General features: G+C 65.6%; 50 protein-coding genes and 2 pseudogenes (1 of these 52 cut by a window edge). 31 read left to right on the top strand and 21 right to left on the bottom strand.

The window, feature by feature from the left end:
• Positions 1–264: the 3' end of an RNA polymerase sigma factor gene (locus tag IF803_RS10270; RefSeq protein ID WP_461192061.1), read on the top strand. The gene continues 972 nt to the left of window position 1, outside the view; the window shows 264 of its 1236 coding nt (coding positions 973–1236); its start codon lies off the left edge, out of view; the stop codon is at positions 262–264.
• Between the two features lie 80 nt (positions 265–344).
• Here the strand turns inward: IF803_RS10270 and IF803_RS10265 are convergent, their stop codons facing one another.
• Both IF803_RS10265 and IF803_RS10260 read right to left on the bottom strand, forming a co-directional pair.
• Positions 345–575 (bottom strand): hypothetical protein, encoded by a 231-nt coding sequence (locus IF803_RS10265; RefSeq protein WP_461192060.1) that lies wholly within the window; start codon positions 573–575, stop codon positions 345–347.
• A gap of 120 nt (positions 576–695) precedes the next feature.
• Complete coding sequence (locus IF803_RS10260; protein ID WP_304496442.1) at positions 696–1562, bottom strand: N-acetylmuramoyl-L-alanine amidase; 867 nt, start codon at positions 1560–1562, stop codon at positions 696–698.
• A gap of 580 nt (positions 1563–2142) precedes the next feature.
• On the opposite strand from IF803_RS10260, the gene rsmH reads away from it, so the two are divergent.
• The 10 genes from rsmH (at position 2143) to murC (ending at position 15226) form a co-directional block, all read left to right on the top strand.
• Complete coding sequence (gene rsmH / locus IF803_RS10255) at positions 2143–3138, top strand: 16S rRNA (cytosine(1402)-N(4))-methyltransferase RsmH (RefSeq protein ID WP_461192059.1); 996 nt, start codon at positions 2143–2145, stop codon at positions 3136–3138.
• A 2-nt stretch (positions 3139–3140) separates the two neighbouring features.
• On the top strand, positions 3141–3590 hold the full coding sequence (ftsL, locus tag IF803_RS10250; RefSeq protein ID WP_035632058.1) for a cell division protein FtsL: 450 nt from the start codon (positions 3141–3143) through the stop codon (positions 3588–3590).
• Between the two features lie 11 nt (positions 3591–3601).
• Entirely contained in the window at positions 3602–5359 is a 1758-nt protein-coding gene (locus tag IF803_RS10245; RefSeq protein ID WP_050385389.1) for a peptidoglycan D,D-transpeptidase FtsI family protein, read from the top strand.
• A gap of 123 nt (positions 5360–5482) precedes the next feature.
• Positions 5483–6940, top strand: a complete 1458-nt coding sequence (locus tag IF803_RS10240) for a UDP-N-acetylmuramoyl-L-alanyl-D-glutamate--2,6-diaminopimelate ligase (protein WP_461192058.1) — start codon at positions 5483–5485, stop codon at positions 6938–6940.
• Positions 6937–8370: a UDP-N-acetylmuramoylalanyl-D-glutamyl-2,6-diaminopimelate--D-alanyl-D-alanine ligase gene (locus IF803_RS10235; protein WP_461192057.1), complete on the top strand. Its 1434-nt coding sequence runs from the start codon at positions 6937–6939 to the stop codon at positions 8368–8370. Before IF803_RS10240 ends, IF803_RS10235 begins: the two co-directional genes overlap by 4 nt.
• Before the next feature lie 10 nt (positions 8371–8380).
• Positions 8381–9487, top strand: a complete 1107-nt coding sequence (gene mraY, locus IF803_RS10230; RefSeq protein ID WP_016846578.1) for a phospho-N-acetylmuramoyl-pentapeptide-transferase — start codon at positions 8381–8383, stop codon at positions 9485–9487.
• A 109-nt stretch (positions 9488–9596) separates the two neighbouring features.
• On the top strand, positions 9597–10997 hold the full coding sequence (murD, locus tag IF803_RS10225; protein ID WP_461192056.1) for a UDP-N-acetylmuramoyl-L-alanine--D-glutamate ligase: 1401 nt from the start codon (positions 9597–9599) through the stop codon (positions 10995–10997).
• A gap of 340 nt (positions 10998–11337) precedes the next feature.
• Positions 11338–12489 carry a putative lipid II flippase FtsW gene (gene ftsW / locus IF803_RS10220; protein WP_028342184.1) on the top strand — a complete coding sequence of 384 codons (1152 nt, stop codon included), beginning with the start codon at positions 11338–11340 and terminating at the stop codon, positions 12487–12489.
• 112 nt (positions 12490–12601) lie between these two features.
• Positions 12602–13702: an undecaprenyldiphospho-muramoylpentapeptide beta-N-acetylglucosaminyltransferase gene (gene murG, locus IF803_RS10215; protein ID WP_461192055.1), complete on the top strand. Its 1101-nt coding sequence runs from the start codon at positions 12602–12604 to the stop codon at positions 13700–13702.
• Between the two features lie 120 nt (positions 13703–13822).
• Positions 13823–15226 (top strand): UDP-N-acetylmuramate--L-alanine ligase, encoded by a 1404-nt coding sequence (gene murC / locus IF803_RS10210; RefSeq protein ID WP_461192054.1) that lies wholly within the window; start codon positions 13823–13825, stop codon positions 15224–15226.
• Between the two features lie 56 nt (positions 15227–15282).
• On the opposite strand, the gene IF803_RS10205 is transcribed toward murC, so the two are convergent.
• Positions 15283–15588: a GIY-YIG nuclease family protein gene (locus IF803_RS10205; RefSeq protein WP_461192053.1), complete on the bottom strand. Its 306-nt coding sequence runs from the start codon at positions 15586–15588 to the stop codon at positions 15283–15285.
• Between the two features lie 20 nt (positions 15589–15608).
• Here IF803_RS10205 and murB point away from each other — a divergent pair, with 20 nt between their 5' ends.
• The 10 genes and pseudogenes from murB to ligA all read left to right on the top strand — a co-directional run bounded on the left by murB (position 15609) and on the right by ligA (position 28483).
• On the top strand, positions 15609–16529 hold the full coding sequence (murB, locus tag IF803_RS10200) for a UDP-N-acetylmuramate dehydrogenase (protein WP_461192052.1): 921 nt from the start codon (positions 15609–15611) through the stop codon (positions 16527–16529).
• A gap of 108 nt (positions 16530–16637) precedes the next feature.
• The gene (locus IF803_RS10195) at positions 16638–17624 is read left to right on the top strand and encodes a D-alanine--D-alanine ligase family protein (protein WP_461192051.1); all 987 of its coding nucleotides are present in this window, start codon (positions 16638–16640) and stop codon (positions 17622–17624) included.
• A 98-nt stretch (positions 17625–17722) separates the two neighbouring features.
• Positions 17723–18017 (top strand): annotated as a pseudogene (locus IF803_RS10190) (D-alanine--D-alanine ligase); the annotation flags it as partial.
• A complete protein-coding gene (locus IF803_RS10185) occupies positions 17957–18967 on the top strand; it encodes a cell division protein FtsQ/DivIB (protein WP_157346167.1) in 1011 nt (336 codons plus the stop codon). The pseudogene IF803_RS10190 and the gene IF803_RS10185, both read left to right, overlap by 61 nt.
• On the top strand, positions 18964–20280 hold the full coding sequence (gene ftsA / locus IF803_RS10180; RefSeq protein ID WP_028332543.1) for a cell division protein FtsA: 1317 nt from the start codon (positions 18964–18966) through the stop codon (positions 20278–20280). Before IF803_RS10185 ends, ftsA begins: the two co-directional genes overlap by 4 nt.
• 89 nt (positions 20281–20369) lie before the next feature.
• Positions 20370–22163 (top strand): cell division protein FtsZ, encoded by a 1794-nt coding sequence (gene ftsZ, locus IF803_RS10175; RefSeq protein ID WP_461192050.1) that lies wholly within the window; start codon positions 20370–20372, stop codon positions 22161–22163.
• Positions 22164–22513: 350 nt separating this feature from the next.
• Entirely contained in the window at positions 22514–23476 is a 963-nt protein-coding gene (lpxC, locus tag IF803_RS10170) for a UDP-3-O-acyl-N-acetylglucosamine deacetylase (RefSeq protein ID WP_028342176.1), read from the top strand.
• A gap of 259 nt (positions 23477–23735) precedes the next feature.
• On the top strand, positions 23736–24644 hold the full coding sequence (locus tag IF803_RS10165) for an outer membrane protein assembly factor BamD (protein WP_026193135.1): 909 nt from the start codon (positions 23736–23738) through the stop codon (positions 24642–24644).
• A gap of 13 nt (positions 24645–24657) precedes the next feature.
• Positions 24658–26328, top strand: a complete 1671-nt coding sequence (gene recN, locus IF803_RS10160; protein ID WP_461192049.1) for a DNA repair protein RecN — start codon at positions 24658–24660, stop codon at positions 26326–26328.
• A gap of 7 nt (positions 26329–26335) precedes the next feature.
• Complete coding sequence (gene ligA / locus IF803_RS10155; protein ID WP_461192048.1) at positions 26336–28483, top strand: NAD-dependent DNA ligase LigA; 2148 nt, start codon at positions 26336–26338, stop codon at positions 28481–28483.
• Positions 28484–28598: 115 nt separating this feature from the next.
• On the opposite strand, the gene IF803_RS10150 is transcribed toward ligA, so the two are convergent.
• Positions 28599–29876: a multidrug effflux MFS transporter gene (locus IF803_RS10150; protein ID WP_461192047.1), complete on the bottom strand. Its 1278-nt coding sequence runs from the start codon at positions 29874–29876 to the stop codon at positions 28599–28601.
• A 293-nt stretch (positions 29877–30169) separates the two neighbouring features.
• Entirely contained in the window at positions 30170–31999 is a 1830-nt protein-coding gene (locus IF803_RS10145) for an aminopeptidase P family protein (protein WP_461192158.1), read from the bottom strand.
• Positions 32000–32191: 192 nt separating this feature from the next.
• Between IF803_RS10145 and IF803_RS10140 the strand changes: the two genes are divergently transcribed.
• On the top strand, positions 32192–32377 hold the full coding sequence (locus IF803_RS10140; RefSeq protein ID WP_028342170.1) for a hypothetical protein: 186 nt from the start codon (positions 32192–32194) through the stop codon (positions 32375–32377).
• A gap of 20 nt (positions 32378–32397) precedes the next feature.
• Here the strand turns inward: IF803_RS10140 and IF803_RS10135 are convergent, their stop codons facing one another.
• Positions 32398–32904 (bottom strand): hypothetical protein, encoded by a 507-nt coding sequence (locus IF803_RS10135; RefSeq protein ID WP_461192046.1) that lies wholly within the window; start codon positions 32902–32904, stop codon positions 32398–32400.
• Positions 32901–33785, bottom strand: coding sequence for a 50S ribosomal protein L11 methyltransferase (locus tag IF803_RS10130; RefSeq protein ID WP_461192045.1), 885 nt, complete (start codon positions 33783–33785; stop codon positions 32901–32903). The genes IF803_RS10135 and IF803_RS10130 overlap by 4 nt, the downstream gene beginning before the upstream one ends.
• 170 nt (positions 33786–33955) lie before the next feature.
• On the opposite strand from IF803_RS10130, the gene IF803_RS10125 reads away from it, so the two are divergent.
• Positions 33956–34120 (top strand): Flp family type IVb pilin, encoded by a 165-nt coding sequence (locus tag IF803_RS10125; RefSeq protein ID WP_028342167.1) that lies wholly within the window; start codon positions 33956–33958, stop codon positions 34118–34120.
• Positions 34121–34383: 263 nt separating this feature from the next.
• Here IF803_RS10125 and IF803_RS10120 read toward each other — a convergent pair whose 3' ends face one another.
• Positions 34384–35985 carry a phytoene desaturase family protein gene (locus IF803_RS10120; RefSeq protein WP_461192044.1) on the bottom strand — a complete coding sequence of 534 codons (1602 nt, stop codon included), beginning with the start codon at positions 35983–35985 and terminating at the stop codon, positions 34384–34386.
• Between the two features lie 179 nt (positions 35986–36164).
• Here IF803_RS10120 and IF803_RS10115 point away from each other — a divergent pair, with 179 nt between their 5' ends.
• The gene (locus tag IF803_RS10115; RefSeq protein ID WP_461192043.1) at positions 36165–38429 is read left to right on the top strand and encodes a spermidine synthase; all 2265 of its coding nucleotides are present in this window, start codon (positions 36165–36167) and stop codon (positions 38427–38429) included.
• A gap of 46 nt (positions 38430–38475) precedes the next feature.
• Here IF803_RS10115 and IF803_RS10110 read toward each other — a convergent pair whose 3' ends face one another.
• Entirely contained in the window at positions 38476–39063 is a 588-nt protein-coding gene (locus IF803_RS10110) for a TetR/AcrR family transcriptional regulator (RefSeq protein ID WP_461192042.1), read from the bottom strand.
• A gap of 134 nt (positions 39064–39197) precedes the next feature.
• Here IF803_RS10110 and IF803_RS10105 point away from each other — a divergent pair, with 134 nt between their 5' ends.
• Positions 39198–39755: a DUF308 domain-containing protein gene (locus IF803_RS10105; RefSeq protein WP_461192041.1), complete on the top strand. Its 558-nt coding sequence runs from the start codon at positions 39198–39200 to the stop codon at positions 39753–39755.
• Positions 39756–39864: 109 nt separating this feature from the next.
• Here the strand turns inward: IF803_RS10105 and IF803_RS10100 are convergent, their stop codons facing one another.
• Together IF803_RS10100 and IF803_RS10095 are read right to left on the bottom strand one after the other, a co-directional pair.
• Positions 39865–40713 (bottom strand): alpha/beta fold hydrolase, encoded by an 849-nt coding sequence (locus tag IF803_RS10100; protein WP_461192040.1) that lies wholly within the window; start codon positions 40711–40713, stop codon positions 39865–39867.
• A 318-nt stretch (positions 40714–41031) separates the two neighbouring features.
• Positions 41032–41826: a L,D-transpeptidase gene (locus IF803_RS10095; protein WP_028342162.1), complete on the bottom strand. Its 795-nt coding sequence runs from the start codon at positions 41824–41826 to the stop codon at positions 41032–41034.
• A gap of 298 nt (positions 41827–42124) precedes the next feature.
• On the opposite strand from IF803_RS10095, the gene IF803_RS10090 reads away from it, so the two are divergent.
• On the top strand, positions 42125–42454 hold the full coding sequence (locus IF803_RS10090) for a hypothetical protein (RefSeq protein WP_028342161.1): 330 nt from the start codon (positions 42125–42127) through the stop codon (positions 42452–42454).
• A 233-nt stretch (positions 42455–42687) separates the two neighbouring features.
• Here IF803_RS10090 and IF803_RS10085 read toward each other — a convergent pair whose 3' ends face one another.
• The 7 genes from IF803_RS10085 to IF803_RS10055 all read right to left on the bottom strand — a co-directional run bounded on the left by IF803_RS10085 (position 42688) and on the right by IF803_RS10055 (position 48840).
• Positions 42688–43449 (bottom strand): ABC transporter permease, encoded by a 762-nt coding sequence (locus tag IF803_RS10085; RefSeq protein ID WP_028342160.1) that lies wholly within the window; start codon positions 43447–43449, stop codon positions 42688–42690.
• Positions 43446–44369 (bottom strand): ABC transporter ATP-binding protein, encoded by a 924-nt coding sequence (locus IF803_RS10080; RefSeq protein ID WP_028342159.1) that lies wholly within the window; start codon positions 44367–44369, stop codon positions 43446–43448. The genes IF803_RS10085 and IF803_RS10080 overlap by 4 nt, the downstream gene beginning before the upstream one ends.
• Positions 44370–44488: 119 nt before the next feature.
• On the bottom strand, positions 44489–44779 hold the full coding sequence (locus IF803_RS10075; protein ID WP_026193132.1) for a type II toxin-antitoxin system HicB family antitoxin: 291 nt from the start codon (positions 44777–44779) through the stop codon (positions 44489–44491).
• Positions 44780–44812: 33 nt separating this feature from the next.
• The gene (locus IF803_RS10070) at positions 44813–44980 is read right to left on the bottom strand and encodes a type II toxin-antitoxin system HicA family toxin (RefSeq protein WP_461192039.1); all 168 of its coding nucleotides are present in this window, start codon (positions 44978–44980) and stop codon (positions 44813–44815) included.
• 71 nt (positions 44981–45051) lie between these two features.
• A complete protein-coding gene (locus IF803_RS10065; protein ID WP_461192038.1) occupies positions 45052–45744 on the bottom strand; it encodes an OmpA family protein in 693 nt (230 codons plus the stop codon).
• The gene (locus tag IF803_RS10060) at positions 45741–46154 is read right to left on the bottom strand and encodes a hypothetical protein (RefSeq protein WP_028342155.1); all 414 of its coding nucleotides are present in this window, start codon (positions 46152–46154) and stop codon (positions 45741–45743) included. The genes IF803_RS10065 and IF803_RS10060 overlap by 4 nt, the downstream gene beginning before the upstream one ends.
• Before the next feature lie 76 nt (positions 46155–46230).
• Positions 46231–48840, bottom strand: a complete 2610-nt coding sequence (locus IF803_RS10055) for an ATP-dependent helicase (protein ID WP_461192037.1) — start codon at positions 48838–48840, stop codon at positions 46231–46233.
• Positions 48841–49132: 292 nt separating this feature from the next.
• On the opposite strand from IF803_RS10055, the gene IF803_RS10050 reads away from it, so the two are divergent.
• Positions 49133–49306 (top strand): DUF1328 domain-containing protein, encoded by a 174-nt coding sequence (locus IF803_RS10050; protein WP_016846258.1) that lies wholly within the window; start codon positions 49133–49135, stop codon positions 49304–49306.
• A 42-nt stretch (positions 49307–49348) separates the two neighbouring features.
• On the opposite strand, the gene IF803_RS10045 is transcribed toward IF803_RS10050, so the two are convergent.
• Complete coding sequence (locus tag IF803_RS10045; protein WP_461192036.1) at positions 49349–49864, bottom strand: thioesterase family protein; 516 nt, start codon at positions 49862–49864, stop codon at positions 49349–49351.
• A gap of 133 nt (positions 49865–49997) precedes the next feature.
• Between IF803_RS10045 and IF803_RS10040 the strand changes: the two genes are divergently transcribed.
• The 3 genes from IF803_RS10040 (at position 49998) to IF803_RS10030 (ending at position 53556) form a co-directional block, all read left to right on the top strand.
• Positions 49998–51422, top strand: a complete 1425-nt coding sequence (locus tag IF803_RS10040; RefSeq protein ID WP_461192035.1) for an FAD-binding oxidoreductase — start codon at positions 49998–50000, stop codon at positions 51420–51422.
• Between the two features lie 125 nt (positions 51423–51547).
• A complete protein-coding gene (locus IF803_RS10035) occupies positions 51548–52924 on the top strand; it encodes a Spy/CpxP family protein refolding chaperone (RefSeq protein WP_461192034.1) in 1377 nt (458 codons plus the stop codon).
• Positions 52925–53163: 239 nt separating this feature from the next.
• Positions 53164–53556 (top strand): hypothetical protein, encoded by a 393-nt coding sequence (locus tag IF803_RS10030; RefSeq protein WP_461192033.1) that lies wholly within the window; start codon positions 53164–53166, stop codon positions 53554–53556.
• A 328-nt stretch (positions 53557–53884) separates the two neighbouring features.
• Here the strand turns inward: IF803_RS10030 and IF803_RS10025 are convergent, their stop codons facing one another.
• Both IF803_RS10025 and IF803_RS10020 read right to left on the bottom strand, forming a co-directional pair.
• Complete coding sequence (locus IF803_RS10025; protein ID WP_461192032.1) at positions 53885–55573, bottom strand: SulP family inorganic anion transporter; 1689 nt, start codon at positions 55571–55573, stop codon at positions 53885–53887.
• A gap of 91 nt (positions 55574–55664) precedes the next feature.
• Positions 55665–56396: a cytochrome c biogenesis CcdA family protein gene (locus IF803_RS10020; RefSeq protein ID WP_461192031.1), complete on the bottom strand. Its 732-nt coding sequence runs from the start codon at positions 56394–56396 to the stop codon at positions 55665–55667.
• 546 nt (positions 56397–56942) lie between these two features.
• Between IF803_RS10020 and IF803_RS10015 the strand changes: the two are divergent.
• Positions 56943–57169: pseudogene (locus IF803_RS10015) on the top strand (IS110 family transposase); the annotation flags it as partial.

Raw genomic sequence — 57169 nt, 5'->3', positions numbered from 1 at the left:
AGCCCGTCGCCGGTGATCGAGCTCAATCAAGCCGCCGCGGTGTCGATGGTCGACGGCCCGGCGCGCGCGCTTGACCTGATCGACGCGCTGGACGCGCGCGGCACTTTGAAGGGATATGACCAGCTGCCTGCGGTGCGCGCCGATCTGCTGCGCCGCCTCGGCCGCAAGGACGAAGCGCGGCAGGCCTATCTCGCCGCAACGGCAGCCACGCAACTCGAACCGCTGCGGCGGCTTTATGCGCGGCGCATCGCCGAGATGGGGTGACGCACCCCATCTCGTGCGTGGCCTGTGACGGCGCGCGATTCATCCACGATCGTCAGCGCGTCGTGCGGCGTTGAGCGTGCTCAGTACCCTGTCTTTGCTTTGGCGCCGGTGCTCGACTGCCCGGTCGTCGCCCCACTCGACATGCCGGTCGTGGTGCCGGGTGCCATCTTTGTCTTTTTCTGCGCATGATGGACTTTGTGGGTCTTGTGCTTGGTCGACATGGTCTTGTCCTGGGTCGACATAGCGCTTGCGGCTGTCGGAGCGACGATGAGGCCGATGGCGACAGCTCCGGCGATGAGTGCTTTGAACATGGACGAATCTCCACTCGGACCGCCCCAGCTAGAAAGACGGCATATGCCGGAAAGTTCCAATGTGCACGAACACTTGGCCGGAAAATGCACCGCTCCGCGCAATGACGGACGGAGGCGAGCCTAGCTCGACGCGACCACCGTCGCCGCATCGGGCGGCAGGCTCTCGAGCAGCGCGTGCAGCGTCGCCATGGTGGAGCGGTCGGCGATCCCGTCGATGCGCTCCGGGCGGAAGTGGCGCTGGAAGGCGGTGACGACCTCCATGGTCGGGCCGTCGAACTTGCCATTGGTCGGGATGTTGTAGCCGTAGCGCCGGAACGCGGCCTGCATGTTGGAGACGCTGTCGCTGATCGCACCGAGCTGCAGCGCGTCGCCGCGCACGACCGGCGCCGGCTGCACCCAGTGCCCGACGCCGGAATTGGCCAGCGAGTGCCACGGGAATTTCTCGCCGGGATCCTTCTTGCGCGCCGGCGCCACGTCGGAATGACCGAGCACGCGATGCGAGACGATCTTGCGGCGAAGCATGATGCCGCGGCACAGCGCGATGACGGCCGCGATCTGGCGCAGCGGAAAGTCCGGATAGCCCCAATCGTGACCGCGATTGACGATCTCGACGCCGATCGAGCAGGAGTTGATGTCGTCATCGCCGGCCCACGCCGACACGCCGGCGTGCCAGGCGCGCTTGCTCTCCGGCACGCACTGCACGATGCGGCCGTCCTCGAGCACGATGTAGTGCGCCGAGACCTCGGTGCCGGCCGTGCAGAGCTGGGTGATCGCACCCTCGACGTCGGGCATGCCGGTGTAGTGCAGCACGATCATGTCGGGTTGCCGGCCATTGGCGCGATCGCCGAAGTTCGCCGATGGGATCACGTCGGAGGCGATCGAGGAATCCGGCGTGAACGTCTTCGCGTCCGCCACCCCCTTTGGAACAGGGAGGGCGCGCTGACGCTTCGGATCAGCGTTGCCGGACGAAGACGAACTTGAAGCCATACGAATCACTCAAACCCGAACCAGGAGAAAGCATTTTGACATATGGATAAACAAATAGGCGTTTACTATTCCTTTACCGTGCGGGCCGCGCAATCGACGCCTGCCGGTTCCACGATCCGCACGATGCGCCGCGTCATTGTGCCGGGAGTGGGTCGCGAGGGCATCACTCGAATGCGGATCAAAGGCGCGCGGTTCCGCTAACCGATCATCAACGTTTTCTTAACGTTAAGTGCCGTTACTGAGAGGTGAAGTGCCGAACCGGTTTCGGGGGACGGCCAAAGGACGCTGAGCCCCGCTGTTTGCGCGAAATCCCATGGAAACCCTCCCAATTCCGGTCGGATATCAGGATTTGCGGCCGAGGACGGGAGTTGGCGCTGGCGTCACGCAGCGGCTTTTTCACGCGTTTTCGAGCGAAGTGGATACCGGTTCGCGTGAAGAAAACGCGTCAAGACAGGAATCCAGAGCCCCGTTCCGATCCAATCGGAGCAAAGAAGGCTCTGGGCGCGAGGATTCGAGGCGCAATGAGTCGGCGCGCACCCAGCTTGCATGCCAGTTACGCGGCTCCGCCCGGGAGCGGCGCATGAGCGAGCGTGCGCCGCGTCACATTTCGGTGCTGGGCCGCGAGGCGGTCGCGTATCTCGCTCCGCGCGCCGGCGGCATCTATGTCGACGCGACCTTCGGTGCCGGCGGCTACAGCCGGGCGATCCTCGATGTCGCCGAGACCCGCGTGATCGGGATCGACCGCGACCGCACCGCGATAACCGGCGGCTTCGATCTGGTCGACGGCGCGGGCGGTCGGCTGACGCTGGTCGAGGATCGCTTCTCCAACCTCGCCGAGGTCTGCGCGTCGCAGGGGATGGATACGGTCGACGGCGTCGTGATGGATGTCGGCGTCTCTTCCATGCAGCTCGACCAGGCCGAGCGCGGCTTCTCGTTCCGCCTCGGCGGTCCGCTCGACATGCGGATGGCCCAAAGCGGCCCGACCGCGGCCGATGTGGTCGCGGCGGCTTCCGAGAAACAGCTCGCCGACATCATCTATGTTTTCGGCGAGGAGCGCCATTCGCGCGGCGTCGCCCGTGCCATCGTCGCCGCGCGCAAGGACGCGCCGATCACGACGACCGACGCGCTTGCCGATATCGTCGCGAAAGTCGTGCGCGCCAAGCCGATCGAGATCCATCCGGCGACGCGGACCTTCCAGGCGCTGCGCATCTTCGTCAATGAAGAGCTCGATGAGCTCTATCTGGCGCTCGCAGCCGCCGAGCGCGTGCTGAAGCCGGGCGGCCGGCTCGTCGTGGTTTCCTTCCATTCGCTGGAAGACCGCATCGTCAAGAATTTCCTCACGGAACGCGGCAAGGTCTCCGCCGGCTCGCGGCATTTGCCCGAGGTGGCGCAAGCGGCGCCGAGCTTTCAGATCCTGACCAAGCGTCCGGTGACGCCTGATGAGGCCGAGCTTACCGCCAATCCGCGCGCGCGATCGGCCAAGCTGCGTGCCGCCGAACGCACCGCGGCGCCGGTGCACGCCGACGACGACCTGCCGTCATGGCCGCGCCTGTCCGACCTGAAGCGGGGAGGGTGACGATGCGCCTTCTCCATCTCCTCGTCATCGGCATGCTGATCTTCGCGGCGTCCTATGTCTACCGCATCAAGATGGAATCGACCGCGCGCGTCGAACGCGTGCTGCAGCTCAATGCCGAGATCCGCGAGCAGCGCAACGCGATCGCCGCGTTGCGCGCCGAATGGGCCAAGCTCGATGCGCCGCTCCGGCTGCAGGGCCTCGCCGAGCGCCATCTGCCGCTGAAGCCGGTCAACGCCAACCAGTACGATTCCCTGAAGAACCTGCCGGAGCGGCCGCCGAGCTTCACGCGGCCCGGTTCGCGCGATCCGATCGGCGCGATGATCGACACCATCGAGGCCGCCGCGGCGCCCGACAGCACGACCGGATCGATCGACAAGGCGGCGACCGACCAGCCGGCCGCCGACCAGCCTGCGCCCGATGACTCCGGGCAGGGCGGGGGAGATCAGCAATGACGGGACCAGCCATGACCGATCCGGCACCCGCCAACACGCCGGCGGTGAAACCCGCCGAGCCCTGGAACCAACGGCTGATCCGCACGCTGCTGTATGGCAGCAATGTCGACCGCGCCGCCAAGGCGCGCGCGCGCGTTGGCCTCGCCATCCTCGCTTTCGCCGCGGTTTATTGCGTGCTGGCGGGGAGGCTGGTGCTGTTTGCCGTCGGCGCCGACAGCCATGGCGCGCGCCGCACGGCCTCGCAGGACGCCATCGCGACGGCGCGGCCGGACATCACCGACCGCAATGGCGAAATCCTCGCCACCGACGTCAAGGCGCCGAGCCTGTTCGCCGAGCCGCGCCGCCTCATCGACAAGGACGAGGCGATCGAGCTCTTGACCGGAGCCTTGCCCGATCTCGACACCAGCGAAGTGCGCGACCGCCTGTCGTCGCGCAAGGGCTTCGTCTGGCTGAAGCGCGAGATCACGCCGAAGCAGCAGAGCGACATCCATCGCCTTGGCCTTCCCGGCGTCGGTTTCCTGCGCGAGAACAAGCGCGTCTATCCGACCGGCAACGAGGTCGCCCACCTGATCGGCCTGGTCAACATCGACAACCAGGGCATCGCCGGCATGGAGAAGTGGCTGGACAGCAACGGTCTGGCCGATCTGCATCGCGCGGGCTTCGCCACCGACCGGCTGCAGAAGCCGGTGGAGCTCTCGGTCGACCTGCGCGTCGAGCACGCGCTGCGCGACGAACTGCTCAAGGCAAAGGAGAAGTTCAAGGCCAAGGCCGCCTCCGGCCTCGTCTCCAACGTGCGCACCGGCGAGATCGTGGCGATGGTGTCGCTGCCGGATTTCGATCCGAACAATCCGAAGGAGGCGCACGATCCCGATCGCATCAACCGCCTGACCACCGGCGTCTACGAGATGGGCTCGACCTTCAAGGCGTTCACGCTGGCGATGGCGCTGGATAGCGGCCGGTTCGACCTCAACTCGATGTGGGATGCGCGCGGTCCGCTGCACTACGGCAAGTTCGCGATCCATGACGATCACAACATGGGCCGCATGATCAACATGAAGGAGGTGTTCTACTATTCCTCCAACATCGGCGCCGGGCGCATTGCGCTGGCGATGGGTGTCGATGCGCACAAGGCGTTCCTGCGCAAGATGGGGCAGCTCGAGCGGCTGCGCACCGAACTGCCGGAGAGCGCGTCGCCGATCGTGCCGAAGAAGTGGGGAGAGTTGAACACCGTCACCATCTCGTTCGGTCACGGCATCGCGGTGGCGCCGCTGCAGGCGGTGATGGGCATCGATGCGCTGGTCAATGGCGGCTACCTGATTCCGCCGACCTTCCTGAAGCGCACCGAGCAGGAGGCGATGGCGCTCGCCAAGCGCGTCATCAAGCCCGAGACCTCGGACAAGATGCGCTATCTGATGCGGCTCAATGCCGAGATCGGCACCGCGAAGAAGGCCGACGTCAAGGGCTATTATATCGGCGGCAAGACCGGCACCGCGGAGAAGGTGATCAACGGCCGCTACGCCAAGAAGCGCGTGCTCAACGCCTTCACCGCGATCCTGCCCGCCGACAATCCGAAATACCAGCTCCTGATCATGCTCGACGAGCCGCAGCCCCTGAAGGAGACCTACGGGTTCATCACCTCGGGCTGGAATGCGGTGCCGACCGGCGGCAATGTGATCGCCCGAATTGCGCCGCTTTTGGGCGTTGAACCGCGATTCGACCTGCCGCCGTCCGACCGCCTTATTCTTGCGGCATCCAGAACAACCCAGTAAGGCGTATATTCACGGCATGATCCGGACCGGAACGGCCGCGTTAGCGAAAAGTGCGATGCGGTTTTCCGGATAGATCATGCTCAAGCGACGGCGCCAGAACGGCGCCGGCCAGACTGGAAGATCATGAGACTTCGCGACCTCTTCGACGCCGATGCCACGATCGATCCAAGTGCCGACACCATCGTCGTCGGAGGGCTTGCGGTCGACAGCCGGGCGGTGAAGCCGGGCGACCTGTTCTTCGCGCTGGCCGGCAGCAGGACCGACGGCGCGCGCTTCGTCGACGCGGCGATTGCCGCCGGCGCGGTCGCGGTCGTCAGCGACCATCTGCCGCAAGGTCACGCTCGCGCCCCCTTCGTCATCACGCCGAATCCGCGCCGCGCGCTGGCGCTCGCCGCGGCCAAATTCTTTTCCCGCCAGCCGGCGACGATCGCGGCGGTGACCGGCACCAGCGGCAAGACCTCGGTCGCAGCGTTCACGCGCCAGATCTGGCAGCGGCTCGGTCATTCCTCCGCCAGCATCGGCACCATCGGCCTCGTCTCGGACAAGCGCACGGTCTACGGCTCGCTGACCACGCCGGATCCGATTGCGCTGCATCGCCAGCTCGACGAGATCGCGAGCGACGGCGTCACGCATCTGGCGTTCGAGGCGTCCTCGCACGGCCTCGACCAGTATCGTCTCGACGGTGTGCGCATCGCCGCCGGCGGCTTCACCAATTTGTCGCGCGACCACATGGATTATCATCCCGATGTCGCGCATTACCTCAACGCAAAACTCCGTTTGTTCCGCGATCTGGTCGCTCCAGGCGGCGCGGCGGTGATCTCGGCCGATCATGACTGTTCGGGCGAGGTGATCGATGCGGCGAGCTCGCGCGGCCTGCGTATCATCGCGGTCGGCCGCAACGCCGATGCAAGCGATGGCATCAGGCTCCTCGATGCCGCCATCGAAGGCTTTGCCCAGCGGCTCCTGGTCGAGCACCGCGGGCACACACACGCGATCCGGCTGCCGCTGGTCGGCGAATTCCAGATCGAGAATGCGCTGGTCGCGGCCGGGCTTGCGATCGGCACCGGCAGCGCCGCCGCCGACATATTCGGCTGCCTCGAACATCTCGAAGGCGCCAAGGGCCGGCTGGAATTCGTCGGCGAGCATAATGGCGCGCCGATCTTCGTCGACTACGCCCACAAGCCCGACGCGCTCGCCAAGGCGCTGCAGGCGCTGCGGCCCTATGCCAAGCGCAAGCTCGTCGTGATCTTCGGCGCCGGCGGCGACCGCGACGCCGGCAAGCGTCCGATCATGGGCGCGATCGCGGCCGAGAATGCCGATCAGGTCATCGTCACCGACGACAATCCGCGCAGCGAGAAGCCGGAGGCGATCCGCGCGGCGATCATGGCGACGGCGAAGGGCGCGCGCGAGATCGGCGACCGCGCCGCGGCGATCCGTGCCGGCATTGCCGGTCTCGCGCCTGGCGATGCGCTGGTGGTCGCCGGCAAGGGCCACGAGGTCGGGCAGATCGTCGGCAACACGACGCTGCCGTTCAGCGATCACGAAGCGGTCGCCAGTGCACTGGCTGCGGAGGGCGCATGAGCACGATGTTGTGGACCTCGGATGCGATGGCGACGGCGATGCGCGCCGCCACGCAAGGCGCGCTGCCGGACGGCGTCACCGGTCTCTCGATCGACAGCCGCAGCATCGCACCTGGCGAGGCGTATTTCGCGATCAAGGGCGACGTCCATGACGGCCATGCCTTTGTCGAGGCGGCGCTGAAGGCCGGCGCCGGGCTCGCGGTGGTCGAGACCGCGCAACGGGCAAAGTTTCCCGCCGACGCGCCGCTGCTGGTGGTCGACGACGTGCTCGCCGCTCTCGTCGAACTCGCCCATGCCTCGCGCGCGCGGCTCAACGCGCAGATCATCGCGGTGACCGGCTCTGTCGGCAAGACCTCGACGAAAGAGGCGCTGCGCCGCGTGCTGTCGGCGCAGGGGGAGACCCATGCCTCGGTGGCGTCGTTCAACAATCACTGGGGCGTGCCGCTGTCGCTGGCGCGCTGTCCGGCCAGCACGCGCTTTGCGGTGTTCGAGATCGGCATGAACCATGCCGGCGAGATCACGCCGCTGGTGAAGATGGTGCGCCCGCACGTCGCAATCATCACCACGATCGAGCCGGTGCATCTGGAATTCTTCGCCGGCATCGAGGCGATCGCCGACGCCAAGGCGGAGATCTTCGCAGGGCTCGAGCCCGATGGCGCGGTCGTGCTCAACCGCGACAACGGACAATTCGCGCGGCTGCAAAAGCAGGCAAAGCAGGCCGGCATCTCGCGCATCGTCTCGTTCGGCACCGACAAGCGCGCCGAGGCGCGGCTGCTCGACCTGTCGCTGCACGCGACCTGCTCGGCGGTGCATGCGGATATTCTGGATCACGACATCACCTACAAGATCGGCATGCCCGGCCGGCACATGGCGATGAACTCGCTGGCGGTGCTCGCCGGTGCTTCGCTGCTCGGCGCCGATATCGCGCGCGCCGCGTTGTCGCTGTCGCAGCTCGAGGCGCCGACCGGCCGCGGCTTCCGCCGCACCCTCGAGGTCGGCCATGGCGAGGCGATGCTGATCGACGAGAGCTACAACGCCAACCCGGCCTCGATGGGCGCCGCGCTCAACGTGCTCGGCCAGGCCCAGACCGGGCCGCATGGCCGGCGCATCGCCGTGCTCGGCGACATGCTCGAACTCGGGCCGACCGGGCCCGAACTGCACCGCGGCCTCAACGAGGCCGTGACCGCCAACCGCATCGACCTCGTATATTGTTGTGGTCCGCTGATGCGGAATCTGTGGGATGCCCTTTCCACCGGCAAGCGGGGAGGCTATGCCGAGAGCTCGGCGGCGCTCGAAGCGCAGGCGGTCGCCGCGGTCCGTGCCGGTGACGTGATCATGGTGAAGGGCTCGCTGGGATCGAAGATGAAGCTCATTGTCAGCGCGCTGGAAAAACGCTTCCCCGACAAGGCCGCGCACGAAGAAGCGGTATAGGACTCCTCGAATGTTCTACTGGTTGATCGAACTGTCCAACACCGTTCCGGGGTTTGGGGCGTTCCGCAGCGCTTTGAACGTGTTCCGCTACATCACCTTCCGCACCGGCGGCGCGATGGTGACCGGCGCATTGTTCGTGTTTCTGTTCGGGCCCTGGATCATCGATCATCTGCGGCTGCGGCAGGGCAAGGGCCAGCCGATCCGCACCGATGGCCCGCAGTCGCATCTGATCTCCAAGAAGGGCACGCCCACCATGGGCGGTCTGATGATCCTGTCCGGGCTCGTGGTGTCGACGCTGCTATGGGCCAATCCGCTCAATCCCTACGTCTGGATCGTGCTGGCGGTGACGCTCGGCTTCGGCTTCGTCGGCTTCTATGACGATTATTTGAAGGTCACAAAGCAGTCGCACAGCGGCTTCGCCGGCAAGCTGCGGCTCCTGATCGAGGCGGCGATCGGGCTCGCCGCCACCTACGCGCTGGTCCGGCTCGGGCGCGACGTGTCCTCGACGTCGCTGGTGATTCCCTTCTTCAAGGACCTCGTGATCAACTTCGGCTGGTTCTTCGTGATCTTCGGCGCCTTCGTGATGGTCGGCGCCGGCAATGCGGTGAACCTGACCGACGGCCTCGACGGTCTTGCCATCGTGCCGGTCATGATCGCCGCCGCCAGCTTCGGCATGATCTCGTACCTGACCGGCAACGCGGTGTTCTCGGATTATTTGCAGATCAATTACGTCGCCGGCACCGGCGAACTGGCGGTGCTGTGCGGCGCGGTGCTTGGCGCGGGCCTCGGCTTCCTCTGGTTCAACGCGCCGCCGGCCTCGATCTTCATGGGCGACACCGGCTCGCTGGCGCTCGGCGGCATGCTCGGCGCGACGGCGGTTGCGGTGAAGCACGAGATCGTGCTCGCCGTGATCGGCGGCCTGTTCGTGCTGGAGGCGGTCTCGGTCATCGTCCAGGTCACCTCGTTCAAGCTCACCGGCAAGCGCGTGTTCCGGATGGCGCCGCTGCACCATCATTTCGAGCAGAAGGGTTGGACCGAACCGCAGATCGTGATCCGGTTCTGGATCATCTCGGTGATGCTGGCGCTCGCCGGCCTGTCGACGCTGAAGCTGCGCTGATGATGAAGAAGCCCTCCCACTGTCATTCCGGGGCGTGCGAAGCACGAACCCGGAATCTCGAGATTCCGGGTTCTCGCTGCGCGAGCCCCGGAATGACGGAGGTTGCGTCATGATCCCGGTCACCTCCTTCTCCGGCAAGACGGTCGCGGTGTTCGGGCTCGGCGGCTCCGGGCTCGCGAGCTGCCACGCGCTGAAGGCCGGCGGCGCGGAGGTGATCGCCGCCGACGACAATGCCGACAACGTCGCCAAGGCGGCGCAGGCCGGCTTCACCACCGCCGATCTGCGCACCGTGTCGTGGGCGAATTTCGCCGCATTGATCCTGACTCCCGGCGCGCCGCTGACCCATCCGGCGCCGCACTGGAGCGTGCTGAAGGCGCGCGAGGCGGGCTGCGAGGTGATCGGCGACGTCGAACTGTTCTGCCGCGAGCGCCGCCGTCACGCGCCGAACGCGCCGTTCGTCGCCATCACCGGCACCAACGGCAAATCGACCACCACGGCGCTGATCGCGCATCTGATTGATGTCGCCGGCTACGACACCCAGATGGGCGGCAATATCGGCACCGCGATCCTCTCGCTGGAGCCGCCGCGCATGGGCCGCGTCCATGTGATCGAGATGTCGTCCTACCAGATCGACCTCGCACCGTCGCTCGATCCGTCGGTCGGCATCCTGATCAACATCAGCGAGGATCACATCGATCGCCACGGCACGCTCGAGCATTACGCCGCGGTCAAGGAGCGGCTGGTCGCCGGCGTGCAGGCCGGCGGCACCGCGATAACAGGCGTCGACGACATCTGGTGCCGCAACATCGCCGACCGGCTCGATCGCGCCGGCAAGCGCGTGGTACGCATCTCGGTGAAGAACCCGCTGCCCGACGGCCTCTATGTCGAGCACGAGACCATCGTGCGCGCATCTGGCGCGGCGCGCAGCGAGATCGCGCGGCTGGGGGGCATCGGCTCGCTGCGCGGCCTGCACAATGCGCAGAACGCCGCCTGCGCCTCGGCCTGCGCGCTGGCGATGGGGATCGCAACCGACGTTTTGCAGAACGGCCTGCGCAGCTTCCCGGGTCTCGCGCATCGCATGGAGCAGGTCGGCCGCCGCGGCAACGTGCTGTTCGTCAACGACTCCAAGGGTACCAACGCGGATGCGGCCGCGCATGCGCTGTCGTCGTTCGCCGACATCTATTGGATCGCCGGCGGCAAGCCGAAGGCCGGCGGCATCACCAGCCTGACCGAATATTTCCCGCGCATCCGCAAGGCCTATCTGATCGGCGAGGCGGCGGCCGAATTCTCCGGCACGCTTGGCGAGCGCGTCCCGCACGACATGTCCGGCACGCTCGACGTCGCGATCGCCAGCGCCGCGCGCGATGCCGAGGCATCGGGTCTCGCCGAGGCCGTCGTGCTGCTGTCGCCGGCCTGCGCCTCGTTCGACCAGTACCGCAATTTCGAAATCCGCGGCACCGCCTTCCGCGACATCGTCCAGGCGCTGCCCGGCGTCAAGCCGGTGGTGTGACGTCACGTAGGGCGGATTGGCGCAGCGTAATCCGCCATTCGGTGCCGGGCGATGACACCGAGATGAAGTGCGCAGTGACGGTACGTCGTATCGCGCGAGAACTATCCTCATCGTCGTCCTGGCGAAAGCCAGGACCCATTACCCCAAATCTCAATCGTTGCGCGACGCTGGGGCCGCGGTAGCGTCCATTATCAAGCGCGGTGGTTATGGGTCCTGGCTTTCGCCAGGACGACGTCGGGATGGGCCCAACCACCTCCCTCAAAAGTTACCTATCCCGTTAACCCCTTGGAAACCATCCTGCGCCACGAATGGACGTTATCTCTGCCATCTGGGGACGCCCATGCTCGCCCGTGACCAACGCACCCCGTTCTCGGACTGGTGGTGGACCGTCGACAAGCTGCTGCTTGTTGCGATCGCCGCGTTGATGCTGGCCGGCGTCATCCTGTCGCTGGCGGCGAGTCCGCCGGTGGCGACCCGGATCGGGCTCGATCCGTTTCACTTCTTCAACCGCCACGTCATGTTCCTGGTGCCGTCGCTGATGGTGCTGATCGGCGTCTCGTTCATGACGCCGCGGCAGATCCGGCGCACCGCGCTGATCGTGTTCGCGGTCTCGATCGCGCTGATCGTGCTGACGCTGCTGATCGGACCCGAGGTCAAGGGTTCGCGGCGCTGGATCACGCTGCTCGGCGTCAACATCCAGGCCTCCGAAGCCGCAAAGCCCTCCTTCGTCATCGTCGCGGCATGGCTGTTTGCGGAATCGACCAAGCGGCCGGAGATGCCGGCGACCTCGATGGCGCTGGTGCTGTTGCTGACGCTGGTCACGCTGCTGGTGATGGAGCCCGACTTCGGTCAGACCATGCTGATCCTCACCGTCTGGGGCGCGCTGTTCTTCATCGCGGGCATGCGGATGATCTGGGTGTTCGGGCTCGCCGGCGCGGCGGGCGCGGGCCTGTTCGGCGCCTATCTCCTGGTGCCGCACGTCGCCGGCCGCATCAAGCGTTTCATGAATCCCGCCTCCGGCGACACCTTCCAGGTCGACACCGCGATGGAGGCGTTCTGGAACGGCGGCTGGTTCGGCTTGGGGCCGGGCGAGGGCATCGCCAAGCGCAGCCTGCCGGACAGCCACACCGACTTCGTGTTCGCGGTCGCCGCGGAAGAGTTCGGCATCATCCTCTGCTTGATGCTGGTTGCGCTGTTCGGTTTCATCGTGATCCGCACGCTGACCCGCGCCTATGCCACCGAGGACATGTTCTCGCGCTTCGCAGCCTCGGGGCTTGCGATCCTGTTCGGCGTGCAGGCGACGATCAACATGGCGGTCAATCTGCAACTGATCCCGGCCAAGGGCATGACGCTGCCGTTCATCTCCTATGGCGGCTCCTCGTTCGTGTCGCTCGCCTATGGCGTCGGCATGATGCTGGCGCTGACGCGGCAGCGGCCGCGCACCGAGATCGAATCGATGGAAGGCGCCAGCGCTCAACGCGCCTACGCGTAGGTGAACCCTTGTTGTCATTGCGAGGAGCGAAGCGACGAAGCAATCCATCCCTCCGTTCTGCGGGGCTATGGATTGCTTCGCTTCGCTCGCAATGACGATGTAGAAGGCGGCCATGGACAACGCGCCCCTGATTCTGCTGGCGGCCGGTGGCACCGGCGGCCATCTGTTCCCGGCCGAAGCGCTCGCCGTGGAATTGATCAGGCGTGGCCTGCGGGTCCGGCTCGCGACCGACGGCCGCGCGCTGCGCTATTCCGGCCTGTTCGGCCGGGAGAGCATCGACCTAGTGCCCAGCGCGACCGTGCGCAGCCGCAACCCGATCTCGCTGGCGCGGACCGTGCTGATGCTCGGCTACGGCACGCTGGTTGCCGCCAATCTGGTGCGCCGGCTGAAGCCCGCGGCCGTGGTCGGCTTCGGCGGCTACCCGACCTTGCCGCCGCTGATGGCGGCGCGGCTGCTCGGCGTCCCCGGCATCATCCACGACGCCAATGCGGTGCTCGGCCGCGCCAACCGTTTCCTCTCCGGCCGCGTCAATGCGATCGCGACCTCGCTGCCCGGCGTGCTCGATCGCGATCCCGCGCTTGCCGGCAAGGCGACCACCGTCGGCACGCCGATGCGGCCGGCGATCCTCGCCGCGGCTGCGGTGAAATACACGGCACCCGAGCCGAACGCGCCGCTGCGCCTGCTTGTCGTCGGCGGTAGCCAGGGCGCGCGGGTGATGAGCGATATCGTGCCGCCGGCAATCGAGCAGCTCGCGCCCACGCTGTGGAGCCGCCTGATCGTCACTCAGCAGGTGCGCGAAGAGGACATGAATCGGGTGCGCGCGGTCTACGACCGGCTCGAGATCAACGCCGAGCTCGCGCCGTTCTTCGCCGACCTGCCGGCGCGCCTCGCCTCGAGCCAACTGGTGATCTCGCGCTCCGGCGCGGGGACCGTCGCCGAGCTCGCCGCGATCGGCCGGCCCTCGATCCTGGTGCCGTTGCCGGGCGCGATCGATCAGGACCAGTTCGCCAATGCCGGTGTGTTGTCGCAGGCGAACGGCGCGCTGCGCATCGCGCAGAGCGATTTCACGCCGGAGCGGCTCGCCGCTGAAATTTCGACCTTCGCCGCCGAGCCCGCGAGGCTGGCCGCGATGGCGGCGTCGGCGCGCGGCGTCGGCCGGCTCGATGCCGCCGAGCGGCTGGCCGATCTGGTAGCGAAAGTGGCCGGAATTTAGGCCGCTTTCGAGGAATTTCGGCCGTGGGACGCCATGGCCGGGCTTGTCCCGGCCATATCAGTCTTTCATAAGTCGAAGAAGTGCCGGGGTGAGTCCGGACACGATGAAGGTGTTAGCAAAATGAGACTGCCGCGCGAGATCGGACCCATTCACTTCGTCGGGATCGGCGGCATCGGCATGAGCGGCATCGCCGAGGTGCTGATCAATCTCGGCTACACCGTGCAGGGTTCCGATGCTTCGGACAATTACAACCTCGACCGGTTGCGCAAGAAGGGCGCCAAGGTCTCGGTCGGCCACACCGCCGAGAATGTCGACGGCGCCGATGTCGTCGTGGTCTCGACTGCGATCAAGCGCGACAATCCCGAACTGATGGCGGCGCGCGCGCGGCGCATTCCGGTGGTGCGGCGCGCCGAGATGCTGGCGGAACTGATGCGGCTGAGGAGCTGCGTCGCGATCGCCGGCACCCATGGCAAGACCACCACGACGACGATGGTGGCGACGCTGCTCGATGCCGGCGGGCTCGATCCGACCGTGATCAATGGCGGCATCATCAATGCCTATGGCTCCAACGCGCGGCTCGGGGCCGGCGACTGGATGGTGGTCGAAGCCGACGAGAGCGACGGCACCTTCCTGAAGCTGCCGTCCGACGTCGTCATCGTCACCAATATCGACCCCGAGCATCTCGATCACTTCAAGACCTTCGAGGCGATCCAGGACGCGTTCCGCAATTTCGTCGAGAACGTTCCGTTCTACGGCTTTGCCGTGATGTGCACCGATCACCCCGTGGTGCAAACTCTCGTCGGCAAGATCGAAGACCGCCGCATCATCACCTACGGCCAGAACCCGCAGGCCGATGCGCAGCTCAAGGATCTCACGCCGATGGGGGGCGGCTCGAAATTCTCGGTCGCGATCCGCGATCGCAAGTCCGGCGCGGTCCATGAGATCGCCGATGTCATGCTGCCGATGCCGGGGCGCCACAACGCATCGAATGCGACGGCGGCGATCGCGGTCGCGCACGAGCTCGGCGTGTCCGATGACGTCATCCGCCAGGCCATGGCCGGCTTCGGCGGCGTCAAGCGGCGCTTCACCAAGACCGGCGAGACCAACGGCATCACCGTGATCGACGACTACGGTCATCATCCGGTCGAGATCGCAGCCGTGCTGAAGGCGGCGCGGGAATCCGTCAACGGCAAGATCGTCGCCGTGGTGCAGCCGCATCGCTACACCCGCCTGCAATCGCTGTTCGAGGAATTCTGCACCTGCTTCAACGATGCCGATGCGGTCGTCGTCGCGGAGGTCTATCCGGCGGGCGAGGCGCCGATCGCCGGCATCGACCGCGACCATTTCGCCGCCGGCCTGCGCGCCCACGGCCATCGCAACGTTGTCCCGCTGCCGAACGCGGGCGAACTCGCGAAGATCGTGCACGGTCTTGCCAAGCCCGGCGACCTCGTCGTCTGCCTCGGCGCCGGCAACATCACGCAATGGGCCTACGCGCTGCCCGACGAGTTGAAGGCGCTGGGGTGATGATGGCCTCGTATCCATCCTCGTCATGGCCGGGCTTGTCCCGGCCATCCACGTCTTCACTGCACTATCGTGTCGTACAGGTCGTCCCAGTTCGGGTTCGCTGCGATGATCTTGCGGATCTTCCAAGCGCGCGGCCAATGCTTGATGGTGTGTTCGCGCTGGATGGCTGTACGGATGTCGTCAAAGTGCTCAAAGTAGACGAGTCGCTTCAGTCCGTATCGCTGCTCGAGTATCCGGCGGACAAGATCGCTCGTTACCCCAACGTAGAGCACGCCGTTCGGACGGTTGGTCAGAAAATAAACGTATCCCCCTGCCATGTGGAGATACTGCAAGACGTGGATGGCCGGGACAAGCCCGGCCATGACGGATGGAGAGGTTACCCATGACCTTTCCCGACATCACGCCCGACCTGAAAGCCGCGATGCCGGAGCTGCGCGGGCGGCTGCTGGCGAACCAGTCGCTGGCGGAGCTGACGTGGTTTCGCGTCGGCGGGCCGGCGCAGGTGTTGTTCACGCCGGCAGATGAAGATGACCTTGCCTATTTCCTGACGCGCCTGCGGCCGGAGCTGCCGGTCTATGTCGTTGGCGTCGGCTCCAATCTGATCGTGCGCGATGGCGGCATGCCCGGCGTCGTGATCCGGCTCGCGCCGCGCGCCTTCGGAGAGACCAGCGCGGCCGGCGATGTCGTCACCGCTGGTGCTGCGGCGCTCGACAAGCGCGTCGCCGAGACGGCTGCGGCGGCTGGCATCGGCGGCATGGAATTCTTCTTCGGCATTCCCGGCACGGTCGGCGGCGCGCTGCGCATGAATGCCGGCGCCAATGGCGGCGAGACCAAGGACGTGCTGATCGAGGCCACCGGCATCGGCCGCGACGGCACGAAGCATACGTTCGGCAATGCCGACATGAAGTTCGTCTACCGCAACAGCGGCGTCGATCCGTCCATCGTGTTCACCTCGGCGTGCTTCCGCGGCAGGATCACCGATACTGAGGTGATCCGCGCCCGCATGAACGAGGTGCAGAGCCATCGCGAGACCGCACAGCCGATCCGCGAGAAGACCGGCGGCTCGACCTTCAAGAATCCGCCCGGCAACAGCGCCTGGAAGCTGATCGATGCCGCCGGCTGCCGCGGCCTCAAGGTCGGCGGCGCGCAGGTGTCGGAGATGCACTGCAATTTCCTGATCAACACCGGCAACGCCACCGGGCACGACATCGAGACGCTCGGCGAGACGGTGCGCGAACGGGTCAAGCAAAGCAGCGGAATTGAGCTACACTGGGAAATCAAGCGGATCGGAAATTCATCGTAGTCGTCATTCCGGGGCGATGCGCAGCATCGAACCCGGAATCTCGAGATTCCGGGTCTGGTCCTTCGGACCATCCCGGAATGACGGAAGTAGCGAAGACAGGCAAAGAAGATGCAGGTGACCATTCTGTTCGGCGGCACCAACAAGGAGCGGCTGGTCTCGGTGGCGAGCACGCAGGCGCTGCACCGCGCGCTGCCCGACGCGGATCTCTGGTTCTGGGATGTCGACGACACCGTGCATGCGGTGACGTCGGAAAAACTGCTCGGCCATACGCGGCCGTTCGAGGTCGACTTCAAACCCGACGGTCGCGGCATCGCACTCGATCAGGCGCTCGACAAAGCGAGCGCCGAGCGGCGTGTGCTGGTGTTCGGTTTGCACGGCGGCCGCGCCGAGAATGGCGAATTGCAGGCGATGTGCGAGCTGCGCGGTGTCGCGTTCACCGGCTCCGGCTCGGCATCGTCGCATCTGGCGTTCGACAAGCCGTCGGCGAAGCGTTTCGCCGCGATCGCAGGTCTCAACGCGCCGCAGGGCATCACAGTCGAGCAGATCGATGACGCCTTCGCGAAACATGGCAGACTGATTGCAAAACCCGCCAAGGACGGATCGAGCTACGGGCTGATCTTCGTCAACGCGAAGCAGGATCTCGTCGCGGTCCGCAACGCCGCGAAGCATGAAGAGTATCTGATCGAGCCGTTCGTGTCGGGCGTGGAGGCGACCTGCGGCGTGCTCGAGCAGTCCGACGGCTCCGTGTTCGCGCTCCCGCCGATCGAGATCGTGCCGGGGGAGGGAACCTTCGACTACACAGCCAAATACCTGCTGAAGTCGACCCAGGAGATCTGTCCCGGCCGTTTCGCGCCCGAGGTCAGCGCCGCGATCATGGACCATGCGCTGCGGGCGCACCGCGCGCTGTCCTGCACCGGCTACTCGCGCAGCGATTTCATCGTCTCGGCCAATGGCCCGGTCTACCTCGAGACCAACACCCTGCCGGGGCTCACCGCGGCATCACTGTACCCTAAGGCCTTGAAAGCACAGGGCATCGCCTTTGCCGACTTCCTCACCGACCAGATCGAGCTCGCCCGCCGCCGCGTCCGAGGTTAATGCCCGGCCGGGCGGGAACCCGCCAGGTCGGCCGGATGGAACCCGGCTGCTGTTGCTAAAATGCTAACGAGTTCGCGGCAAAGTACTCACAGCGTTGATCAAAACACGCTCCAGGCCGAAGTCGTTTACCGTTTGTTTACCAGGAAGCCCGAAGGTTAACGCTGGCGGCGCATGTAGCGCTTGGCTGCCGGGGCGTGAGCTGTCGCGGATTACCGCTTCGAGGATCGCAACGAGGGAACAGGGGGCCACTCTAATCCCACCGGTCTAGCCGAGACGTGATTTGTGCCGGGACCCGCGGGGTTTGCGGGCACAACATGTGACGAGCTCGTGCAATGGATGGTGCAGGACGCCTCACCCGATCGCTGCGATCGCTGGGGCCTCAAGCTGACCTGAGAGCAGCCGCTATTGGAGCGGCGGTGCTGCTGCGTGAGTATGTCGGCGCCCATCTCGCACGTCGTCGCCGGCGCCCCGCCAAGCGGCCGCAAGTCATCATCGATCGCGAGCCGCCGAACCGCTACATCCTGATGGTCGAACGCTATCTGCCGCGCCGCATCGGGCTGGTCGCGACGCTCGCGATCCTGTTCGGCAGCCTGGGCCTTGGCATCGTCAAAGGCGGCCATGTCGAGGAATTCACCACCGCGCTCAGCGACACCCGCAACGCGCTCGCCAACACCGCCGGCTTCCGCATCACCACCGTCGGCATCAACGGCCGCAAGCAGCTGAGCCAGGACGAGGTGCTCGCGATCGGTGGCGTCAATGGCCGCTCCTCGCTGCTGTTCCTCGACGCCGACACCGTGCGCGCCAAGCTGAAGGCCAATCCCTGGATCGCGGATGCCACGATCCTGAAGCTCTATCCGGGCCGGCTGCAGATCGACATCGTCGAGCGCACCGCCTTCGCGCTGTGGCAGCAGAACGGCCGCCTGTCGGTGATCGCCTCCGACGGCGCGGTGCTCGAGCCCTACGTCTCGCGCCGCTTCCTCAATCTGCCGCTCGTGGTCGGCAAGGGCGCCGACGTCAGAGCCCACGACTTCCTGGCGCTGCTCGACCGTTACCCGCAGGTGCGTTCGGTGACCAAGGCCGCGATCTTCGTCGGCGAGCGGCGCTGGAACCTGCGCCTCAAGGACGGTCTCGACGTCCGCCTGCCGGAGAACGACGTCGGTAACGCGCTCGCTGCGCTCTCCAGGCTCGACAAGGATGAGAAGCTGTTCTCGCGCGACATTGTCGCCGTCGACATGCGCCTGCCCGATCGGCTGATCGTGCAATTGTCCGAGGACGCCGGCAAGGCGCGCGACGAACTGTTCAAGGACAAGAAGTCCAAGAAGAAGGCCGGTGACTCCGCATGACCGGCCTCGATCGCAATTTGACCCCGAAGACCCGCCCGATGCAGAAGCGCACCGCGATGGTGGCTTCGCTCGATGTCGGCTCCAGCAAGATCGCCTGCATGATTGCGCGGCTGAGGCCGTCGCCGCCGAACGAGGCGCTGCGTGGGCGCACCCATGCGGTCGAATTGATCGGCTACAGCCAGATCCAGTCGCGCGGCGTCAAGGCGGGCTCCGTCGTCGATCTCGCCGAATGCGAGAAGGCGGTGCGCCATGCGGTGGCGCTGGCCGAACGCATGGCCAAGGTCCGTGTCGAATCCGTTCTGCTGTCGGTCTCCGGCGGCCGGCAGCATGGCCAGCTGGTCGAAGCCGCGGCCGATATCCGCGGCGGCTCGGTCACCTCGGACGATATCAGCCGCGTCACGTCGGCTGGCATGCGCCACGCCGCCGGCGCGGGCCGTACCGTGCTGCATGCGCTGCCGGTCGGCTACGCACTCGACGGCGTCAAGGGCATCCGCGATCCCAGAGGCATGGTGGCGCGCCAGTTCGGCGTCGACATGAATGTGGTGACGTCGGACGCGACGGTCGCCAAGAACCTGATGCTGGTGGTCGAGCGCTGCCATCTCAACGTCGAAGCCATGGCGTCGAGCCCCTATGTCGCGGGCCTCTCGGTGCTGACCGATGACGAAGCCGATCTCGGCGCTGCCGTCGTCGAGATGGGCGCGGGATCGACCACGATCGCGACATACTCCGGCGGACGTCTCGTGCACGCATCCGGATTTGCGCTCGGCGGGCAACACATCACGATGGATCTTGCGCGCGGCATCGGCGCGTGCATTGCGGATGCCGAGCGAATCAAGACCTTATACGGCACGGTGCTGACCGGCGGTTCGGACTCGCGCGAGCTGATGTCCGTTCCCACCGCAGGCGATGATCGGGAGACACCGCAAATCGTGTCCCGCGCCACGATTGCGAACATTGTCCGGCATCGCGCCGAGGAGATTTTCGAAATGGTCCGTGACCGGCTCGCGGATTCCCCCTTTGCGGCAGAGCCGAGGGCGCGCGTGGTGTTGAGCGGCGGCGCCTCGCAGCTCACCGGCACCGTCGAGCTTGCCACCCGCATCCTGAATCGTCAGGTCCGCATCGGCCGTCCGCTCGGCTTCGGCCGGCTGCCGAACGAGGCGAAGGGCGCCTCGTTCTCGGTGCCCACGGGCCTCCTGGTCTATCCGCAATACGCACATCTTGAACATGTCGAACCGCGGCGCACGCGGCAGCTCAGGACAGGGACAGACGGTTACTTCGGAAAGGTCGGACGATGGCTTCGCGAGGGCTTCTGATGACCGCACCCCGGCTCACAGCATTTTCACCAGCTCCGGCGGCCAGCGGCCGGGACGAACCAACGCGCGCATAATCGAGAGAGGCAACCATGGCACTCAATCTGACACCCCCTGACATCAGCGAGCTGAAACCGCGGATCACCGTCTTCGGCGTCGGCGGCGCGGGTGGTAATGCCGTCAACAACATGATCACCGCCGGGTTGCAGGGCGTCGACTTCGTCGTCGCCAACACCGACGCGCAGGCGCTGACCATGTCGAAGGCGCAGCGCATCGTGCAGATGGGCACCCAGGTCACCCAGGGCCTCGGCGCCGGTTCGCAGCCCGACGTCGGCGCTGCGGCCGCGCAGGAGGTCATGGACGAGCTGCGCGATCACCTCACCGGCGCCAACATGGTGTTCGTCACCGCCGGCATGGGCGGCGGCACCGGCACCGGTGCTGCGCCCGTGATCGCCAAGGCCGCGCGCGAGATGGGAATCCTCACCGTCGGCGTGGTGACCAAGCCGTTCCACTTCGAAGGTCAGCGCCGCATGCGCACCGCCGAGCACGGCATCGCCGAGCTGCACAAGGTGGTCGACACGCTGCTGATCATCCCGAACCAGAACCTGTTCCGAGTCGCCAACGAGAAGACCACCTTCGCCGACGCCTTCGCGATGGCCGACCAGGTGCTATACTCGGGCGTCGCCTGCATCACCGACCTGATGGTCAAGGAAGGCCTGATCAACCTCGACTTCGCCGACGTCCGCGCCGTGATGCGTGAGATGGGCAAGGCGATGATGGGCACCGGCGAAGCCACCGGCGAGAAGCGCGCGCTGACCGCCGCGGAAGCCGCGATCGCCAACCCGCTGATCGACGACAGCTCGATGAAGGGCGCCCGCGGCCTCCTGATCTCGATCACGGGCGGCAAGGACCTGACCCTGTTCGAGGTCGACGAAGCCGCCACCCGCATTCGCGAAGAGGTCGACGCCGACGCCAACATCATCGTCGGCGCCACCTTCGATGAATCGCTCGATGGCGTCATTCGCGTCTCGGTGGTCGCGACCGGTATCGAGCAGGCGGCCATTGCCTCCCGCGCTCAGGCTCCCGCCGCGCAGCAGTCGGGTGGTTCGCCGGAGAGCCGGCTGGCCGATCTGACCGCCCGCCTGCGTGCCGACAATCAGCGCATGGCCGAGCGTGCCCAGAAGCTGGAACCGTCGACCGGCGTGACGGTCGCGCCGATCGCGGCTCCGCCCGCCGTGCCCCAGGGACGTCCGGCCGTCGAGCGCGCCGCGCTCGCGGCGATAGCCGCCGCGGTTGCTCCCGACAGCGCGCCGGCTGCCCAGGCGCCGATGCAGCCGGCCTCTTACGGTGACGTCACCGTGCGGCCGATTGCCCAGAAGCCCTCGCTGTTCCCGGACCACGAGGCCGCCCGGGCCGAGCAGCATGAGCCTATGCCGCCCGAGACCTTCATCCCGCAGGCGGCGGAACGGTCGCCGGTCCGTGCTCCGCGGATGCCGAAGTTCGAGGATCTGCCGATGCCGGCGCAGGCCGAAATCCGCCAGGCCAGCGGTGACGGCGAGGTGGAGCACCCGCAGAAGACCCGGCTGTCGCTGCTGCAGCGGCTGGCCAATGTCGGCCTCGGCCGCCGCGACGAAGAGACCGAGCCGCCGATCGCGGCCCGCGCCTCCGGTCCGGCCATGCCGACGATGCCGCCGCTGCCCGAGCGCAAGCCGGCCCGCAGCGTCGCCCAGCAGATCTCGGCGAACGAATCGCCGGTATCCGAATATGCAAAGCGCCCTGCGCCACAGGGTCTGGACGCTCATGGCCGCCAGGCACCTGTTGCCCCGGCGCCACAGGGCGACGACCATCTTGATATCCCGGCCTTCCTGCGCCGGCAGGCAAACTGAAGTTTGTTACAAGCTTGGCGACGAAGAAGGCCTCGGCGGGGAACCGCCGGGGCCTTTTCCTTGTCGCGGGCAGGCGATCGTGCAGGACAAACAAGCAACTGATTTTAAATGATTAATTATTCTTTCGGTGGTCTGATGGCGCGTCGCCGAGGGCCGTTTTCGCTGCCGCAATTTGGTTAACCTTGGGCGTGAATGCGGCGGAGATGGGGTAACAATCGGTAAAGAAGCGTGAGTTGGCGCGGTTTAGGGCTGTGACTATGGTCTGCCGTGACTTGGGGAGCTCAAGCGAGTCGGCCTTGGGGAAATTTGGCCACTTGAATTGAGTGAAGTCGGGTAGTGGGCATTATCGAATGAAGTTCAGCCGTCAAACCACGCTTCGGTCGCAAGCCACCGTGACTGGCGTAGGCGTTCATTCCGGTCTTCCTGTCAGTCTCACCTTGGGACCTGCACCTGTTGATGCGGGTTTTATTTTTGTCCGCACCGGTCTCGACGGTTCCGACCGCGAAGTCGTGGCCACCGCCGATGCGGTGATCGCGACCGAGTTCGCGACGGTGCTGGGTGACCGCGAGGGGCCGCTGGTTTCCACCGCCGAGCACGTGCTCGCGGCGCTGCGCGGCATGGGCGTCGACAACGCCACCATCGAAGTCGACGGCGCCGAGGTTCCGATCATGGACGGCAGCGCTGCAGCGTTCGTCGCGGCCATCGATCAGGCGGGCATCGTGACCCAGCCCGGCGTCCGCCGCTTCATCCAGGTTTTGAAGCCGGTGCAGGTCAAGATCGGCGAATCGGTTGGCGAGCTGCGTCCGTTCGCCGGCGGGTTCCGCACCGAAGTCGAGATCGATTTCACCAACCAGGTGATTGGCCGCCAGACCTTCACCTTCGATCTGTCGCCGGAAGGTTTCCGCCGCGAGGTCGCGCGGGCTCGCACGTTCGGCTGCATGAGCGACGTGGCGCGGCTGTGGGGTGCAGGCTTCGCGCTCGGCGCGTCCTTCGACAACACCGTGGTGTTCGACGAGGCCCGTCTGCTCAACGCCGAGGGCCTGCGCTACGCCGACGAATGCGCCCGCCACAAGGTGCTCGACGTGATCGGCGATCTGGCGCTGGCCGGCCTGCCGCTGCTCGGCAGCTACCGTTCGGTACGGGGCGGCCACAAGCTCAACAACGCGGTGCTGAAGGCGCTGCTCGCCGACCGCAGCGCCTGGCGGGTGGTCGAATCGGACACCGCTCGGCGGCCGCTCCGCGGCCATGTCGAAGCCGGTGCAGGCACCGTAGGCGGCCTCGTCGCCCCGGCCTACGGCCCGGACGTGTCCTGATCGCCCAAGTCCTGATCGCCTGGCCGGTCGGGTCCAATTTCCGTAATAACCACAGTAGGCTGTGAGCTTCGCTGGGTCGCCTTATTCCCGGCGGAATGGCTCCGTATTCGGTTGGTCCACGGTCATTTTTCGGCTAAGCAGGCCTGCGGTTGCGAGTGACGGCGGCCAATGGCACTGGAAGTATTGCATCCATGACCGCGGTTCATGGGTGGAGTGGGGTTGCCGTTAACCGCATCAAAGGCGTCAGGTTTTACAATTCATGTCGGCAATGCGTATGGCGCTCGAATCACGCAATTCTTCTGACGTCTCCGGCCTGACCAAGGCCGCGCGCACGCTGCGTTTCGCGGCGGGCCTGATTGTGCTGGCCATGCCGCTCAGCGGCTGCGGCACCGGCGCGCTGTGGGACAAGTTCATGGCCAAGGACGACACGTTCGTCGATGAGCCCGCGGACAAGCTCTACAATGAGGGCTTGTACATGATGAACGAGAAGAAGGACCTGAAGGCCGCCTCGAAGAAGTTCGAGGAAGTCGACCGTCAGCATCCCTATTCCGACTGGGCGCGCAAGTCGCTCTTGATGTCGGCCTATTCGTTCTACCAGGCGGGCGATTACGACAGCTGCATCGGCTCGGCCACCCGCTACGTCACGCTGCATCCCGGCAGCCCGGATGCGTCCTACGCCCAGTACCTGATCGCGGCATCGCATTTCGATCAGATCCCGGACATCTCGCGCGACCAGAGCCGCACCGAGAAGGCGATCGCGGCGCTCGAAGAGGTGGTCCGCAAATATCCGACCTCGGAATACGCCACCCAGGCCAAGTCCAAGATCCAGGCTGCGCGCGACCAGCTCGCCGGCAAGGAAATGGCGGTCGGGCGCTATTACATGGGCAAGCGCGACTTCACCGCCGCGATCAACCGCTTCAAGACCGTGGTCACGCAGTACCAGACCACGCGCCACGTCGAGGAGGCGCTCTTCCGCCTCACCGAGGCCTACATGGCGATCGGCATCGCCGGCGAGGCGCAGACCGCGGCCGCGGTGCTCGGCCACAATTTTCCAGACAGCCGCTGGTACAAGGACGCATATAATCTAGTAAAGTCCGGCGGTCTCGAGCCGAGCGAGAATCAGGGTTCCTGGATCAGCAGGACCTTCAAGAAGATAGGTCTCGGCTAGGAATTGTCCTCGCATGCTGGCGCGTCTGTCGATCCGTGACATCGTCCTGATCGAACGGCTCGATATCGAATTTTCCCGTGGCCTCGCGGTGCTGACCGGCGAAACTGGCGCAGGCAAATCCATCCTGCTCGATGCCTTTGCGCTGGCGCTCGGCGGCCGCGGCGATGCCGGACTGGTGCGCCACGGCGCCGAACAGGGGCAGGTCACCGCCATGTTCGATGTCCCGAAGGGGCACCCGGCGGCCGGGATCCTGGCCGAGAATGGCCTCGACGACACCGGTGAGATGATCCTGCGCCGCGTGCAGCTCGCCGACGGCCGCACCCGTGCCTTCATCAACGATCAGGCGATCAGCGTGCAGACCCTGAAGGCGGTCGGCGCCGCGCTGGTCGAGATCCACGGCCAGCATGACGAGCGCGCGCTGGTCGATGCCTCCACCCATCGCCAGCTGCTTGACGCCTTCGCCGGACACGAGAAGGACGTCGCGGCGCTGGAAGCGCTGTGGGATATCAGGCGGACCGCCAATGCTGATCTCGACGAGCATCGCGCCGGCATGGAGCGCGCCGCGCGCGAGGCGGACTATCTGCGCCATGCCTCGCAGGAATTGAAGACGCTGGCGCCGAAGGAGGGCGAGGAGACCGAGCTCGCGGGTCGCCGCACCACCATGATGCAGGGCGAGAAGATCGCAACCGATCTGCGCGAGGCGCAGGAGGCGATCGGCGGCTCGCATTCGCCGGTGGCGTCGCTGTCGGCCGCGGTACGACGGCTGGAGCGGCGCGCCGCCAATGCGCCTTCGCTGATCGAGCCCGCGGTCAAGGCGATCGACATTGCGATCAACGCGCTGGAAGAGGCCGACCAGCACCTCAACGCTGCGCTGGCGGCGACCGATTTCGATCCGGCCGAGCTGGAGCGCATCGAGGAGCGGCTGTTCGCGCTGCGCGCCGCCTCGCGTAAATATTCGACGCCGGTCGATCTGCTGGCCGCGCTGGCGGCGCAATATGCCGGCGACGTCGCGCTGATCGATGCCGGCGCCGACCAGCTGAAGAAGCTGGAAGCGGCCGCCGGTGAAGCCGACAAGCGCTATGCGGCGGCTGCCGCCAAACTGTCGGCGGCGCGCACCAAGGCCGCCGAGAAGCTCAACAAGGCCGTCAACGCCGAGCTTGCGCCGCTCAAGCTCGAGCGCGCGAAGTTCATGACCCAGGTCGAGAGCAGCGCGGCCGCGCCGGGGCCGCAAGGCATCGACCGCGTCGAGTTCTGGGTGCAGACCAATCCGGGCACCAAGCCCGGGCCGATGATGAAGGTCGCCTCCGGCGGCGAGCTGTCGCGCTTCCTGCTGGCGCTGAAGGTCGTGCTGGCCGATCGCGGCTCGGCGCCGACTTTGGTGTTCGACGAAATCGACACAGGTGTCGGCGGCGCGGTGGCCGATGCGATCGGCTCGCGGCTGGCGCGCCTTGCCGGCAAGGTGCAGGTGATGGCGGTGACGCACGCGCCGCAGGTCGCGGCCCGCGCCAGCCAGCATCTTCTGATCTCCAAGGACGCGCTCGACAAGGGCAAGCGGGTCGCCACCCGCGTCAACGCGCTCGCCGCCGACCACCGCCGCGAAGAGATCGCGCGCATGCTGGCCGGCGCCGAGATCACCGCGGAGGCGAGGGCGGCCGCGGAACGGCTGCTCAGGGCGGCGAGTTAGTTCGCCGATGGCCACCAAAGCCAAGAAAGCGCTGGTCGACGTCGACAAGCTCACCAAGGCCCAGGCCAAGGTCGAGTTGATGCGCCTTGCGCTCGAGCTCGAAGGTCACGACAAGCGTTACTATCAGGACGACGCGCCGAGCGTCACCGATGCCGAATACGACGCGCTGCGGCAGCGTTACAATGCGATCGAGAAGCGCTTCCCGGAATTCGTCACCGCGGAATCGCCGTCGCAGAAGGTCGGCGCCGCGCCGTCCGGGCGCTTCAGGAAGGTTCGGCATTCGTTGCCGATGCTGTCGCTCGACAACGCGTTCGCGGAAGCCGACGTGGTCGACTTCGTCGGACGGATCACGCGCTTCCTCAAGTTGCCGGATGACAAAATCGATTTCTCGGCCGAGCCGAAGATCGACGGGCTCTCGATGTCGCTGCGCTATGAGGGCGGCGAACTCGTCACCGCGGCAACCCGCGGCGACGGCGCCGAGGGTGAGGACGTCACCGCCAACATCCGCACGCTCGAGGACGTGCCGCAGAAGCTGAAGGGCCGCAACGTGCCCGACATCTGCGAGGTGCGCGGCGAGGTCTACATGACCAAGAAGGCGTTCCTCGCGCTCAACGAGCGGCAGAAGGCGGCCGGCGACACCATCTTCGCCAATCCGCGCAATTCGGCGGCCGGCTCGTTGCGCCAGAAGGATCCGACCATCACCGCCTCGCGGCCGCTCGGCTTCTTCGCCTATGCCTGGGGCGAGATGAGCCCGATGCCGGAGGATACCCAAACCGACATGATCCACTGGTTCGAGCGGTGCGGCTTCAAGACCAATCCGCTGACCAAATTGTGTCACTCGGTCGAGGAGCTGATCGCGTTCCATCGCAAGATCGAGGAGCAGCGCGCCGAGCTCGACTACGACATCGACGGCGTTGTCTACAAGGTCGATCGCATCGACTGGCAGGAGCGGCTCGGCTTCGTATCGCGCACACCGCGCTGGGCGATCGCGCACAAATTCCCAGCCGAGCGCGCCATGACGGTTTTGCGCGACATCGAGATCCAGGTCGGGCGCACCGGCTCATTCACGCCGGTCGGCAAGCTCGAGCCGGTCGGTGTCGGCGGCGTGATCGTGCAGAACGTCACGCTGCACAATGAGGACTACATCAAGGGCATCGGCAACAAGGGCGAGGTGCTGCGCGAGGGACGCGACATCAGGATCGGCGACACCGTGGTGATCCAGCGCGCCGGCGACGTGATCCCGCAGGTCGTCGACGTCGTGATCGACAAGCGGCCGAAGAACGCGAAGGAATTCCACTTCCCGAAGAAATGCCCGTGCCCGCTGCACACCGACGTCGTGCGCGAGGAGACCGCGGCCGGCGAGGAGGGCTCGCGCGCCCGCTGCACCGGCGAGTTCGCCTGTCCGTTCCAGAAGGTCGAGCACCTCATTCTGTTCGTGTCGCGCCGCGCCTTCGATATCGACGGTCTCGGCGTGAAGCAGTTGCAATATTTCTTCGACGAGGGATGGGTCAAGGAGCCGGCTGATATCTTCACGCTGCAGAAGCGCAACGCGAAGCTGAAGCTGGAGGACATCGAAGGCTACGGCGAGACTTCGGTGCGCAATCTGTTCGCGGCGATCGACAGCCGGCGCAGGATTGGCCTGGAGCGCTTCATCTACGCGCTCGGCATGCGCCATGTCGGCGAGACCACCGCGCTCGCACTGGCGCGCGGCTATGGCTCCTGGGACGCGTTCCACGATGCCTGCCTCAAGGTCGCCAAGGGCGACGAGGAAGCGATGGCGGAGATGGATGCGCTCGACCAGATCGGCGACACCGTGATCAGGAGCATCGCGGACTATTTCGGCGAGAGCCACAATCGTGGCATCGTCGAGCGGCTGACCGGGGAGCTCGACGAGATCATCGACGCCGAGAAGCCGAAGAGCAATTCGGCGGTGGCCGGCAAGACCGTGGTGTTCACCGGATCGCTCGAAAAGATGACGCGCGACGAGGCCAAGGCGAGGGCCGAACGGTTGGGTGCCAAGGCTGCCGGCTCGGTGTCGAAGAAGACCGACTATGTCGTCGCGGGGCCGGGCGCCGGCTCGAAGCTTGCCGAAGCGCAGAAGCACGGCGTCCAGGTACTCACCGAGGACGAGTGGCTGAAGCTGATCGGGGAGTAGGATGTCCGTCATTCCGGGGCGCCTCGAAGAGGCGAACCCGGAATCTCGAGATTCTCAGGTGCGCAATTGCGCACCATAGTTCGATGCTGCGCATCGCCCCGGAATGACGAACTGCTCACATCATCCCCTGCTCATCCTCCTCGGCCTGCGCGATCAGCTCCTCGCTCACCACCACCTGTCGCCGCGGCACGACGAAGATCATGGTGCAGGCGCAGGCGATCGAGATCGCGAAGATCGCCGCGGTCAGCGGCAGCGTCGTGGTGGAGTGGCCGCCGAGATAGGCGCCGAATTGCGAGATCAGCGAGCCGACGCCCTGCTGCAGGAAGCCCATGGCGCCCGAGGCGGTGCCGGCGGCTTCGGGGCGGATGCTGATGGCGCCGGCGGCGGAATTGGCCATCACGAAGGCGTTGGCGATCATCACGATCATCTGGGTACCGAACAGCCAGAGCGGCGCCTGGTTTACTCCAGTAAAACTCCAGACCAGGTTCAACAGGCTGCCGCCGACCTGCAGCGCGAGGCCGAACCAGATCAGTTTCTCCAGCGAGTGCCGCGGCGCGAAGCGCACGCACAGGAGATTGCCGACGAAGTAGCCGAACCCCGTCATCGCGAACCACGCGCCATATTCGGCACTGGTCCGGCCCATCTGGGTCACCACGATATAGGGGCCGCCGCCGGCGAAGGCGAAGATGATCTGTGACGCCAATACCTGGCACAACAGGTAACCGACGAAGGCGCGGCTCGTCATCAGCTTGCCGAGGTCGCCGCGAAAGCTGCTGCTCTCGGCGCGGTCGCGGCGGGTTTCCGGCAGCGCCAGCGCGATGAAGATCGTGGTGATCAGCGACGCCGCGGTGATGAGATAGAGGATCGCGCGCCAGCCGAATGTGGTCTCCAGCAGGCCGCCGGTCAGCGGGCTCACCATCTGCGCGATCATCAGCGCGGCGACGACGAGGCTGATCATGGCGCCGACCCGCTCGCGCGGATAGAGGTCGCGGATGATGGCACGGCTGATCACCATGCCGCTGGCGCCGCCAAGCGCCTGGAAGAAGCGCGCCGCGATCAGTTGCGGCAGGGTCTCGGCGAACACCGAGCCGACACCGGCCACGACCATCAGGCCGAGGCCCGCGAGCAGCACCGGCCGGCGGCCGAACCTGTCGGACAGCGGCCCCATGATCAGCTGCGAAAGCGCGATGCCGACCATGTAGAGCGACACGGTCATCTGCGCGACGGAGATGTCGCGGCCGAAGGTGGTCGCCAGCACCGGTAGCGCCGGCACCAGCATGTAGAGCGAGATCGGCGCCACGCCCGTCATCACGACGAGCATCAGCAGCATGACCTTCGATGTCGCGATGTTGTCTTTGGCCGCGCCGGGCGGCTTGCCCATCACGCCGTGCATTCAGGTCCGATCCAGCATTGTGGAAAGACTGTAGCGTGCCCGTCCGCGCGGAATATGGGTGTTTCGGCATACGCCCATGCGATTTCAGGAGACGCTAGCGACGATGTTTCGTCTCGCGCAATAAACACACTGTCGTCAGCCGCGAATTCTGCTGTCGTCCTCCGCGAAAGCGGGGGACCCAGTATTCAAGAGGCAGGCGTATTTGAATTGATAGGCCGCGGCGTACTGGATCCCCCGCTGTCGCGGGGGATGACAGCGAGTACGAGGAGAGGATGACGGTAAACTCGGCGCCGCTACCTCAACGCCGCCGTTGCCTCATCCAGCCACAGCTTGGTAGCGTTGTCGTCGAGATGCGGACGCACCACCTGCGCGACGCGGGCGTGGTAGTCGTTGAGCCAGCTCAACTCGTCCGGGCTCAGCATGCTGACCTCGATCAGGCGCCGATCGATCGGCGCCAGCGTCAGCGTCTCGAAGGCATTGATTGGCTTCTCGGCGCCGGCAATGTCGGTGCCGATCACGAGCTCGAGGTTCTCGATCCGGATGCCGTAGGCGTCGGTCTTGTAGTAGCCGGGCTCGTTGGACAGGATCATGCCGCGCTTCAGCGGCGTGGTGCCGAGCTTGGAAATCCGCGCCGGCCCTTCATGGACGCTGAGATAGCTGCCAACGCCGTGGCCGGTGCCGTGCTCGAAATCGATCCCGGCCTGCCAGAGATATTGGCGCGCCAGCGTGTCGAGCTGCGCACCGGTGGTGCCGTCGGGGAAGATCGCGCGGGCGATCGCGATATGGCCCCGCAGCACGCGGGTGAAGCGGTCGCGCATCTCGTCGGTCGGCTTGCCGATCGCAATGGTGCGGGTGACGTCGGTGGTGCCGTCCTCATATTGCGCGCCGGAATCGATCAGCAGGAGGTCGCCGGGCTCGATGCGGCGGTTGCTCTTGCGCGTCACGCGGTAGTGCACGATGGCGCCGTTCGGCCCGGTGCCGGCGATGGTCGGGAAGGAGACGTCCTTCAGCGCGCCGGTCTGGCGGCGGAACGTCTCCAGTGCCTCGACGGTGTCGATCTCGGTGAGGCTGCCGGAGGGCGCCTCGCGGTCGATCCAGGCAAGGAAACGCACCAGCGCCACCGCGTCGCGCTGATGCGCCGTGCGCGTGCCCTCGATCTCGGTGATGTTCTTGACCGCCTTCAAGAGGCTCACGGGATCGCTGCCGCGCACCGGCTTGCCGCCGGCACCCGCGATCAGGCGGCTCAAGGCGTCGGCTGCGGTCGCGTTGTCGAGCGCGATCGAGGCGCCGCGCTTGGCGAGCTCGGTGAGTTTTGCCGCCAGCGCCGCCGGCTGCTCGACATCGGCCGATTGCTCGAGATGGTCGCGCGTCGAGTTGGACAGCTTGCGCTGATCGATGAACACCAGCGGCCGGCCTTCCTTCGGCACCAGCGCATAGGACAGCGGCAGTGGCGTATGCGAGACGTCGGCGCCGCGGATGTTGAAGGTCCAGGCCACCGCGTGGCTGTCGGACAACACCAGCGCGTCGACGCCGAGCTTGTTGATCTCAAGCCGAATGCGCTTGAGCTTGTCGGCTTCGATCTCCCCGGAAAACTGCGCGCCGTGGATCGTGACCGGGCCGAGCGGCGGTGCCGGCCGCTCGTGCCAGATCGCATCGACCGGATTGCCGTCGACGGCGACCAATTCCGCGCCGGCCTTGGCGCAGGCCGCCGCCAGCCGTTCGGCTGCCGCAGAAGTGTGCAGCCAGGGGTCAAATCCCAGGCGGTCGCCGGCCGCCAGATGCCGGGTCAGCCAGTGCTCCGGCGGCGGCTCGACCAGCGGCTCGACCTGCCAGGCCTTGCGGTCGACCTGCTTGCCGGCCTGCAGCGTGTAGCGGCCGTCGACGAACAGGGCCGCTTCCTTGCTCAGCACGATCGCGAGCCCGGCCGATCCGGTGAAGCCGGTCAGCCAGGCGAGCCGCTCCTCGGAGGCTGCGACATATTCATTCTGCTGCTGGTCGGCGCGCGGAATCACGAACCCGGTCAGCTTGCGCCGCGCCAGTTCCTCGCGCAGCGCGCTCAAGCGTGCGGTCAGCGCCACGCCGGCTTCGGGCTCTTCGAACGTCTGGAAATGGGCTTCGAACATCGCCGTCGTACTCTCTTCCGATGGAAGCATGACCTTCGCGCGAGCGCGGTCAAGCATGACCATATTTTTGGCATAACTTATGCTTGAATATGGCATAGTGGAATTGACCGGACGATGTCCACTGCACGTCAACGGGTCAAGCGTATGGGGAGTGTCCAGGAGTGTCTCAACTCAACGGTGAGGAGATGCACGATGCCTGCATTCACGTTTGAGAAGATCTCGCCGCCGGTCCGCCGCGGCCCGATTGCGCCGGTCGAACAGAAGCAGCGCGGCGTCATCGTCCAGATGCTGGACCGCTTGGTCGAGGCGCGGGCCAAGCGTGCGGCCGGTCAGGACAAGGTCGAGACCATCCGCAGCGATTCTCCAGCACCCGAATAGCTAATCCACACAGATCGCGGCTACCGTTCCAGATCCGACGCCTTCGCCACGGTCACATTGACGACCTTGCCGTCCTCGAGCTCGCGCACGATCCGCTCATCGGGGCCGACGATGCCGAGATCGAATTCACGATCGGGCGTCAGCAGCGTCATGCGCTGGCCGGCGATCACGACGACGGTCATGTCGAGCGTCTCGCCGGAGATCGCCCATTCCCTGAGCTCGTTGCGAAACGGCTCCCTGCGCCAGGCGTCGGGGAAGCCCGGATCGCATCTGACCTCAAGACCATCTTCGGACGTGGTCAGGACGAGCTTCGACCTGGAAGGCTTCCAGTGCTCCTCCAGCAGCTCGTTCGCCAGCCAGACGCAGCTGAAGGCGCGGCATTCCGCCGGCCGGCCCGGATAGGTCCGGCAGCCGCGCCCCGGCTCGCAATGCGGGCACCACGTATTGGCGGGCTTTGCCAGTTCCTCGATCGCCATCACCTTGCAGCAGAGCGTGCAGTCGCCGCACTGTCTGCCGGTCGCGGTCACTTCACGAAACGCAGCAGCAGGCTGCTCCAGCCCTCGATCTTCAGATGCCGCAGCGGCACCAGCCCGCGGGCACGGTAGGCGGCGATGACCGCCGGCGCCTGGTGCGTCAGCAGGCCCGAGAGAATGACCTGCGCCGACGAGGCAAGGTGGCGCGCCATCGGGCCGGCCAGCTGCCGCAGCGGATTGGCGAGGATATTGGCGAGCACCAGGTCGAACGGACCGTCCTCGGCAAAGCGCGGTGCGGCAAAGCCGGTGGCGGGAATCACGTCCACCAGATCGCCTGTGCCGTTCAGCCGGGCATTCTCTTCGGCGACACGGACCGACGGCGGGTCGATATCGCTCGCCAGCACCTTGCCGTGCAGCGCCTTGGCGGCGGCGATCGCCAGCACGCCGGTCCCGGTGCCGAGATCCAGCACGCGGCGGGGCTGATACGCCTTCAGCACGTGGTCGAGCAGCAGCAGGCAGCCGCGCGTGGTGCCGTGATGGCCGGTGCCGAAGGCCAGCGCCGCCTCGATCTCAATCCCGAGCTTGTTGGGGGGTATCCGGTGCCGGTCATGCTGGCCGTGGACGATGAAGCGGCCGGCCGCGACCGGGACGAGGTCCTCCAGGCTGGCCTTGACCCAGTCCTTGGCCTCCACGGTATCAAAAACTAAAGTCGATGCGACATTCTGCCGCACCACCTGGCCAACCAGCTCGCGGAGTAGATTTTGGTCCGGCGGCTCGGAAAAATGGACGGTGACGTCCCAGCGGCCATCCGGCCGCTCGAAGGCCGCAAACGCCGCCTGATCCTCGAAAAGCAGCTCGGAAAGCGCGTCTACCACGCGCTTCGCGATCGATTCATCTGGAAGGGTGACGCTGGCGCGGTGTGTGGACGGGGTCATCGGAGGCCGGTAGCGCGGTTTTTGTTAAAATTTCAAGCCGGATTCAATCGAATATCGCGAGAATTGAGAGGTTCCCGGTTCAGACAACCTTAGATGTTGCCGTACTAGTACGGTGGCGGAACTGGGAACACCCTTCGTTCCAAGGCATCACAACCAAGGGCAGGGCTGCAATGAAGGCTTTTATCGTTAAGTTTTTGCGGAATGAATCCGGCGCGACCGCCATCGAATACGGACTGATCGCGACCGGTATCGCCATCGCCATCATCGCTGCGGTGAATGGCGTCGGCTCGGCACTGAGCGGGACCTTCAACTCGATCAGCGGCTCGCTGAAGTAATCTCTCGAACGGCGTTCTCAGGGAAGCACCGGGCGACATGTCGCCCGGTGTTTTCTTTTTGACCGGTTGTCCACAGAGCCACACCCAGCTTGTCGACAAGACATCAACCGCGTTCTCCAGGGATTGTCAGCGTCCGTCGCACAGCCGGTCCACAGCGGCGTCCACCGGTTATCCCGTCTTGAGACGACGCCTCTGTCCACCGCAGACCCACAGCCTCTCAACACGCCTGTCCACAGCTTGTCCCGCGGCGCGTGATGCGTCGTCTACGAGAACAGCGCGCGATGGTCGGCCAAGATCGCCCGCGCGGCATTGTGGCCGGGGGCGCCGGTGACGCCGCCGCCGGGATGGGCGCCCGAACCGCAATGGTAGAGGCCCTTCAGAGGTCCGCGATAGTCGGCATGGCCGAGCATCGGCCGCGCCGAGAACAGCTGATTCAGTGTCAGCGCGCCGTGAAAGATGTCGCCGCCGAGCAGGCCGAACTGCCGCTCGAGGTCGAGCGGCGACAGGACCTGGCGGCCGATCACGCTGCCTGCGAACCCGGGGGCGTAGTGGTCGACGGTTGCGATCATCAGGTCGGCGACCTCTTCGCGATGATCGTCCCACGATCTGCCGTCGGGCAGTTGCGGCGCGACGTGCTGGCAGAACAGGCTTGCGACATGCTGGCCCGGCGGGCTCAGGCTGTCGTCGAGCGTCGAGGGGATCAGCACCTCGACGACCGGCGCGCGGCTCCAGCCGAATTCGCGCGCATCGCGCCAGGCGCGATCCATGTAGCCGAGGCTCGGGGCGATGATGATGCCCGCCGTGAGGTGATCGCCCGGGCCGGGCAGCGCGGTGAACGAGGGCAGGGCGCTGAGCGCCACATTCATCCTGAACGTGCCGGACCCGTTCCGCCATCGTGAGATGCGCGCGCGAAACTCGGGCGCCAATGCGCCTTCCGGCACCAGGCGCGTGTAGAGCAGCTTCGGATTGACGTTCGAGACGACGTATTTGGCGCGCACGGTCTTGCCGTTGTCGAGGACGACGCCGACGGCGCGCTCCTTCTCGACGATCACCTCGCGGACGGGCGCATCGGTTTCGATCTCGACGCCATGGCTGCGCGCGGCACGCGCCATCGCTTGCGTGATCGCACCCATGCCGCCGATCGCGTGGCCCCAGACGCCTTTCTTGCCGTTCACCTCGCCGAACGCATGATGCAGCATCACATAGGCCGAGCCGGCCGCGTAGGGGCTGGCATAGTTGCCGACGATGGCATCGAAGCCGAACAGCGCCTTGACGAGGTCGTTCTCGAAACGCTCGTCGAGCATCTCGCCGGCCGATCGCGTGAACAGGTCGAGCAGATTGCGCTGCTGTTCCAGCGACAGCCGGCGCAGGATGTTGGCGGTGCCGAGCGCGTTCAAGGCCTCGCTGATCGCGCCGATGCCAAAACCCTCGACGAGGTTCGGCGGCGCGCGCAGCACGAATTGCCGCAGCACGTCGGCGATGGCTTCGAGTTCCCCTGAGAACACGCCGATTGCGGCCGCGTCCTTGCGGCTGAGCTTTTCGACCGACTCCCGGGTCCTGCCTTCGCCGGTCAAAAGATAGCTGCCGTCGGGCGAGGGGAGGAAGTTCTGCGCGCGCCGCTCGACGATCCTGAGGCCGTGATCGGCAAGTTTCAGGTCAGACATGATCTGCGGATTGAGCAGGCTCACCGTGTAGGCGGCGACCGAATTGCGGAAGCCCGGGCAAAATTCTTCGGTGACCGCGGCGCCGCCGACCACGTTGCGGCGTTCCACGACCTTCACGCGCAGCCCGGCCATCGCGAGATAGGCCGCGCAGGTGAGGCCGTTGTGCCCCGCACCGATGATGACGACGTCTGTTTCGTTCATGTCCGCTTCAAGAAGCAGTGATTAGAGCATGTGCTGTGGCGCCGCAGCGCCGCGTCGTCAAGTCCGCGTGACCGCCGTTTCTTGTCCGTGATAGTGCCGTATGCTCAACTGAAATCCTCCGGTGGGGTGCCACCGGACTGTCCGCCTCCGGCGCCCGCCGGGTCCATGCCGGAGCTTTCATGACGTCTGAGCCGACCGCCTCGCGCAACCGGCTGGTGCTGGTTGTCTACACCGCCGCGATCTTCGTCAGCGCCCTGTTGCTGTTCTCGGTGCAACCGCTGTTCACCAAGATGGTACTGCCGCGGCTCGGCGGCTCGCCGGCGGTGTGGTCGGTGGCGATGGTGTTCTTCCAGTCGTTGCTGCTCGGCGGCTACGCCTATGCGCATCTCCTGATGAAGCTGAACGGCCGCATCGTGCCGGTCGTGGTGCATCTGGTGCTGCTCGTCGTCGCGCTCGTGACCTTGCCGCTGGCGATCAGGAGCGGCTGGGGCGAGCCGCCGACGTCCGGCTATGCGGTCTGGCTGCTCGGCCTGTTCGCGGTTTCGATCGGCCTGCCGTTCTTCGCGCTCGCCGCCAACAATCCGTTGCTGCAGGCCTGGTTCGTGCGCACCGGACATCCCAACGGTCCCGATCCGTACTTCCTCTACGCATCCTCGAACATCGGCAGCTTCCTGGCGCTCTTGTCCTATCCGGTGCTGCTCGAGCCGATGTTCACGCTGCGCACCCAGAACCTGATCTGGACCGGTGGTTATGGTCTGCTGATCATTCTGATCGCGAGTTGCGGCGTGCTGCTGTTGCGGTCGCCGGCCAATGCCGCCGCACTCAACATGCAGGTCGATGACGCCAATGCGCCGGCGCCGTCCTGGCCGCTGCGGGCGCGCTGGATCTTCCTCGCCGCGGTGCCGTCCGGCCTTTTGATCGCGGTGACGGCGCATATCTCGACCGACGTCGCCGCCGCGCCCTTGCTGTGGGTGCTGCCGCTGTCGCTGTATCTCTTGACCTGGGTGCTGGTGTTCCAGTCGCGGCCGCTATTGCCGCACAAATGGATGCTGCTGGCGCAGCCGCTGGCGATTGCCGGCGTCGTGATCCTGCTTGCGGTCGGCGGCGAGCAGAACCTGCTGCTCACGCTCGGCGGCCATCAGCTTTGCTTCTTCATCATCGCGATGGCCTGTCATGGCGAGCTCGCGCGCACCCGCCCGGCGGCGAAATATCTCACCGGCTTCTACGTCGCGCTGTCGTTCGGCGGCATGGTCGGCGGCCTGTTCGCGGGGCTTATTGCGCCTTTTACTTTCTCGTGGGTCGCCGAATATCCGATCCTGCTGGCGCTCGCGGCGCTGTGCCGGCCGCCCGGCGGCGCGGAGCGGCTGCCGCGCTGGGGCGCCTGGTACTGGCCGTTCCTCGCGGTGCTGGCGGTGGCGCTGATCGCGCCAAGCTATTCGGCCGGCGACATCTTCAACTGGTTCGATGTGCACCGGGTCTGGGTGATCGGCGCGGTCGGCGTGCTCTCGGCGCTGCTCGCGCTCGCGCTGAACGCCAATCGCTGGAAGATCTTCGCCACCGTCGTGGTCGCGTTGGTGGTGCTGCGCGCCTATCCATCCGACGACGGCCGCGTCGAAACCGTGCGCAGCTTCTTCGGCGTGCACAAGATCGTGGTGACGCCGAACGGGCAGTATCACGTGCTGATGCACGGCACCACGATCCATGGCGCCGAGAAGTTCAAGAACGATGACGGCACGCCGGTCGCCGGAACGCCCGAGCCGATCAGCTATTATCACAAGGACGGCGGCATCGGGCGGGCGATATCAGCGATCCGCGAGCGTAAGGGCGCGCCGCTGAAGGTGGCGGTGATCGGGCTAGGTTCGGGGACGCTGACCTGCGCGTCGGCCCCCGGCGAGGACTGGCGCTTCTTCGAGATCGACCAGTCGATGGTCGATACCGCGCGCGATCCGAAATACTTCACCTACATCCAGAACTGCGAGCCGAACCTCAAGCCTGTCATCGGCGACGCGCGGCTGACCTTCGCCAAGGAGCCGGACGGCGTCTACGATCTGATCATCGTCGACGCCTATTCGTCGGACGCGATCCCGATCCATCTCGCGACCGAGGAGGCGATGGCGATCTACAAGGAGAAGCTGGCCCCGCAGGGCGCGGTCGTGATGCACGTCTCCAACCGCCATCTCGAGCTTGCCAGCGTCGTGGTCGGCATCGCAGACGCCAACGACATGAAGAGCTGGGTCTATAGCGAGGATTCCGGCCGCGACAACGAGTACATCTTCTCGACCTCGGTCGTGGTCTCCGCGCGCGAGGAGGAGGACGTCGGCAAGCTCGCATCGTCTGATGTCTGGACCGAGACCGAAGCCGATGAGAAGCAGCGGGTCTGGACCGATGACTATTCGAACGTGCTGGGCGCGGTGTACCGCCGCCTGCGCGACGGCGAGCAATAGGACCTGCAAGCCGAGCCAATCGCGGCGGCTTCCGCGCGATCATTCTCTAGCGATCGGCTACCAGCAGTCCGGCGAGCCGGGGCTTGACGATCGCGGCAAACATTCCGGGATCGTCGAAAGCCCTCGCCGAGAGCATTGCCCCATGAACCGATGCCATCAGCATCTGGGCCTCCTCGTGCGGTCGCTGGTCCAGCCGGAACAGATGCTGTTCCGCGCCGGCCTGCAGCACCGAGGTGAGCCATCCCGCAAGATGATGGAAATGGGCGCGGACGCGGGATGCGACCTCGTCCGGCAACATCGGCATCTCGCCGGCAAGCATCGCGCAGACGCAGAACGGCAGCGAGGCATCGCCGATGCACGCCCGCCAGAAGTTCACGTAAGCCTGCAGCTGGTCGGCCGGGCTTGCGAACTGCTCCTGAAGCGACTTCAGGCCCAGCTCGGTCTGCTGCCGGTAGCGATCCACCAGCGCCGAGACCAGCTCGGCCTTGGTCGGGAAGTGATGGTGGATGCTCGCCTTCCGGATGCCGATGGCAACCGAGATGTCGGCATAGCTGAACCCGTTATAGCCCCCGGCGACGATGAGGGGCTGTGCGACGTCGAGAATTTTTTCAGAAGTCGAAATCATCACGTTCACGTCATGCCTACCTTCCAGTAGGTAAATTCCAGAGGCAAATCAAGGCTTTCCTCTCCTCACAGGACGTCGGAGCGCCAGATTGACTCGGATTTGGCATCTACCTACTAGTAGGAAGACAAACAAGGAGCCTGTCAATGCAAAGCCACCTTTCGACCCAATCCGCCTGGCTGCGATCCTATTATCTCGGGCGCGCCATCTTTTCGGTCGCCTGGGTCGCCGCCGCGGTTCTGTTCAGCGGCCAAGCCGGCCCCGCCGCGGTTCTGCTCGTGATCTACACGGCGTGGGACGGCATCGCCAATCTGGCTGACGCCCGGGTCAACGGCGGCCTGAAGGCCAACCCGTCCCAAGCCCTGAATGTCGCGGTCAGCGCGATCACGACGCTCGCCGTGATCGTGGCGCTCAGCCATAGCAGCTATGCCGTCCTGGCCGTGTTCGGGGTTTGGGCGATCCTCGCGGGCGTGCTGCAATTGTACACGGGCGTCAGGCGCTGGCGTCATTATGGCGCGCAATGGGCGATGATCCTGAGCGGCGCGCAGTCGGCACTCGCCGGCGGCTACATGATCAGCCAGTCCATCGGCACCGTTGCGCCGACCATTCTCGACGTCGCTCCCTATGCGGGCTTCGGCGCGTTCTATTTCCTGCTTTCCGCAATCTGGCTCGTTGCCACCGGCTATCGCCACGCGCGCGCTTAGAGTCAAAGCAACAATCTGGAGCTCCGCTCCGATTCAATCGGAACGGAGCGGGCTCCAAGCGCTGTCCGGCAGCACCGGAGAGCGCGAGCTCGCCTTCAGCGCGACGCGACTATTTGTTCTCTGGCGGCGCTGCACCCGCGGAGGCGGGTGTCGAGGCGGCGAGCAGCGGCATCGTCGGTGTGCTCTCGCCGGCATCCTCGTCGAGGAATTGCTCCACGCCGGCCTGGATCGACGACTTCGCGCTGTCCGGGCCGCGGTCGCTGAGATCGTTGTGCTGGAATTCGGTTCTGACCACCTTGATGCCGAGTCTCGCGCAGGTCTCGTCGTCGGGCACGACGCCCGGATCGGCCTTGAACACCGGATCCCTGGAGCGGAACGAGAGGATCTTGATTCTGCCGTCGGTGATGAAGGGAACGCGCAGATTGTCCAGCGTGACGACCTTCTTCACCAGGTCGGGATGCTGCTTGGCGAAGAACATCGAGATGTCGCCGCCGTTGGAATGGCCGATCAATGTCAGCTGGCGATAGTTTGCGTTCGGATAGAGCTTCTTGAGCTCGTCGATCGCATACATGATGTTGAAGACGCCGCGATTGTACTGCATGCGGCGCCCGACATATTCCTCGCCGACCTTGGTGACCATCGGCGCGTCGGTATCGAGATCATGCTGAATGCTGACCACGAGGTAGCCGCGCGACGCGAACAAATTGGTGAGGAACGAGTACTCAGTGTTCTTGACGGTGTTGCCGTGGCTCAGGATCGCGACCGGCAGCTCGATCATCTCGGCCATCGCCTGCATTTGCCGGTCGCGGCGCACCGCGACCTCGACCGTGACGTTGCGGTCGTCACGCAGAACGTCGTGGAACGACAGCGTCGTGTGACGGATGGCCCATCTGTCCGTCGTGAAATAAGCGGCCATCGCCACGATGCACAGGCAAAGGACAATGATGCCCCGTTTCATGTCGACCTCTGATCTTGCCTACGTGACCCGCGCTTCTCGCCCTGGTTTCATCGGGCATGCCGCGTGAATCGGCCTCCAGGGACCCGGCGGGCGCTTGTGCCGCCGAATATCGGGCTAGTTTTACAATCAGATGACGACGCGACGACGGGCCCCGGCGCACGATGACGGGGGCGTTTTGCGACGGTCACAAGCGGGTGAGGGGAGCGTGAATTGACGGCGCGCTGCCTTGCGGCGCCGTCAGTGGACCAGGAACGTGCGGCAGATTTCTTTTAACGCGTTTTCTTCATGCGAACGGCGCCCGCTTCGCTCGAAAACGCTCTAGTCCTGATAGGTGTTGCCGTAGAAGCCGCGCGGCTGATAGGCGGGGCGCGGCTGGTAGTAGCCCTGCGGCGCCGGCGCGTAGCCCTGATTGCCGTAATACTGCTGCTGCTGGCCATAGGCCTGCGCGTCGTAGACGCGGCGGCTCGACGGCGGTGCCGGATAGCGGCGATCGGTCGAGCTGCCGTCGGCCGGATAGATGTAGCCGTCATCGGTGCGGGCCTGCGCCGGATAGTCGCGCGGCTGCGGCGTCAGCACGACCGGGTCGCCGGCGGCGGCGGTGCCGTACTGCTCGTCATATTGCTGCGGCGCGCGGCGGGCGACGGCGGTGCCGTTGCGTCCACGCGGATTGCGCGCCAGCGCGACCTGCGACGAGCCGGTCAGCGTCACGGTGGTGTTGAGCACGCCTTCCTTCTGGACCAGCGCGTAGAGCGTGGTTGCGTTGTCGCGCGACAGCCGCACGCAGCCATGCGAGGCGGGCGAGCCGAGGCGGTTCACCGAGTCGGTGCCGTGAATCGCGTGCCCGATCTTGGTGAAGAAGATCGAGTGCGGCATCGGCGCGTCGTCGAATTCCTTGGAATAGTGATCCTCTTCCATGCGGAAGGCGCGGAAGCTGCCGTTCGGCGTTTCGCGCGACGGGATGCCGGTCGAGACCGGCCAGTGATAGCGCGCGACGCCGTCGACCGCGACGGTCATCTGCTGGTTGTCCTTGTCGATGGTGATATCGACCTTGGCGTGTGCGGCGCCGGCGGTGAAGAGCATCACGGAAGTGAACGCAATGAGGAACGAACGCATTTTACCTTTGGCCTCCAGGCCTGCTCGCGAAGCCGCGGCTCTCCGTCCCCGGCAATCAATATGCACGGAATCCGAACTTGGTTCCAGTAGCGGGCCAAGGCCGTGATCAAACGCCATGGTTAATCCCGCGCGCGGCGCAAACAAGGCCGAAGCCGGGCCTGCCTGTCACGGCGGGCTGACTTTTTCGCGAGCATGCCGCGACGACGGCCCAATCGGTCTCCGACACGCAACCATTTGGCCGCACGGGCGTTTCACAAACCCCCGGCGGCGCGTTCGCGCCGCGCATCAAGGAATCCAGATGAACAACACCAAGGTGAAGACCGCGGCCGTCGTCCCAGCCGGCCTCTCCGCGCGGCTCCTGCTTGCGGCCGCAGCCCTCGCTTTGACGCTGGTCGCAGTCCCCCATGCAAGCCATGCCCAAGGCATCGTCCGCGGCGCTCATGAGGGCGCCTATGAGGGCAATCGGGTCGCCGGCCCGGTGGGCGGCGTGGTTGGCGGCGCCGTCGGCGCCGGTGTCGGTGGCGCCATGGGCGCGGTCAAGGGCGTGTTCGGCATCCCGGATCGCGGTTACCGCCGTGGCCACCGCTGCCGCGGCTATTACCGCCACGGCCATTTCCACTGCTATTGATCGTTGAAGAACCTGTAGCCCGGATGGAGCGAAGCGAAATCCGGGTTCTGCAGGCTTGGCGATAAGGTCCCGGATTGCGCTTCGCTCTATCCGGGCTACGGGCGAGCGTCATTCCGGGGCATGCGAAGCATGAACCCGGAATCTTCGAAGTGACGGCGCGAGATTCCCCGATGCGCAATTGCGCATCTGAGGTTCGCGCTAAGGCGCGCCCCGGAATGACTTGCTTTCGCAAGTCAGTTCTTCAGCCGGTAGCCGGTTCTGAAGATCCACGCCACGATGGCCATGCAGGCGACCAGGAAGCCCACGGTCATGCCGAGGCTCAGCGGCACGCTGACATCGGCGATCTCGTAGAAGCTCCAGCGGAAGCCGGAAATCAGATAGACCACGGGATTGAGCAGGGTGATGGTGCGCCAGCCCGACGGCAGCATGTTCACCGAATAGAAGCTGCCGCCGAGGAAGGTCAGCGGCGTCACCACCAGCATCGGGATCATCTGCAGCTTTTCGAAGCCGTCGGCCCAGATGCCGATGATGAAACCGAACAGGCTGAAGGTGACCGCCGTCAGCACCAGGAAGGTCAGCATCCACACCGGGTGCTGGATATGCAAGGGGACGAAAAGCCCGGCCGTCGCCAGGATGATCAGGCCGAGGATGATCGACTTGGTGGCGGCGGCGCCGACATAGCCGATGACGATCTCGAAATAGGAGATCGGCGCCGACAGGATCTCGTAGATCGTGCCGACGAATTTCGGGAAGTAGATGCCGAACGAGGCGTTGGAGATGCTCTGCGTCAGCACCGACAGCATCACGAGCCCCGGCACGATGAAGGTACCGTAGCTGACGCCCTCGACCTCGGTGATGCGCGAGCCGATCGCGGCGCCGAACACCACAAAGTACAGCGAGGTCGACACCACCGGCGAGACGATGCTCTGCAGCAGCGTGCGCCAGGTGCGCGCCATTTCGAACAGGTAGATGGCCCGGATTGCGCGGTAGTTCATGGCGCCCTCACGAGGCTGACGAAGATGTCTTCGAGGGAGCTTTGTTTGGTATCGAGGTCCGAGATGCGGATGCCGGCATTGCGGAGATCGTTGAGCAGGCTGGTGATGCCGGTGCGGTCGCCTTTGGTATCGTAGTCGTAGGTCACGGTGCGGCCGTCGTCGGACAATTCGAGATTGTAGGCAGACAGAACATCGGGAATGGCCTCGAGCTTGTTCTGCAACTGCAGGGTCAGCTCCTTCTTGCCGAGCTTCTGCATCAAGGTCGCCTTGTCCTCGATCAGGATGATCTCGCCCTTGTTGATGACGCCGATGCGGTCGGCCATCTCCTCGGCTTCCTCGATGTAGTGCGTGGTCAGGATAATGGTGACGCCGGAAGCCTGCAGCGTGCGGACCACCTCCCACATGCCCTTGCGCAATTCGACGTCGACGCCGGCGGTGGGCTCGTCGAGGAACAGGATCTGCGGTTCGTGCGACAGCGCCTTGGCGATCATCACGCGGCGCTTCATGCCGCCGGACAGCGTGATGATCTTGTCGTCCTTCTTGTCCCACAGCGACAGGTCGCGCAGCACCTTCTCGATATGGGCGGGGTTCTTCGGCTTGCCGAACAGGCCGCGGCTGAAGCTGACGGTCGCCCACACCGACTCGAACGCGTCGGTGTGCAGTTCCTGTGGAACCAGCCCGATCATCGACCGCGCCGCGCGATAGTCGGCGATGATGTCGTGCCCGCCGATCGTGATGCGGCCCTCGCTCGGATTGGCGATGCCGCAGATGATGCTGATCAGCGTGGTCTTGCCGGCGCCGTTCGGCCCGAGCAGTGCGAAGATCTCGCCTTTGATGATATCGAGATTGATGCCCTTCAGCGCCTTGAAGCCGGAGCCATAGGTTTTCGAAAGATTGGATACGGAAATGATCGGCGACATGGAGGATCGAAAGCGTGAGGGAAGGGCGCGCGCGGACTGGGGCCCGGGCGGGCAAGATGCGGGTCAAGCGCAGATAGGGACGGACAATCCGTTCTGCAATCGCCCGCCAGGGCAGAAATTTATTCCGCGGCGTGCGCTCTGACGGGCAGTTCGACCAAGGCGACCATGTAGGTTTTCAGGTCGTCGGCGACTTCGGGGTCTGCCTTCAACTCGGTCAATGTCCGGGGGCGGGGCAGTTCCTGTCCATCGTCCCTTAGGCCCTCGGCATAGAGCTTCAGCGCCTCAGGGGCATTGCGCAAAGCCTCGTCGATATCATCGCCCGCGGACGTGCAGCCGGGCAGGTCCGGAAACCAGACGCCTACAGCGTAGTCCGGTCCGGCGTCCTCAATGATGGCAACGTAGTGAGCCAAGGTCTGCCTCAATCGGGTTTCCAACCCGCTCCCTTATAAATGGCGCACCAAGCCTTTTCCCAAGTCCTTCTTGGGGTGCGGAACGACCAGCGTTTCGCCCGACCGGGGATTCTTGAAGACGTGGTGAGAACCGGCAACCCGGACAAGGCTCCATCCCTCTCGCTCCAGGCGCCGAATGATATCGCGGCTGTTGGTCAACATGGCAATTCCGAGAACCAAGCAATCCGGACATGATGGTCCGAATCATACCGCGTTAAGTGAGCGGGATCAGGCTAGTGCTTCTTCGCCGATTTCGCCGGCTTCTTGGCGGCTGCCGCCGGGGCAGGGTGCGCGGGCGGCGCGCTGTCGGCGAGCTTCGCGACCAGCATGATCTGCACCTGGTTGTTGACCGGCGCGTTGGGCTTGGCGGGATCGAGCAACTGCTCTTCGCCGAGCCCGACCGATTGCAGGCGCTTCGGTGTGATCTTGAAGGTGTTGACCAGGATGTCGCGGATCGCGTCGGCGCGCCGCTGGCTCAGCAGCACATTGTTCTCGCGTCGTCCGGTCGATTCGATATGGCCGACGATCAGGAAGGTGTAGGGCAGCAGCGAGGAGTGCGTCAGCGCATCGGCGATCCGCCCGACCGTCTGATACGACTCCGGCAGCACGATCGGCGTGTCGACGTCGAACGCGATGTCGACGTTGAACGTCGGCAGCTTGGTCAGATCGGGGGCGATCGGCGGCCGCTTCGAGGGCGGCGGCTCGTTCTTCGATCGCGACTTCGATCGTTCGGCCACCTGCTGGCGCAGCGCGGGGACATCGATCTCGGCGTCTGTCTCGTAATGATTGAGCTTGGCGATGACGTCGTCGCGCGTGATGGCGGTCTGCGCACGCCCCGGCGCAATCGGCATCGCCAGCAAAGCCAGCGTGCCCAGCAGGGCCAAAAGGCCACGATCGCGCAAGCCTCGCCTCGACAGCCGCATCATTGATACCCCGCGTCATTGATCGCCTGGGTGCAATTGCGGCTGAGGCCCTTGGCGCTGACGAGGCAGGGCACCGACTTGCTGGTCTCCTTGGTCGAGCCGCCGCAGACCTTGACGATCTCGCGGGTGCAGGCATTCGCAACGGTGACGCGCGCCACGATCCGCTTCTGGATCGCATCGAGGGTGGAGAAGTAGCTCTCCTTGCACTGCGGCGATATCACATCGCGGTTGCGCGACAGGCATTCCTTGAGGCGGTTGGAGTCGAGATTGACGCCGCGGCAGTTGGCGGTGATGTCGGCGCCGCAGGCCTTGGCCAGTTGCGCTGCAGAATCGCCAAAGCTCATCGTCTCCGCGACCGCCAGCGACGGCGCGGTGAGCGCGATGACAAAAAGGAAAAACCTCCCCCGGACCATGGGGCCATCTCAACCCATGAAATCAACTGGGGTCAAGGGCTACCAACAGAGAAGACCGTCAAAGAACGTCGCTATGTCACACCCGTTCCACAAAGCTGTCGACCACCTTCTTCTCGCCGGCCTTTTCGAAGGCGATGGTCAGCTTGTTGCCGTCGATCTTCACCACATGGCCGTAGCCGAATTTCTGGTGAAACACCCGGTCATCCAGCGAAAAATCCGACGTCGTGCCGGTGGACTTCGCCACCAGCTCGCCCTCGATTACCATCGGGCCGCGTTTGGTGCGATTGAAGCTTTCGGAGGAGGTATCGCCCCGCGAACCCGAAAAGGACGATTGCCGCTCCTCGAAGCCGCTGCCGCCGCGGCCCCCGCCGCCGCGGTTGCGGTTGGCCTGGGCACGCTGCCAGCCCGGGGTCGAATAGCTCGAGCCGAATGATTCGAGGTTGTCGAAGCGCGAGGCGCCATACCCGCCGCTGCCGCCCCAGCCTGATCCGCCCTTGGATTCGGTGATCTCGACATTGTGCGCCGGCAGCTCGTCGAGGAAGCGCGAGGGGATCGTGGTCGACCAGGTGCCATGGATGCGGCGGTTGGTGGCGAAGTAGATCTTGGCGCGGCGGCGCGCCCGGGTCAGCCCGACATGGGCGAGGCGGCGCTCCTCCTCGAGCCCGGCGCGGCCCTGTTCGTCCAGCGTGCGTTGGCTCGGAAACAGGCCTTCCTCCCAGCCCGGCAGGAACACGTTGTCGAATTCCAGGCCCTTCGCCGAATGCAGCGTCATCAGCGACACCGCCTCGTCGCCGGCCTCGCCGTCGCGGTCCATCACCAGCGAGATATGTTCGAGAAACCCTTGGAGGTTCTCGAATTCCTCCATCGAACGCACCAGCTCCTTGAGGTTCTCCAGCCGGCCGGCGGCATCAGCCGAGCGGTCCTTCTGCCACATCTCGGTGTAGCCGCTCTCGTCGAGCACGATCTCGGCGAGCTCGGTATGCGAGGTGACCTCGCGCTGGGCGCGCCAGCGGTCGAACTGCATGACGAGATCGCGCAAGGAGCCGCGCGCCTTCGGCTTCAGCTCGTCGGTCTCGACCACGGCGCGCGCCGCCTCGAACAGCGGAATGCGGCGTTTGCGGGCATGGTCGTGCAGCAGCTGCACGGTGGCGTCGCCGAGCCCCCGCTTGGGCACATTGACGATGCGCTCGAAGGCGAGATCGTCGGCCGGCGAATTGATGGTGCGCAAGTAGGCCAGCGCATCGCGGATTTCGGCGCGCTCGTAGAATCTGGGGCCGCCGATCACGCGGTAGGGCAGGCCGAGCGTGACGAAGCGGTCCTCGAATTCGCGCATCTGGAACGAGGCGCGCACCAGAATGGCGACGTCGTTGAGGTTTTCACCCGCGCGCTGCAGCTCCTCGAGCTCCTCGCCGATCGCACGCGCTTCCTCCTCCGAATCCCAGGAGCCGGTGACGGTGACCTTCTCGCCGTCGACATCCTCGGTGCGCAGCGTCTTACCGAGCCGGCCTTCATTATGCGCGATCAGATGCGAGGCCGCGGCCAGGATATGGCCGGTGGAGCGGTAATTACGCTCGAGGCGGATGACCTTGGCGCCGGGGAAATCGTGCTCGAAGCGCAGGATGTTGTCGACCTCGGCGCCGCGCCAGCCATAGATCGACTGGTCATCGTCGCCGACGCAGCAGATGTTCTTGAGCTGCGTTGCGGTTGCCGTATCCTCCGTCATTCCGGGATGCGCCGCAGGCGCAGACCCGGAATCTCGAGATGAGTCTTCATTGCTTCGAGATTCCGGATTCGCCTCTTCGGCGCGCCCCGGAATGACGGGAGCGTCGGTTGCTCCCGGAATAATCTCGGACAGCGCGCGGCCCGGCCGCGACGGCGCCTGCGACAGCAGGCGCAGCCACAGATACTGCGCCACGTTGGTGTCCTGATATTCGTCGACCAGGATGAACTTGAAGCGGCTCTGGTACTGCCGCAGCACGTCCGGATTTTCGCGGAACAGCCGGATGTTCTCGAGCAGCAGGTCGCCGAAATCGGCCGCGTTGAGGATCTTCAACCGCTCCTGATAGGTCGCGTAGATCTTGCCGCCCTTGCCGTTGCCGAACGAGGCGGCTTCGCCCGCCGGCACCTGCGATGGCGACAGGCCGCGATTCTTCCAGCCGTCGATCAGGCCGGCCAGCATCCGCGCCGGCCAGCGCTTGTCGTCGATGTTCTCTGCCTGCAGCAATTGCTTCAACAGCCGCACCTGGTCGTCGACGTCGAGCACCGTGAAGTTGGATTTCAGCTGCACCAACTCGGCATGGATGCGCAGGATGCGGCCGCCGATCGAGTGGAAGGTGCCGAGCCACGGCATGCCCTCGACCGCCTGGCCGAGCATTTGGCCGAGCCGCAGCTTCATCTCGCGCGCCGCCTTGTTGGTGAAGGTCACCGACAGGATTTCGTGCGGCCGCGCGCGGCCCTGGCTCAGGATATGCGCGATGCGCGTCGTCAGCACGCGCGTCTTGCCGGTGCCGGCGCCGGCAAGCACCAGCACCGGACCGTCGAGCGTCTCGACCGCCTCGCGCTGCTCCGGATTGAGGCCGTTCAGATATTGCGGACCGGCCGCCGCCCGCGCACGCGCGGCGATGCCGCCAGCCGCCGGCTGGTGCTCGGGAACGCCGTGATGGGGCAATTTGCTCGGCTCGGTCATTGGCGAATCGTCTCGGCCCCACGATGGCACCGCAGGATGGTGAAGGGGAGCCTTCTTAACAGGGATTGAAGGCCATATAGGGCCTGATCGGCCGTTTTGACAGGTTTTATCGCGACTGACGGGAACGCTTTCGCCGGCAGCCCACCATCAATGCTGGTTCCGGAAATCGACGAAAATTTCGCGGTTTCACGCGCAGGAACCCGCGTTTCCCGGCCGGATTGTTTCAACAGGTGCGCGCCGGACGAAGGTCCGCGCCCGAGAAACAGCAAGGAAACGAAGCGGAGTTTTGATCATGCTGAGCTGGGTCGTCACGTTCCTGGTCATCGCCCTGATCGCGGGCATTTTGGGCTTTGGCGGCATCGCCGGCGCCTCGGTCGAAATCGCCAAGGCGATCTTCTTCATCGCCGTCATCCTGTTTCTGGTGTCGGCGGTGGTCGGATTGGTGCGCGGCCGCACAAGGGTCTAGCGAGGCCGCGAACCGGCGGCCGCTTTGCTTGAAAACGGCAAGTTATTTCGCCGAGGGCATCGCCACGTTGCGGCCGATGCCCTCGGGACGTGGTACACCCGCATAGCTGGCGACGATCGCGCGAGCGCGGGCGCGGATATCGGGCGGAAACGGCGCCACCTTGCGCGCCTCCATGTCGATGTGCAGCGTGAGGTTTTCCGAGGTCGCGGAGAGCCAGCCCTCGGTGGCATGGCGCAGCTCCTCGAATGTGTGCAGCCGCTTCTCGTCGGCGCCGAGCAGGTGGACGTGGACTTGCACGGGATCGCCGAGATGAATTTCCCTGAGATAGCGGACGTGGCACTCGGCGGTGAAGGTCGAGCACTGCCGCGCCTTCATGTAGGCCGGCCCGATGCCGAGCTGCAGCCACATCTCGTCGATGGCGCGGTCGAACATCACGTTGTAGTAGGCCATGTTGAGATGGCCGTTGTAGTCGATCCATTGCGGCTCGATCTGCATCACCGAGGATCTGAACGGGGCCGGCGGAAGCGGCACCTCGCTCGTGGCAGTCACTGAAGTCATGATCCATCCCCGGTTTGCTGGCGTTTGAGCATGAGCTTTTCTGTGACTCCGGCGTCCACTTTTTCAAGTCAGGCTCTCTTGACCCCTTATACAAGCTTTGCCACGGTCGGCTAAAGGTGGGAGGAAATTTGACGTGGCGACAACGATTTCGAGCAATGTGACGCGCCCTGAGCCGCAGGCCCTGAAGCGCGCGATCGACGCGCTGGCGGCGCGGTTCGGCAACCGGCTCGTCACGTCGCAGGCGGTGCGCGAACAGCACGCCCATACCACCACATGGCTGCCGACCCAGCCGCCGGATGCGGTCGTGATGGCGCAGGAAACCGCCGACATCCAGGACGTGGTGCGAATCTGCGCCGCCAATCGCGTGCCGGTCATCGCCTTCGGCACCGGAACCTCGCTCGAGGGGCAGGTCAACGCGCCCGCGGGCGGCATCTGCATCGATCTGCGCGACATGAACAAGGTGCTCGAGGTGCATGCCGAGGACCTCGACTGCGTGATCCAGCCCGGTGTGACGCGGAAGGCGCTCAACGAGCATCTGCGCGACCAGGGCCTGTTCTTTCCGATCGATCCCGGCGCCGATGCCTCGCTCGGCGGCATGACCTCGACCCGCGCCTCCGGCACCAACGCGGTGCGCTACGGCACGATGCGCGAGAACGTGCTGGCGCTGAAGGTGGTGCGCGGCGACGGCGAGATCATCACGACCGGCACGCGCGCCAAGAAGTCGTCGGCCGGTTACGACCTGACCCATTTGTTCGTCGGCGCCGAAGGCACGCTCGGCATCATCTCCGAACTGACCATCCGTCTGCGCGGCATTCCCGACACGATCGCGGCGGCGGCCTGTTCGTTCGAGACGGTACGCGGCGCCTGCCAGGCCACGATCCTCGCGATCCAGACCGGCATTCCGGTCGCCCGGATCGAGCTGCTCAATGCCGCGCAGGTGAAAGCCTGCAACAGCTATTCGAAGCTGTCGCTGCCGGAGACGCCGCTGCTGCTGCTGGAATTCCACGGCAGCGAGGTCGAGGTCGCCGAACAGTCGAAGAATTTCCGCGACATCGCCGCCGAATGCGGCGGCGGCGACTTCACCTGGACCACCAAGCCTGAAGACCGCACCAAACTGTGGCAGGCCCGGCACGACGCCTACTGGTCCGTCAAGGCGCTGCGCCCCGGCGACAGCATCGGCGTGGTCGCGACCGACGTCTGCGTGCCGATCTCGCGGCTTGCTGACTGCGTCACCGAGACCGAGGAGGATCTCAAGCGGCTTAATCTGCTGTCGCCGATCGTCGGTCATGTCGGCGACGGCAATTTCCACTGCTCGCTGCTCTGCGACGTCGACAACAGGGACGAGATGGCGCGCGGCGAGGAGTTCATGCACCGCCTGGTCGAGCGCGCCCAGGCCATGGACGGCACCTGCACCGGCGAGCACGGCATCGGCCAGGGCAAGCAGAAATATTTGCGGGCCGAACTCGGCCCGGAGGCGCTCGACGCGATGCGGGCGCTGAAGCATGCGCTCGACCCGCAAAACATCTTCAATCCCGGAAAGATCGTCCCGGCCGCCTGAGGCGCCGTCACGCCGCGCAGGGGCCGCCAACGTCCGCGCGGTGCGCGTCGTGCGTGGAACTTTTCCGCCAGCCCGGCGTCTCTCTTGTGTTGCCGCGATGTGTGCGGTGCGCGGAGGAGAACGCCGTGATCGGACGGGTAATCGGAATTGCGGTTGTGGTCCTTGCGATGGCGCTGTCGGGCGATGCGATCGCCCGAGGCGGTGGCGGGCACGGTGGCGGCCATGGCGGAGGACATGGTGGCGGCCATGGGCATGGTGGTGGCCACGGGCACGGCGGTGGCCATGGACGTGGCGGGCATGGCTTCGGCCACATGCATTTTGGCGGCGGCCATGGCGGGTTCGGCCGTTCGCACGCGATCTCGCGATCAGGCTTCGCCGGCCATGGCGCCTTCGCGTCGCGCGGGGGCGGCAATTTCGGCCGGATGCGAAATGCCGCGATCGCACCAGGCCATATGCGCAATACGTTCAACTCGCTGTCGCGCAACGGCGCATTGCGCAACGGCCGGCTGTTGAGCAACCCGGCGGCGCGCGCGCAGATCGCCGCGGCCGCGGCGCTCGCCGGCTGGCATGGCGGGGCGGTGGCCAACGGCTGGTGGCAGCATCCCGGCGGCGGCTATGGCTGGGTCGGTCCGCTGTTCTGGCCGTTCGCGTACAACGACATCTACGACTACGCGATCTGGGGCGACGACATCGGATTCTGGGGCTACGGCTATCCGGACATCTATGCCGGCATCTTCGGGCCTTATGGGTATGACGATCTCCGGGGCTATCTGCCGGAGCGCCGGACGGGCCGCCGTTACCGCGGCGGCGGGCGCATCGAGCAGATGTGCGGCAATGACAGCCGTTCGGTCGCCGGCCTGCCGGTGGATCAGATCGCGGATACGGTGCAGCCGACCGAAGCGCAATCGGTGGCGCTCGGCGAGCTCGGCAACGCGTCGCTCGCGGCTGCCCAGGTCATTCGGGCGGCATGTCCTGCGCAGGTGGTGTTGACGGCGCCGAACCGCCTCGCGGCCATGCAGCAGCGGATCGAAGCGATGGTCACCGCGGTCGGAATCGTGAAGCCTCCGCTGGAAAAATTCTACGGCCTGCTCGATGACGAGCAGAAAGCGCGGCTCAACGCGCTTGCCGAGAACCAGCGCAAGGAAGCCGCGGCCCGTGATCCGAACGCGACGGTCGCCCAGAGCTGCGGCGCCGCACAGCCTGCGCTGCAGGAATGGCCGACGGGCGAGATCGAGGCGCGGCTGCAGCTGAGCGACACCCAACGCGGTGCGCTTCAGGTGCTGCAGGACGCCAGTGCCGACGCCGCGCGGAAGCTGAAGGCCGCGTGCCAGACCAACGAGGCGATGACCCCGCCCGCGCGTCTTGCCTTCGTTGCCAAGCGGCTCGACGTCATGCTGCAGGCGGTCAGGGATGTCCGCGCCGCGCTTGAGAATTTCTATGCCACGCTCAGCGATGAGCAAAAGGCGCAGTTCGAGGCGATCGGGCCGAAACGATCTGCGTAGAGTGTTGTCGGTTCGCGCGAAAACGCGGCAAGCGAGAGTCCCGCAGCCTCGGCTCTGACGCAATCAGAACCGAAATGGGCTTTATTCCATGAATTCGACATCAATTCGCGCGGGGATCGGCGGCCGGTGTGGCCGCCGGGCCATAGTGTGCACCTCTTGCTCGGCACGAAGTGGACTCCGCGGTTCACAGGTTGCGCCAAGGCCAGCTATGCTTGCCGTGCTTTTTTCAAGGTGCGGCGATGTGGTGGTTCAACAAGGCCGGGCGCAAGGATATCTGGGACGATCCCGTCGAGCGTCCGCTCGGCGACATCGAGGCTGCGCAGCGGATCCGTGCGATCTGCCGCGATGCCGCCGCCTGTGCCGAGGCGGTCGGCTCGCCCGACAAGCGTTCACCGAACAAGCAGCAGATCGAGCGTGATCGCTACGAGCGTGCCGCCAAGGTCGCGATGGAGACCGCGATGAAAATCTCCGACGAGCTGGTGCGGGATTCCGCGGTGCGCGAGATCGTCGGCCTCTGCATGAAGGCCAATAACGTCAAGACGGGGCGGGCGCTGTTTCGTGCCATCCACGCCGGCTCGATCAAGGCGGAAGTCCTGAGGGAGCATCCGACGCTCGAGGGCGAGCAGGCCTGAGGCCGTTCGGTCGAGAAGAGTGCCCGTAGCCCGGATGGAGCGTAAGCGAAATCCGGGACGGTTCATCGACGCACGAGAAAATCCCGGATTGCGCTTCGCTTCATCCGGGCTACGCAGCTGAGTCGCCCAAAATTTTGTAGCTCCGTCATTGCGAGGAGCGATAGCGACGAAGCAATCTATGCTTCCGCATATGCCACGCGATGGATTGCTTCGCTTTGCTCGCAATGACGGAGGATAGTGCGTAGCCCGCATGAGCGAAGCGATATGCGGGAACGGTTTCCCGGGTATCGCTTCGCTCACCCGGGCTACGGACTGATCCCATCAATCTTTACGCCTGTCCGCCGAGCGTGCGGACCGCTTCGTCGACGCTGCGGAAGACGTGGTCTCGCGGCAACACCTCGTAGAGACCGAAGCGCTCGAAGGCGTCCTGCGCGCGCTCGGATTCGAGCCGCGCCACCGCCACCGTCACGCCGTCATCGCGGCATTCGCGGAACAGGTCGCGCAGCGCCTGCGCCGCCGTGAAATCGATCTCGATCATGCCGCTGGCCTCGATCACCAGCAGCCGCGGCTTGGGTGTCGTCGCGCTGATGGTCTTGAGCACGCCGCTGTGGAAGCTTTCCGCGTTGAGGAACGACAGCGGGGCCTGCAGGCCGACGACGGCAATGCCGGGCGTGCGCTCGCCTGTGACGTGCGGGCCCGTCGGCCACCAGATCGTGGTGCCGGGCACATGGACGAATTCGGCAAGCTGGCCGCGCGTGGTGGTCCAGATGCCGTGCAGCAGCGACAAGGCGATGCCGACGGCGACGCCTTGCTCGATTGGCAGCACGATGATCGCGGCTGCTGTCGCCACCACCAGCAGGAATTCATAGAATGACTGACGGAAGATCGCGACGATTTGCTTCACGCGAATGATGCGCAGCGCCACGAACAGCAGAACCCCGCCGAGTGCCGCATCGGGCACGTGCTGCAACAGCGTCGCGCCGAACGCGAGCAGCGCGAGCACGATGGCCGCGGCAAACAGCCCCGAAAGCTGCGTACGTCCGCCGGTCTCCGACACGATGCCGGTCCGCGGCGGGCTGGCGTTGACGGGAAAGGCGCCGAACAGCCCGGACAGCAGGCTGCCGGCACCGGCGCCGAGGAAGTCGCGATCGACGTCGGCCGGCTTGTCCGGATCTGACAGGAACGAGCGCGTCGTCGCGGCGGTCTGCACCATGACGACAACCGCGATCAGGATCGCCAGCGACAACAGTTTGACCCATCGCTCCGGTGCAATATCCGGAAACGATGGCGTCGGCAGCGTTCCAGGCACAGAGCCGACCACCTTGACGCCCTTGCTTTCGAGATGGCCGGCGATCACGGCGACGGTGGCCACGACAAGGCCGATCAACGCGCCCGGAATGCGCGCGCTGATCTTCTCCGATCCGGCGACCAGCGCCAGCACGCCGAGGCCGATCGCCAGCGTGTAGAAATTGGTTTGACCGATCTTCTCGGTGAGCACCCCGACCTTGTAGAGCGTCGGCCCGTCCGGCGTGGTCAGGCCGAGCACGCCGGGCAATTGCGAGACCAGGATGTGGACGGAGATGCCGGCAAGGAAGCCCACCGTCACCGGCGTCGACAGCAAATTGGCGATCCAGCCGAGCTTGAACAGGCTGCCGGCGATCATGATCGCGCCGACCATCAGCGCCAGCGCCATCGCGAGCGCCTGATAGTCCGGCGAGCCGGCGGTCGCCATCAGCGCGAGGCCGCCGGCGAAGATCGGCGTGATCGTGGAGTCGGCGCCGCAGGACAGGAAGCGGTTGGCGCCGAACATCGCAAAGCCGATAGAGCCGGCCATGAAGGCGAAGAAGCCGATCTGCGGCGAGAAGCCGCCGAGCCGCGCGGTCGCCATCTGCTCGGGGATCGCGATCGCGGCGAGCGTCAGCCCGGCGATCAGGTCACCCGGCAGGTCGCTTGGCCGGAAGGCCCTGAGCGAACTGAAGATCGGCCAGCTGGCGCGCGTCTGACGATCCTGGCCCATCGGGGTCCCATGAGGCTTGCGGCGATTCCGCAATAGTCCGACATGGCGCGGCCAAAAGCCAGCGGACAGCAGTGTGCGCTGGCGCGAAGGCCTAGCCGATATTTTGCAGCGCCGGGAAGGTTTCCAGCAGCCAGACGCTGACGCTGGACACTGCGCCGGTCAGGAAGCCGATGCCGGTGACCACCATCAGCGCGCCCATCACCCGCTCGACGGTGTCGAGATGGCGCTTCATCCGCGCAAACAGCGAGGAGAACTGCTTGACCATGAAGGCCGCGAGCAGGAACGGGATGCCGAGCCCGGCGGAATAGACCGCGAGCAGGCCGGCGCCTTTTGTCACCGTGGCCTCCGCGGCCGCGATCGAGAGGATCGCGGCGAGGATCGGCCCGATGCATGGCGTCCAGCCGAAGGCGAAGGCCAGGCCCATGACATAGGCGCCCCACAGCCCGACCGGCTTGGGCGCGGTCAGCCGTCCCTCGCGCATCAGCAGGCCGATCCGGGTCACGCCGAGGAAGTGCAGGCCCATGATGATGATGACGATGCCGGCCAGGATCGAGAGCTCGGCCGACCAGGCGCGCACCAGCCCGCCGACGAAGGACGCGCTGGCGCCGAGCGCGACGAACACGGTGGAGAAGCCCAGCACGAACATCAGCGCCGCCGTCATCACCGCACGCTTGGAGGCCGCGGTGGCGCCGTCCTGGTTGACCTGCTCGATGGTCGCGCCGGTCAAATAAATCAGATAGGGCGGCACCAGCGGCAGCACGCAGGGCGACAGGAAGCTGACCAGACCGGCGATCAGGGCCGCCGGGATCGAGACGTCGTGCATCAATGAAACCTTCGCAGATAGCGCTCCTGTCTTGGCGTCTACGCGGCCAACAATCCAGAAGTTTCGTCGTCGCAGCCTTCAACTATGGTCACAGGGTCGTGTGCGGGGGCGGGTGCACTCACGCATCGCGAGGAATGCCGGTGAGGCGAGCATGCCGCGCGGCTCCCTCCTCGCAAGGGGAGGGAACCCTTCCGGCGTTGCCTCGCTCACGCGTCAATCACTCATGCGGTTTTTTGACCGCAAGCGGCGCCACACATTGGCTGTCGTCCCGGCCTAGTGCGCAATTGCGCACGGGGGGCCGGGACCCATAACCACAGCTGCACATGGTTGCGCGACGCTGGAATGACGAGTCCCACCAACAACATCCGCTGCAGCGTATGGGTCCCTGTGTCTTGGAAGTCTGTCAGGATGTGGGTGGGCGGGAAGCCGTTGGGTCCTTGGCGCTTGACGCCGTGAGCCGGCTCGGTCTCCCGCCCGTTCCATCTATCAACCTGAACAGTTGCACGAGGCTGCGCCAACAGACCTCGCATCACAGGGACAGGCACCGTGATCATAGCTCTTCGTTACGTCGGAATCGACATCTCCAAAAACCACCTCGACATCTTTGATGAGGCTGACGGCGTGCCGAGGCGCATTGCCAACGCGACACAGGCCATCACACAGCAGGTGGCGCGTTGGCAATGCGATGCGCTGGTCGTCTTCGAGGCGACGGGTATCTATGACCTCGCGCTTCGCGAGGCGCTGCGTCAGGCCGGGATCCAGTTCGCACGGAT

Source organism: Bradyrhizobium sp. UFLA06-06, from assembly GCF_054820065.1.
The sequence above is the reverse complement of the archived record's forward strand: the minus strand, read 5'-3'. Positions and strand labels throughout refer to the sequence as shown.

Bases quoted from the DNA above. Each gene is read 5' to 3' on its own strand.
- IF803_RS10080 (WP_028342159.1), bottom strand. From the start codon at position 44,369: ATGTCGCCGATCATTTCCGTATCCAATCTTTCGAAAACCTATGGCTCC.
- IF803_RS10070 (WP_461192039.1), bottom strand. From the start codon at position 44,980: ATGTTGACCAACAGCCGCGATATCATTCGGCGCCTGGAGCGAGAGGGA.
- murC (WP_461192054.1), top strand. From the start codon at position 13,823: ATGAGACTGCCGCGCGAGATCGGACCCATTCACTTCGTCGGGATCGGC.
- IF803_RS10105 (WP_461192041.1), top strand. From the start codon at position 39,198: ATGCAAAGCCACCTTTCGACCCAATCCGCCTGGCTGCGATCCTATTAT.
- IF803_RS10055 (WP_461192037.1), bottom strand. From the start codon at position 48,840: ATGACCGAGCCGAGCAAATTGCCCCATCACGGCGTTCCCGAGCACCAG.
- IF803_RS10025 (WP_461192032.1), bottom strand. From the start codon at position 55,573: ATGGGCCAGGATCGTCAGACGCGCGCCAGCTGGCCGATCTTCAGTTCG.
- IF803_RS10120 (WP_461192044.1), bottom strand. From the start codon at position 35,985: ATGAACGAAACAGACGTCGTCATCATCGGTGCGGGGCACAACGGCCTC.
- lpxC (WP_028342176.1), top strand. From the start codon at position 22,514: ATGAAGTTCAGCCGTCAAACCACGCTTCGGTCGCAAGCCACCGTGACT.
- IF803_RS10145 (WP_461192158.1), bottom strand. From the start codon at position 31,999: ATGTTCGAAGCCCATTTCCAGACGTTCGAAGAGCCCGAAGCCGGCGTG.
- ftsA (WP_028332543.1), top strand. From the start codon at position 18,964: ATGACCGGCCTCGATCGCAATTTGACCCCGAAGACCCGCCCGATGCAG.
- IF803_RS10235 (WP_461192057.1), top strand. From the start codon at position 6,937: ATGAGCACGATGTTGTGGACCTCGGATGCGATGGCGACGGCGATGCGC.
- IF803_RS10085 (WP_028342160.1), bottom strand. From the start codon at position 43,449: ATGAACTACCGCGCAATCCGGGCCATCTACCTGTTCGAAATGGCGCGC.
- IF803_RS10185 (WP_157346167.1), top strand. From the start codon at position 17,957: ATGGATGGTGCAGGACGCCTCACCCGATCGCTGCGATCGCTGGGGCCT.
- IF803_RS10165 (WP_026193135.1), top strand. From the start codon at position 23,736: ATGTCGGCAATGCGTATGGCGCTCGAATCACGCAATTCTTCTGACGTC.
- IF803_RS10245 (WP_050385389.1), top strand. From the start codon at position 3,602: ATGACCGATCCGGCACCCGCCAACACGCCGGCGGTGAAACCCGCCGAG.
- IF803_RS10195 (WP_461192051.1), top strand. From the start codon at position 16,638: ATGCAGGTGACCATTCTGTTCGGCGGCACCAACAAGGAGCGGCTGGTC.
- IF803_RS10140 (WP_028342170.1), top strand. From the start codon at position 32,192: ATGCCTGCATTCACGTTTGAGAAGATCTCGCCGCCGGTCCGCCGCGGC.
- IF803_RS10100 (WP_461192040.1), bottom strand. From the start codon at position 40,713: ATGAAACGGGGCATCATTGTCCTTTGCCTGTGCATCGTGGCGATGGCC.
- IF803_RS10065 (WP_461192038.1), bottom strand. From the start codon at position 45,744: ATGATGCGGCTGTCGAGGCGAGGCTTGCGCGATCGTGGCCTTTTGGCC.
- IF803_RS10265 (WP_461192060.1), bottom strand. From the start codon at position 575: ATGTTCAAAGCACTCATCGCCGGAGCTGTCGCCATCGGCCTCATCGTC.
- IF803_RS10150 (WP_461192047.1), bottom strand. From the start codon at position 29,876: ATGCACGGCGTGATGGGCAAGCCGCCCGGCGCGGCCAAAGACAACATC.
- IF803_RS10260 (WP_304496442.1), bottom strand. From the start codon at position 1,562: ATGGCTTCAAGTTCGTCTTCGTCCGGCAACGCTGATCCGAAGCGTCAG.
- IF803_RS10125 (WP_028342167.1), top strand. From the start codon at position 33,956: ATGAAGGCTTTTATCGTTAAGTTTTTGCGGAATGAATCCGGCGCGACC.
- murG (WP_461192055.1), top strand. From the start codon at position 12,602: ATGGACAACGCGCCCCTGATTCTGCTGGCGGCCGGTGGCACCGGCGGC.
- ftsL (WP_035632058.1), top strand. From the start codon at position 3,141: ATGCGCCTTCTCCATCTCCTCGTCATCGGCATGCTGATCTTCGCGGCG.
- IF803_RS10205 (WP_461192053.1), bottom strand. From the start codon at position 15,588: ATGGCCGGGCTTGTCCCGGCCATCCACGTCTTGCAGTATCTCCACATG.
- murB (WP_461192052.1), top strand. From the start codon at position 15,609: ATGACCTTTCCCGACATCACGCCCGACCTGAAAGCCGCGATGCCGGAG.
- IF803_RS10050 (WP_016846258.1), top strand. From the start codon at position 49,133: ATGCTGAGCTGGGTCGTCACGTTCCTGGTCATCGCCCTGATCGCGGGC.
- mraY (WP_016846578.1), top strand. From the start codon at position 8,381: ATGTTCTACTGGTTGATCGAACTGTCCAACACCGTTCCGGGGTTTGGG.
- IF803_RS10020 (WP_461192031.1), bottom strand. From the start codon at position 56,396: ATGCACGACGTCTCGATCCCGGCGGCCCTGATCGCCGGTCTGGTCAGC.
- recN (WP_461192049.1), top strand. From the start codon at position 24,658: ATGCTGGCGCGTCTGTCGATCCGTGACATCGTCCTGATCGAACGGCTC.
- murD (WP_461192056.1), top strand. From the start codon at position 9,597: ATGATCCCGGTCACCTCCTTCTCCGGCAAGACGGTCGCGGTGTTCGGG.
- IF803_RS10045 (WP_461192036.1), bottom strand. From the start codon at position 49,864: ATGACTTCAGTGACTGCCACGAGCGAGGTGCCGCTTCCGCCGGCCCCG.
- IF803_RS10090 (WP_028342161.1), top strand. From the start codon at position 42,125: ATGAACAACACCAAGGTGAAGACCGCGGCCGTCGTCCCAGCCGGCCTC.
- rsmH (WP_461192059.1), top strand. From the start codon at position 2,143: ATGAGCGAGCGTGCGCCGCGTCACATTTCGGTGCTGGGCCGCGAGGCG.
- IF803_RS10115 (WP_461192043.1), top strand. From the start codon at position 36,165: ATGACGTCTGAGCCGACCGCCTCGCGCAACCGGCTGGTGCTGGTTGTC.
- IF803_RS10130 (WP_461192045.1), bottom strand. From the start codon at position 33,785: ATGACCCCGTCCACACACCGCGCCAGCGTCACCCTTCCAGATGAATCG.
- IF803_RS10060 (WP_028342155.1), bottom strand. From the start codon at position 46,154: ATGGTCCGGGGGAGGTTTTTCCTTTTTGTCATCGCGCTCACCGCGCCG.
- IF803_RS10030 (WP_461192033.1), top strand. From the start codon at position 53,164: ATGTGGTGGTTCAACAAGGCCGGGCGCAAGGATATCTGGGACGATCCC.
- ligA (WP_461192048.1), top strand. From the start codon at position 26,336: ATGGCCACCAAAGCCAAGAAAGCGCTGGTCGACGTCGACAAGCTCACC.
- ftsW (WP_028342184.1), top strand. From the start codon at position 11,338: ATGCTCGCCCGTGACCAACGCACCCCGTTCTCGGACTGGTGGTGGACC.
- IF803_RS10240 (WP_461192058.1), top strand. From the start codon at position 5,483: ATGAGACTTCGCGACCTCTTCGACGCCGATGCCACGATCGATCCAAGT.
- IF803_RS10095 (WP_028342162.1), bottom strand. From the start codon at position 41,826: ATGCGTTCGTTCCTCATTGCGTTCACTTCCGTGATGCTCTTCACCGCC.
- ftsZ (WP_461192050.1), top strand. From the start codon at position 20,370: ATGGCACTCAATCTGACACCCCCTGACATCAGCGAGCTGAAACCGCGG.